Source organism: Corynebacterium ammoniagenes DSM 20306 (genome assembly GCF_001941425.1).
GTDB classification, from domain to species: Bacteria; Actinomycetota; Actinomycetes; order Mycobacteriales; family Mycobacteriaceae; genus Corynebacterium; species Corynebacterium ammoniagenes.
The window spans coordinates 112,696-168,668 of record NZ_CP009244.1; the positions used below are offsets into that span (position 1 = coordinate 112,696).

Below are 55,973 nucleotides of genomic sequence, written 5' to 3' on the forward strand. Positions count from 1 at the left end.
TGGCCGCTTTTAGATCATCAAAAATAGACATGTGTGTTCTCCTTGAAATCACAGTGAAAGAGGGTGGGTGTAGCTGGCATCAAAAAATGCCAATTCAATATCAACGGCTCGCCGGAAGAAATCTGCCGCGATATCAGCGTGCGCTGGGCCAACGCGGTCCATCTCGGCGCGTAAAAAGGCAATGCGCTCGTGGAACTCGGGGAAATCATGCAGGCGAATCCATTCCGCATAAACAAAATTCTCCGGCTTTGCTCGCGCAGCGCCATCTACTTCTCGGGTAGCCCAGTCGAGGTAGAGCCATTCAGCAACGAGCAACACCGCGATAATCGCCGCATACTCGCGCGTGCCAGCCGCCTCGCGCATGAGCGCAATAAACGCCGTGGTCGGCTCCGTATTCGGGATTTCTTCCCGTTGTTCCTCAGTGACCCCGAGCGCGGCAAAGGCATCTAGGAAATAGGTATTTTCATCGCCGGCAATCTCGCCGATAAACTGCGAAATCCGCAGGCGTGGCTCCAGAGAATCAGCGCTGGCCACAGCGGATCCCAAAAGCATCAAGAAGCTATCGAGGAAGCGATAGTCTTGCACCAGGTAGCCGGCCATGACTGGGTCGGCGATGGTGGCATCGAAAAGCTCGTGCACAAACCGATGGCCAACGGCCTTTTCCCATGTGTCGTGGTTTTGCTGGCGCAGCTGGTCGCTAAAACGGGGCGTGGAGGTATCAGTCATGACTGCACTTTCTGGGTGGTGTGATCCCACAGGGCGTGGAAGTGATGGACAGGCCCGTGGCCGGAGCCCACATCCAATTCATCGGCATGACGCAACGCCGCAGTCAGGTACTCTTTGGCGCGGCGCACCGCTTCCACGTATCCGTAGCGGGGCACAAGTGCGGCGATAGCGGCAGATAAAGTACACCCGGTTCCGTGGTCATTGATGGTATCTACCCGTGGTGCGGTGAATTCTGCGGTTTCTTCGCCGGTGAGGATATCCAGGCTTTCTGCACCGTCTAAGTGCCCGCCTTTGAGCAGCACCCAGTCCGCGCCCAAATCGCGCAAATCGGCTAAAGACTCGCGCATTTCTTCTATCGAGGCCATCTCTGTGTCGCGGCCTAATAAGACGGCCGCTTCCGGCAGATTCGGCGTAATCAGCGTGGCGCGCGGTACCAAACGCTCCCGGATGGCATCAACGTCCTGTTGATTGAGCAGATGGTCACCACTTTTAGCCACCATGACCGGGTCCAAGACCACCGGGCACTGCGCGTATTTGTCCAGTGATTGCGTAATCGCATCCGCGATCTCGGCATTTGCCACCATGCCGATTTTTACCGCATCCACGCGGACATCATCGAAGACCGCGGCGATTTGTTCCGCCACGAATTCAGGTTCCATCGCGACGATGCTGCCCACCCCGCGAGTATTTTGCGCAACCACCGCGGTGACCACGCTCATTCCGTAGGCACCATGGGCGGAAAATGCTTTGAGGTCAGCCTGGATTCCTGCCCCGCCCGTGGGATCTGTGCCAGCGATGGTTAATACGTTGGGAATCAACGCTTGTAACTCCATTTCATACTCATATCGAGTACGACTACGCAGAGCCTGCCACAGCAGATACAGGTGTGCCTGTATATCCTGTTGCGTCGATTACCGACATTCCTCCGCGAGTACGAACTCGATCAGGTTCTCGGGTGTTATCTCAGCCCTTTCGGGCACCCCGTGTCTGGCGCCCACGCTAGCACAGAAATTCGCGGGTATGTTTTACGCGAAGACGCTGAGCCCGTATAAGACGAACACGGAAAGGTTCGCGCTGCCGTGCACCGCAGTGACGCGATGCGCGGTAAAAGTAGCGATGCTCAGCAGCAGGCTGATGACGAGGAAGACCAGGTTAGCGGGAGTTTCCGCCAAGATGACGGTTTGGTTGGTCACAAGGCCGATGGCCAGTACTACCGGCAACGTCAGCCCCACGCAGGACACCAGTGCGCCATGGGCCAAGTTGGTCACCCGTTGGGCCTCGCCTTGCCACGCAGCGCGGACCGTGGTGATGGCTTCGGGCAAAAAGACAATCATGGCGATGATGACACCGGAAAGCGCAAGGGGTGCGCCGATGCGGGTGAGGCCATCATCGAGAAGCGAAGCCATGTCGTGCGACAGCAAGACAATCGGGATGACCGTAATGAGAAGCACCACAGCGCGGGTGAGGATTTCACCTTTATATTCTCGCAGGATAACCCCTATACTCGGGCTGTGTGGTGCAGGTTCTTCCGCCGCGCCGGGTGCTTCCATGACTTCTATGTAATCGCCGTGTTGTGCACCTGTTTGCCGGTACAAGAAGAATCCGTAAAGCACAATCGTCAACGTAATAATCGTGATGGCCTGCCCAGTGTTATAAGAACCGTCGGTGCCAATGACCGCGGGCACGGCGAAGGCCGTAGCGATGAGCACGACCAACATCGACAAATACGTAGAAATTCCGGTGCGGTTGACCCGGAGATTATCGTGGCGCATCCCGCCAACGATGAGTGCTAGGCCGATGACCAGGTTCAGCACAATCATGACGGTGGCCATCACGGAATCGCGCGCGATGGTCTGATGATCACTAGGGCCCAGCATGACTGCGGAGATCAAAATGACCTCGATTGCCACAATCGATAGGGTGAGCACCAGAGTGCCGTAGGGATCACCTAATCGGTGCGCGAGGTGTTCGGCTTGGGTCACCACACCGCCGGAGCACACGATGATGACCGCAACGATGGCTGCCAGCACTAAGAAAACCAACGGCGTGGACAAACCGCTCGCTAAAAATGACGAAGCCAGGGAAAGTATGAGGACTGCGACCCAGCCCAGCACAATCCGGGCGATTACGGAGCCAGTGAAAACGCTGCGCAGGGCAGTAGAGGCTGACATGGACGAATACTCCTTATAGTGCAGGGTCGTCCCAGCTCTAGCTTTAACTGTGCAGGTCGTCCTGCCAGTGTGTTTCAACCCCGCAGCCTAGCACGAAGCTCCATTGCCGCGATGAAAACGCGGCAGATCTGTGGATAACTTGCCTGTTTCGGTGACGTGTCAGCACGGTTATCCACAGCTTGTCGATGCTTCCCTCGCGCCCGTCATGTCGTGCCGCTTAGCGTCGAAGGCATGGACATATTCCAAGCATTCGTGCTTTTAAACAGCCACGGCATCGGGCTGCTGCGAGCCATCGCTGAGCGCTCGCCTTACGATGTGGCCAGCTCCGGCATCGCGCTTTCGACGGCCAAGCAGTACGCCACGCTTGCCGATGTCCTTTTTGGCCCCGCCGACTCCCCACGCCTCCAGCGCGACTCCGTTGCGCTTGCCGAACAGCGCGAATTAAGCGTGGAGCATCTCTTGATGGTCAACAAGCACGCCAAGAAGCTGAAGAAGCGTGGTGCCGCCTGGAAACTGCGCGCAGAACTCATTGCGCATCAAGGCACGTTCGAGGAAGTCGATGCCTATGGTGCACAACGGGTCAAAGATGAAGTCGGCGAAAAGCCGAAAGAACCCGGGGTTCGCATTGGCCGCGCGGTAGGCGGCATGCGCACCATCAGCGTGACCGATACCCAACGGCGCATTACGGATTTTGAGAAAACCCTCGACGCCACCGAAACGTCTGACCAACTGCGCTCTACAGCACTGCTGGAGGCATTTTGGAAACAGGTCAACGGCAGGGGCGGAATACTGCGGCCCGAATACCGCACCGTCATTGCCATCGGCCTGGATGACTTCGCCAAAGTATCGTGTGGCAACGGCGATGAGGTCATCGTAGGCTTATCCGATGGCACCACCATGACCGGAGCAGAACTTATCAACGCCGCGCTATCCGGCGCGCTGGGTGAGAACCTCTACGCTGGACTATTTCACCCGACTGCTGGCCCCGTCAACCTGTATGAAGCGCGGTTTGCATCGTTGAAGCAGCGGATTATGGCGACCGCGGAAAACCTGGTCTGCCCGTGGCCTGATTGCAACGTGCCTGCTGATAGGTGCCAGGTACACCACATCGACGCCCACAAAACCGGTGGGCACACCACGCCGTCGAATCTGACGATGCTGTGCCGCTATCACAACGGCGTCAACGACGATGATCCGATAAAACGAAGACGCGGACGCATGCAACGACACCGTGGCCAAGTTCGCCTCATCACTCCAGGCGGAAAACTCCTCGGCAACACACATGACTTAAGCAGCATGGGAGCTATGGATTTACTGGCATAGCCTGAACTTCCCCTGCGCGGACACCGTCGACCGAAAGGTGGAAGAGAAATCGGTCTCGGTGGACTATGGTTGTTGACATGAACGCAACTGCTGTTGAGATCATTTCTTCCCGCGCGGTTCCGCTCGGCGGGCCTCGCGCGATGACTGTGCATCGGTCCCTCCCGCACCGCCAGCGCTCACTGATTGGAGCTTGGTGCTTCGTCGATCATTTCGGCCCAGATGATGTCTCGAAAACCGGCGGCATGGATGTTGGCCCGCACCCGCACACAGGTTTACAGACCGCCACCTGGTTATTTACTGGCGAGATTAGCCACATTGATGCCGGCGGTGGCCGCGGCATGGTGCATCCCGGTGAGTTCTATTTGATGACTGCAGGCAACGGCATCTCCCACACGGAGACCACCACGGAAGCCACCACCGTCTTACATGGGGTGCAGTTATGGATTGCGTTGCCGGATGCCACACGCAGCACCGCGGAACGTGATTTGGCCTATTTCAAACCACCGAGCACACCGCTCGACGGCGGTCAGATCAAGGTATTTATGGGTGAGCTCATGGGGGCATCCAGCCCAGTTCACTCTCATACCCCCATGGTCGGGGCAGAGCTGACCATCGAGCCTCACTCCGAAATTATTCTACAGCTTAATCCGGATTTTGAACATGGCGTCATTGCAGATACTGGCACCATCCTGGTCGAAGGCGTAGAAGTCGAGAAAACCCAGATTGGCTACACCGGTATTGGTGAGACCACCCTGCGTATTCGCAATGACTCGGATGAGGCAGGACGCGCGCTCTTTATCGGCGGCGAACCCCTGCGGGAAGAAATCCTGATGTGGTGGAATTTCATCGGCCGTGACCATGATGAAATCGTTCGCTACCGCGATGAGTGGCAAGCCAGCCAGGGCGTAGACGTTGACGGCCAGTTTGGCTTCGTCGAAGGCTATATCGGCCACGGCGGGGTGGGTGAAGACGGTCTCGGCCGCAATGCCGACGGCATGACCTGGCTTCCTGCTCCACGCCTGCCCAATGCGCGGATGCGGACACGCACGCTGACTGAACCTGTGGCGCGGCCGAATCTCTAGGAAATTTCCGCGAAAATTTCCTAGTTGTGCTGTGCCACCGCGTGCTTTCGCGTGGTGTTGAAACCGTAAAATAACACTACCGCGAGAGCCGCAAATAGCACGATGCCAGGCACGCCCATGGGCGCGGCAAGTACGCGATCCCACGTATCACCAGGAGCAATCAATAGTGCTGGTGCCGCGGCCATCGCATTGAAGAACGCATGGCCGATGACAGCCGGCAATACGCTGCGCGAGCGAATGCTCAGCCAGCTAAGAAGCGCACCGAAGGCGATGCAGAACACCGTAAAGAGCACGACCGCGGCGATCCCGGGGATTTGATTTTCAAAGTTGTAGCCGGCCGCGATCAGCGGCGCGTGCCACAGGCCCCACATGGCTCCCGTGAGAAGAATCTGGCGCAGGCGCCCGAGCGGTTCCAAAGCTTGCTGCAGCCACCCGCGCCAGCCGGCTTCCTCGCCAAAAGTCATGACCGCGTTGATCGTCACGCTGGCGAACAGCGCCTGGATAACCGTGATGAGAAGGAGGACGCCGGGGGAGATGGTGACGCCGGCATCGGCAAGCGGTGCAAGCGTTTGCGACATGCTCCAATCTGGCTCAAGCCAACCTGCGGCGATGGCAACGGCGGTGGAGGCAGCGATCACCACGGCGATGAGCACAAGCCCAAGAAGTGATGATGTAATAATCTTTTTCCACTGCCCCTGGGCGAAAGACTCCCGGCTGAGCCCAACCGCTGGGAGCCACTTTTCGCGCGTGACCCAGCGACATATGATCACCGTCGCGATAAGCGGGGTAAACATTCGTAGGCTAATGGGCACGATGGCCAGCGGATTAGCTAAGCCCATGGTGGTTAAGACAACGGCATCAATGATAAAAGCCAAGCCGTACGAGATGAGAACGAAGATGCCTACGGCTTTCCAGTCCACAGTATTTCGCGTTCGTGGAAGTGATGCGGTCATGAGTGTGGCCTTTCTGTTAGTGCTTGTTCGGCGGGGACAAACCACAGGCCAGCCATGGTGCCATCGGCGTTATAGCTTAAGCGTGCTACGAGGTCGGCTGCCTCGAATGCGAGATGCTGTTCAACCACGATGATGTCATCGGGCAAACCGATAGCATCGGATTTCAAGCGCGCCTCTAACTCGCCGCCCAGCGCGGTGACCTGCGCCCATGTTGCTGCCAACCCCTCGGCATCGAGCTGGCTGCCGATCACCGGACCGAGTTGCTGCGCTGCGTTCTCCCACTGGTGCGCAGTTAGAGCGTCCAGAAATGACTCGGCCTGCGCACGCGCCTCATCGCGCCTGTGCTTGCTTGGTTTATTCATAGCTTCTCCTGTTCGAGGATCGACGGGCGTGCCAAATCTTTGGAATGCCGCTTGCCGCGAAATTCCTAATGCATCACCAATGACCTGCCAGGTAACCCCGCGATTGCGAGCATCAGTGATGAGATGCGCCAACGACTCATCAGCCAAAGCCCGCAATGATCGCGCAGTCGCCAGCGCATGGGTGATGTCACTGCGTAAGTCCTGCGCAGTGGACGCTTCATTTTCGGTCGCCGCGAGTTCCTCAGCCAGCAATGTCGCAACCCGCTGGATGCGTTCGGCTAACTTATGACCTGGTTCAATACCCACGTGTCAAGCTTGCCTTTACAACGCTTTCTTTGTCAAGCAAAACTTGACACACGTTGAATGCTGATACAAAGGAGTGGGAGTGAAAGCAAGGAGACCATCATGGATAACGAGTGGGGGCTGACTCCAAAGAAGACTTTTCCGACTCTGGTGATGCTGATTGCTGTCTACCTCGTTGCTGTGCTCTTTAGTATCGAGTCGATCGTTGTATCAGTAACGGTATTTTTAGCCGGGTGGGCAGCGATTTTTAGCACGGTCTACCTGCGCGAGGTGTTGCGGAAAAGGAATAGAAAGCTGCCTGGACTGGTTCTTTTCTTCATTTTCGTGTTTGCGGCAGTCGTATTTTTTCTTCTGCTGAAGTGGATTGCTGATTTATCCTTCTAACGCGCGCGCGGATTCGCCGCTTCTTTCGAACCTATTAGCCATATACTGGTGGCCATGATCGAGTTTGAACACGTCACCAAGTCCTACCCGGATGGCACCGTGGCGGTAGCTGATTTCTCGCTCCGGATTAACTCGCATCGCACCATCGCGCTCGTGGGGTCATCAGGTTCGGGCAAGACAACGCTGCTGCGGATGGTCAATCGCATGGTAGATCCCACCGCCGGTCGCGTGCTTATCGATGACAACGATATCGCCGCCGTAGATCCCGTAAAGTTGCGGCGCTCTATTGGCTATGTCATGCAGCAAGGAGGGCTGCTTCCACACCGCACCGTGCTGGATAATGTCGCCGCTGTGCTGCGTTTAAACGGTATGGCGAAAGCTGAATCGCGCGAGCGTGCTTTGACCATGATGGATCGGGTGGGGTTGGACAGGTCGATGGCCAAGCGTTACCCGGGACAGCTATCCGGTGGCCAGCAACAACGTGTTGGCGTGGCTCGCGCCCTGGCACCAGAGCCAAATATTTTGCTCATGGATGAGCCGTTTGGTGCGGTCGATCCGATCGTGCGCCGAGAGCTACAAGATGAGCTTTTGCGCCTGCAAGCCGAGTTGGGCAAGACCATTTTATTTGTCACCCATGACATTGAGGAAGCATTTCGCCTGGGAGACGAGGTAGTTATTTTGCAGCCCGGGGGAGTCATCGCCCAGCATGACACCCCGGCGGAAATCTTGAGCAACCCGGCGGATGATTTCGTGCGCGGATTTGTCGGAAGCGACCGCGCAGAACGGCAACTGCGCACAGAAACCCGTAACGGCCGCACGATTGCGCTTGATGCGGATGGTAAGCCAGTCGGCGTGATCAGCGAATGAAGTGGCTGCAGCTTAATTGGCCACAGGCGCTCGAGCTTTTGTGGGCACACCTGGCTCTTTCCATCCCCGCCATTGTGCTTAGCGCGGTCATTGCTATCCCCGTGGGACGTTTTGCGTTTAAAAAGCCGCGCGTGGGCGGACCCGTTTTAAGTACCGCGACCCTGCTATATGCCATTCCCGCATTGCCGCTGCTGATTATCATTCCGGTAATTTTTGGCGTTTCACTGCGATCGCCTATCACGATGATCATCGCGTTGACCTGCTACGGCGTGGCATTATATGTGCGCACCAGCGCCGATGCATTTGGCTCCGTGGATCGCACCGTGCGAGATTCCGCGACCGCGATGGGCTATGCACCACGCACCTTGTTTTGGAAGGTTGACCTGCCTTTGGCCATACCGGTGCTCATCGCGGGATTGCGCGTGGTATCCGTATCCACCATCGGACTGGTAACGATTGGCGCGCTCATCGGTGTGCAAAACCTCGGCACCTTAATGACCGATGGCTTCCAGCGCGGTATCGCGGGAGAAGTCGGCGTTGGTGTCATTCTCACCGTGCTGCTCGCGTTGGCTATCGATGCTTTATTGCTGGCCATCGGCAAAGTGCTCACGCCATGGACGCACCGGGTAAAAGCAAATAAGGCGGTGGGCGCATGAACCTCGTAACTGAAGCATGGCTCTGGCTCAGCGATCCCGCGCAGTGGAGCGGGGTCTCCGGGATTTCCAACCGCTTGCTGGAACATATCGCCGTGACCTTTGCGGCGTTGCTCGTCGCAGCACTCATCGCCGTGCCCGTGGGCCTTATCATCGGCCACACCCGCCGGGGAGAAGCACTCGTTGGCGCCATCACCGGTGGCATGCGCGCTATCCCGACGTTGGGCTTATTAACGCTTTTTGGATTGTGGCTGGGCATCGGCATCGAAGCACCGTTTCTTGCCTTGGTCATTCTCGCAATTCCCTCGTTGCTCGTCGGCGCATATTCCGGAGTGGAAGCTATTTCCGCAGATACCCCGCGGGCGGCACAAGCCATTGGTATGCGCCCAGCCCAAGTCCTGCTCACTGTGGAATTGCCGCTAGCCCTGCCGGTCATCGTCGGCGGCATTCGTGCCGCCACGTTGCAATTGGTGGCAACGACCACGCTGGCTGCATACACTGCGGATACGGGACTCGGCCGCTATATCTTCTCCGGCCTGAAAACCCGTGACTACGCAGAGATGCTCGGTGGAGCAGTCCTGGTTATCCTCGTGGCGGTTATCCTGGAAGTTATCCTCGCGAGCTGCCAACACTTCGCCCGCCGAGTCGCACAACCTAGCCCCTTAACATAGAAAAACAAAGGACAATCCCTATGACCCGAATCAAACGCACCCTCACTGTTGCAGCAGCGGCACTAAGCAGCGCCCTGGTGCTTTCCGCCTGCGGTAGCAACAGCAGCCCTTTGGAAGAAGAGGGCGCTGACACCGACAATAGCCAGGCCAGTGAGGAAGCTATTGTCATTGGCTCCCAGGATTACTACTCCAATGAAATCATCGCGGAAGCCTACGCCCAGGCTCTAGAAAACGCAGGCTATGAGGTTGACCGCCAGTTCCGCATCGGCCAGCGCGAGGCGTACCTACCTGAGATCGAAGCCGGCGATATTGACCTCTTCCCGGAATACTCCGGGCCGGTATTGCAGTACTGGGAGCCAGACACCGAAGCACGCTTGCCTGACGATGTCTACGCGGAACTCGAAGAAGCCGCCCCAGACGGGCTCAACGTCCTTGAACAATCACCGGCAACGGACCAAGACTCTTATGTGGTTACCCAGGAGTTCGCCGATGAGTGGGACTTAGAAACCGTCGAAGACCTCGATAAAGTTACAGAGCCGTTGACTTTGGGCGCGAACTCGGAGGCCGAATCACGCCCGAACGGCCCCGAGGGGCTGGCGGAAACCTACGGCATTGAAGTGGGATTTTCCCCGATTGAAGATAGCGGCGGACCGCTGACCGTCAAGGCATTGCAAGATGGCGATGTCCAAATGGCGATCATCTACACGGCAGATCCTTCGATTGAGGCCAATGATTTGGTATCGCTCGAAGACACCAAGGGTCTGTTCTTATCGTCCAATGTGGTGCCTTTGGCCAGCGACAAAGTCGATGAAGAAGCAGCACAGATTATCAATGATGTCTCTGCTGCGATGAGCCCCGACGACCTCATCTCCCTCAACAACCGAAGCGTCACCGACCAGTTGCCCGCCGCAGAAATTGCCAAGGACTGGCTGGAAGAAAAGGGCTTGATCTAAAAGCGCTTGACCAGTACGAAGTGCCCCTCGCGCTCACTGACCAGTTCAAACCCTAAGTGGAGGTACAGCCGGTGGGCGCGTTCATTTTCTGCCGCCACCGACAGTGAAATACCTGGGGCACCCATCTGACGGGCAAGTTCCGTTGCGGCTTCCAACAAGGCAGTACCGATTCCCTCACCCTGAAAACGGTTTTCTACCGCCAAAGCGAGCTCTGGGATACCTTCCTCGACGTGCCCAAAGCCGTGGAATTCATCGGTGCCCCAGTTCAACCACACGCCACCGGCAGGAATCCGGCCGCGCCAGGCGATGAATCCGCCCTTATCTTCCGACCAGTTTTCCAGATAATAAATCCAGTCGCGTTCGAATTCGGCGGATACCTCTCCGAATTCATCACCGAAGGTATCGGTGAGCAGGTTCAAACGCGACAGATACGTGCGGTCAGATTCAGTTGCGACGACCAGTACCAAGTCGCTTTTTGGAGTGGAATTCATGCGTACCATTTTAACGCGATATACAGTGGAACCCAGCTTTAACAAGGGGAGGGCTCATGGGTAAAGCTTTCAGTACATTTATGGCATTAGTTGCGGTTTACGTGTGGGCGCTGCCGATGGGGGACTTTATTAAAGGCAGCTCTGACAGTGGAGCAGCACGGTTCCTGGTCTACATGGCGGGACTCATGTTCCTTTTCGCGGTCACCGATTTCCTGCATGCCATCTACGTGGATGTATATCGCACAAGTGCCGGACGGTTCACAGTACTCGTCGGTTTTGCTGCTCTTGGACTCGTCATCGGTGCCGTTGGTGTGTTTGTTCTGCCATTTGAATGGAACCCGTTTTGGGTTTCCATTCTTGGCATTTTGGTATTTGTGGTGGTTGAGATAGTCACTAGCGCGTACCGTGTTCCCACTGGGCATACGAGCGAGCGTAGTGCCCACCAAGCGCAATCAAGGATTCGTGGTCGCCGTCTTCGATGATCTCCCCGGCTTCCATCACCAGAATCCGGTCGGCTTCGCGGGCCTGATCTAAACGGTGCGCCACCACCAACGTCGTGCGGCCGCGGGCTACCGCACGAGCCGCGGACTCCAGCGCTTCCGCGTGTTCACTGCCGGCCTCCGATGTTGCTTCATCCATGATCAATACCGGCGGCTGACGCAAAAACATCCGCGCCAGCGAAAGCTGTTGTGCCACCTCCGCGCCGACGTCGGGGTTGCCAGCACCGATTTCAGTATTTAACCCCTTCGGCAGCCAACGATCCCACGCTGGGGTGCCGTGGCGCAGACCAACGGTAGCAAGCGCGGTCAGTAGCTCATTATCGTTGGCATCGGGTTTGGCTAGCAGCAGGTCATTGCGCACGGTGCCTGAAAATAGGTGCACATCTTGGGTAATCAACGCAACATGCTGGCTAATCCACACATTAGGCACCGTTGCGGTATCGGTCCCATCAACAATAATCTTGCCGGCGGTGGGATACTGCAAACCCGCGACCAAAGCCGCCAACGTAGATTTACCAGCACCAGAAGTACCGACCAGCGCGGTGGTGGTGCCGGCTTTTAAGGTCACGGAGACATCGGAAAGCACGTGCGCGCCGCCGGGGTAGGCGTAGCTTAGCTTGTCGATGACCACCGATGGCTGCGATGCCACCGCCGGCAGGTTGGCACTGGTGGAGATGTCATCATCGGCGATTTTGCCCAATGCCACCGCGCGGCCTAAGGCGGTGAGCGCATGCTGGATATCGCCGGCGGAAAAGAGCAAGGTAAACACGTGCATTTCCAGCCGCATGACCAATAACACGGCAGCGGCTGCTTCACCGACGCTGAGCCAGTCCGCGGCAACCATCGGCATGGAGATGACCAACGAACCCAGCAGCAAGAACCCGAACGCAATGCTGCCTTGGCCCATGATGCGGTTAAATAGCGGAATCCTATCGCCCCAGGATTGCACCGTTTCCCACGAGACATAATCCATGCGGCGGTGTGCCCAGCGCATAAGACGAAATTGCCGCAAGGTTTCCAGCGCGCGAATGCTATCGAGTAAGACATTATTGCGCTTGGCCTCGACCGCAGAGACCACGTTGGTGACCACGGGAACATCCCGAATGACCTGTTTAATCCACGGCCACATGATCACACCCGTGGCCAGCATGACCAGCAAATAGGCCGGGTGCATTAACACCAAGGTCACGGCGGTGACGGGGATAAAGACCAAGGTCACAATGAGCCGGTCACCGGTGTGGCTGATGGTGGAGACCGTGGTGTCAATATCCTTGGATAACCGGGTGATCACATTGCCGGTACCTAATTCCAAAATCCGTGGCACGGGCGCGCGCATGACGGCATCGAGAGCTGTTTTGCGCAGGTCGATGCTCAAACGCCGTGTCGCAGTATTGATGAGAAAAAGATTGAGCGCGCGCCCGACGGTTTCTACAACTAGCGCGATGGCGAAGATGATCATCGCTAAGCTCACGGCATCTCGGCCGGAACCTAAAAAGGCGGAAGTGCCACCGGAGATGAGATCCACGATGGAGCCAATGACCGTGGCGCCAATATTCATGGCCACCGCCGCGATGACAATGGAGATGAGCGTGAAAATAACCTGATACCGCTTCGGCGCGGACGGCAACGAGGTGATAAAACCCCAGATGTCTTTGGCGCTGGCCGGGGCCAGCGCATCGGCTTGGCGGATGACTGGCTTGGATTGTGCAGGTTTCGTCATCGGACGACCACCTCATCGGCAACTGCAGCCCAGGACGGGGAAGAAGAGATCACCACGGTCATGCGGTGACCACGCAGGTCAGCCACGCGCCGGGCTACAGTGGCCAACGTGATGGAATCTAAGCCCGTGGTCGGTTCATCAAGGACTAGTACGTCGGGGTCATAGGCCAAAGCGCGCGCTAAGGCCACGCGCTGGCGTTGACCACCGGAAAGGTTCAACCCGGCCTCACCGATACCCGTGGTGGGAAGCTGCCCGTCGGGGCCAAACCCGCCGAGGCGGGTGACAATATCCTGACACGCTGCAGCATGAAGTGCATCATGGACCTGCGATAACGCGAAGCTGTCTTCGGGATTGATATTATCCGCCAAGGTTCCCTCCAATACGGAAACTTGGTGCGGCGGGCACAGTGCGCCCAAGGATCCGAGCAATTCTATGTCGCGGACAATCTGGTGGCGGCCGTCCACGGTATTGGGTTGCCACACGGTCAGCCCTTCGCTGAGATTAAACGCCGTGGCAATGGAGTGCTCATTGCTGGTGGCGGAATCGGCGGGAGGGGAGTGGGGCTGGAGGTCATCGACAAGCGATGCAATACGCTGGGTTGATGCCAACCCGCGGGCATAGAACTGCGTGAGAAAGCCCAAGGAATAACCCGTGGACGTCAACGCCGGCGGGACCAGCATGACGATGGTCATCAGCGCGCCGGTGGATAACTCTCCCGCGTATGTCTGCGCGATGGCATACAGCACCAGCCCGATAGCCCAGATGGTGGGCACCATCTGGCGAACCAGGGTGGTCCACGTTAAAGTGCGAACTTCTTTGAGCATGGAATCTAAGGCAGTGGAGGAGACCTCCGCAAAACGCGATGCGATGATATTGCCTGCGCCGAGGCCTTTGACCACCCGGTTTCCTTGTGCGGCATCGGTGGCCAGGCTCAATGCCACGTTGTCATTCGCGCGGCGTTCGGCGGTGACCTTCGTCAGCGACTTCGCCGTGAAATACGACACCACCATGGTTAGGGCCACGCCGACCGGCAGCGCGATGGCTACCGTGGGAGACGATGGCGCGATGACGATGATGGCACCGGCGACATAGCCCAACATCATCACGGGGAAGTTGAGGATCTCTTTCAACAGGCCAATGTTGTTGCTGTCCTCATCCATGGTGTTGAGCAACCGGCCCGGGTTGAGCCCCTGCGTGCGAGAACGCAATAACCGCTGCAAGAGCCCCAAGCGCAAATCATGCGTGGTGCGCGCGGTGCCGAGTTCCGTAAAGGCATCCGCGGTCGATTCTGCCACCCACTGAAACCACAATAATAAGATGGTCAACAGCACGGGGACGAGCAGGGAAGCCCACGTGAGCTCAGTAAAGACCGATTCCGTGGCGTAGCCAATCACTGCCGATACCGCCGCGCCCACCGGCGCAGACAACACCATGCTCAGCAGCGTCATCCACACGCTGGTGCGGTGCATGCCCAGCAACGACAAGCTTGCCCGGACGGGTTTATCCCACCGGGTGGCATCAATGTCATACGTGCTCGGTGGCGAATCATCGGGCACATACCACGCCCACGTTCGCATCCGTGGGTACTTCGGCACAGTCATGGTGTCTTAGTCTATGCCGATCCCCGCCCCCACACAGCACTTTTTCTGCTCAGAAGAGCAAAAACCTGCCTCGTGAATAAAATAGGCAGGCTTGTGGTTTAGTTCATGGTGTAGCGCTCGACGTCCGCGCCGTTAAAGACCTGCTCATAGCCATCAGAGTCTAAAGAGCGGAAATCGCTAGAATTCTCAATCGCCTCACGCAGCAAATCCACCCGAGCGGAGCTATCTCCAATTACCGCACCAACGGGGAAGTAGTGAGTTTTTCCATTCTTCAGGTTAACGGTAAGTGTTTCGTAGCTCATTGAAATCAGGGCCTCCATAGGACAGGGAACATGGGCGAATAGAAATGTATCCGACCGACACCACAAGTTGTCATGTCAATGCGGTTATAGGGTTCTATCACTGGTTTTAATAGCGTTTCGCATAATTGAACCAGTGGCCATCACAAACTTCAATCGAGTGGGATCTACATTACTTTCCGTCCACCCCCAAACGGTTAAACCGTGGCAAATCTCGGACAATGAGGTCTACGTAGTCGTGGGAAAAGGGCGGGGTATCCAATTGCTGCCCGGGTGCTAGCAATAACGCATCGCGTGGACTAGGCTGAATCACCTAGGGAGAAAGTGATTCAGGAGGTGGAATGCGATGGATACGCAGCTTGTGGCGAGCCAAATTACTCACGCGCTTGTGCGGGCGAATATGAGCCAGCGGCGCTTGGCGGATGAAACCGAAATTTCTCAATCAACCCTGTCTCGCATCATCTCTGGTGAGCGTGCCGTGACCATGCCTGAGCTCATTCTCATTGCCCGGGCAACGGGCACGACCGTTGCTCAGCTGGCCGGAACCAGCAGTGTGTCGCAACGAGTGCAATATGCGGCACGGTCCACTAATGCTTCGTCGATGGAATCCATGCGTCACAAGCTCCTGCACTTTGTTGAGCTCAATGATTATCTAGACGATCACGGTATTCCTTCTGTCTGACAAGGACGGCAATTTAATCCATGACTCCGGAACAACAGGGAAAAGTAGCTGCGGAAGAGTTTCGTGCGCGGCACAATTTGGGCTCACGGTCCTTGCATGATCTGGTTTTTATTATTGAGCAAACTACTGAACATGAAGTCGCTGTGCTCGATGTAGAAGATGCCGACGAGCATGGCCTGACCATGTGGGATCCCAAAAGGCGGGTTGCGTTCATGGGAGTTGCGCGGACACGAAATCTTATGCGGCAGCGCAGCACCCTGGCGCATGAGCTAGCGCACGTTGTTTTCGCTGACTGGTCCAATGGCAGCAGTGAGGAGTTGTCTGCGAGAACTCCGCAAGAGATCCGCGCGGATGCTTTTGCTCGCCATTTACTGATTCCGGCAAAAGGGTTGGTGAATCTTTTAGGTGAGCCGGGTGCGAAGCTCACTGAAGCTGACCTTTCCGCTGTGGTGCAACAGTTTCTAGTCTCCCCGGCAGTAGCTGCTATCGCACTGTGTAATGGCGGATATATTCCTAGCTCCACCAAAGACGCGTGGATGAAAATGACCACACGGATGCTGGCAACACGGTTTGGTTGGTCTGACCAGTATCGAATGCTGCAGCACGATGCTGATCAAACTCGGGTCCCTCAGCGGTTACTCTCCAGAGCAATAACCGGGTACAAAGCAGGAATCATCCCTGTGCAGGCCATTGCTGTATTGCGAGGGGTTCCGGAAGAAGAAGTTGTTGCTGACTTGGAGGAAGCAGGGATTGTCGCGGAAAATGCCGATGCTCGATGGATGGATTCAGATGAACTTCCGTCGGTCGATATCAATCTAGCTGATCTTGATGACATTCTCGGTCCTGAATCCCTGGATCACAAGGGGAGCGACGCAGGCTAATGGATAGTCGTCCAATCATGGATGCCGGCCCTGGGCTGAATTTCTTCTCTATCCACAAGGAACGGTTACTAATTAGCGTTCTTGGTCCTTTGCATATTCCTCAAACTGTCGAGGGTGAAATCCTGCGTAAAGCGCGATCCGACCCTCGATTCGCTCCAGCGGAAACCGTGATTAGGAAGCTTCCGGCCAAATACTTGGCAATTCTCCCCGACACGGCAACGGATGAATTAGTGCAGGCTGTAACCCGAGTATCGGGGGACTCCTTTTCATCAGCGTTTGAGTATTAGCCGCGATTTGGGGGAAATGATGGTGATTGCTCACGCAGTCGTAGCAGCAGAGGCAGGTGCCGACATTATTGTTTTGATTGATGAAGGCAATGGAAGACGAATAGCAGGGATTGAACAGCGTCGATTGGCTCGCCTTCGAAGCAGTGGCCAAGACGTTGGAAGTATTTCGTTAGTTAACACCGAAACAGTGTTGAAACGTGCAGTGTCAGACAATCTCATCACGGGAAAGGCCGAAATGCGCAGTATTTATCAAAGATTACGTGAACTTGATGATGGCCTGATGCCCATTGGCGAAACGGGCCTATTGTCCGCGCACCTGTGGCAAAAATAAAAAGACCTCAAGACTCCTGATCTGAAACTCCGGCTTTAATCAAAGTCGAAGAATCAGAACTGGAGACACTTGAGGTCTCTATTCCCCACGTGTTGGCGGGGAGTGGGGCAGAAGGGGTCTAGTTTTCGTCGCCTTCGAGGCGGTGCTTGCCTTCGTCCTCGGAGTCATCGGTCACTCGCGCGGTGTCGGTGGCGGCATCGTCTGCTTCGGCGGTTTCTACGTCAACAGTTTCTGCGTCGGTCTGCTCGCGGTGTGCAGCGAGCTGCTCCTCGAGGGAGTTGAGCAGTTCTTCATCGCGTTCTTCGGCACCTTCTTCTGCCAGGTCGCCGGCTACCTTGGTTGCATTGGCAACTGGGGCACCTTCCTTGACGTCATCCTCGGTGGTGGAGGTGTAGACCAAGGTGGAGCCGGTGTCATCGGGCTGCGACTTATCGGCAAAGTCTTCCACGCGTGGTGGAACTTCACCCGGGGTGTCGTTGCGGCGCAGCAGGTAGTAAACCCCGCCCAAGACTGCGGCGATCAGCGCGATGATGCCAGCGATGGAGAAGAAAGACTTGGACTTAGACTTCTGCTTGCCCAGTTTCTTGTCCAACTTCTTATTTGCGGTCTTCTCCAGCTGCTTGCGCTTAGATTGTGCTGCCTTCTGGGCTTGATTGGCCTGCTTGCGGGCATTCTTGCGGGTCTTTTTCAAGGTCTTCTGCGCGCTCTTACGCGAAGAACGAGTGGCCTTTTCCGCACGATTACCCAAGTCGGAGGCGGCGGAGGCTAAGCGCTCGCCGGCTTCTTCACCGCGCGAGTTAAATTCCGCTAGGGCGCGCTCCACGCGGTCATGTGCGGCCTTGGTGACAGCACCGGCCTGTTTGCGTGCTTCCGGGAAGCGGGATTCCACATCATCGCTGAAATTATCTGCGTTGTCTTTCACGTTGGAGGCGGCTTCTTCCAGCGCGGAGTAGGCCTGCGCGGCCTTGTCCTTGCGGTACTTATTGAACTGACCCCACAACGAGGATGCCACCTTCAACGCTTGTTGCGCTGCAATGGGATTCATATCCTTCTAACTCCTTAACTTCAGCCGAATTCTTAGATGGTGGTTTTCACTACTTAGCTACCAACAGTAGTTGTCTTTGTCATGGTTGTGGGAGTAATTATCAGAAATTTCTCCACCGGCCACCCCAAAAATAGACAGCTTGGTTCATAAGGGGCCGATTTTATTCACGTGGGTTTTCCGCCTTTGCCATGGCAGAGCAATTTCAAAGGTATCACCATTAAAAACACCTGTCGGAAAAAGTGAACAGCTTGGTACATTTTGGGTACTTGCACATCAACTACCAGCACAGGAGGAATCATGGTGCCTCGCATGTCAGCATCTGCGCCGCTCGATTATCTTGAGCTGGACTCTGCCGGAAACACCTTGCAACCTGATGAGGGTAAAGCTCCGGGCCGTACCGCTTTGTCTTTTGAAGTCATCCCACCGCGGCATGACGCAGATAGCGCGAAAACCGAAAACTTATTGCAGGTTCTCAGTGGCTATAACCCGGACTACATCGCGGTGACTAGTTCGAAACGCTCCGGCTGGCTGGAAGGAACCGCGAAATTCATCGCGCAGATTTCTTCTACCACCGCCATGCGCCCATTAGCGCACCTGGCGTGCACCGCCGGAAATAAACAAGAACTCACCGAGTGGATCAACGTTTTAGTCGATGCCGGAGTGCGCGGTTTCCTAGCGCTGCGCGGAGACTTGGAACCAGGTCAGCGCGAGCTTCCCGATGGCTACTTGCAGCACGGCGATGAACTGGTGCGCCTTATCCGGCAACTAGAAAGCCAGCAAGCAGCACGCTTTGCCGCAGGCCGCCTGGCGGTAGGGGTGGCGTGTTATCCCAACGGCCATGCGGAATCCGCGCACGACGATGAAGACTTCGATGTCTTATTGTCCAAGCAACGCTCAGGGGCAGATCTCGCCATCACGCAGCTATTTTTCGACGCCGAAGACTACCTCAAATTCGCACAGCGCGCGCGGTTGGCGGGAACCCGAATGCCACTGATTCCCGGCATCATGCCCATTACTTCGCTCAAACGAGCCCAGCGCATGGGGGAGCTATCGGGATTGGAGGTGCCGCCGAAGCTCATCGACAAGCTCTCGCGTGCCCGTGGCCCCGATGAGGAATATGCCATCGGCATGGCGCACACCGTCGAATTAGCCCAGGCGGTGCTCGCGGGCGGCGCTGGCTGTTTGCACATCTATACCCACAACAACGCAAGTATCACCCAAGAACTACTGACTGCCATCGGCATTAAATCCTTCAAGGAGAAACCATGACTTACACACCATTTCCCAAGGCCACGATTGAAGGATACCCACGCGTGGGCCCACAGCGTGAGCTGAAAAAGGCGCTGGAGGCTTTCTGGGCTGGCAAGATTGACCAGGAAACTTTTGAATCCGCCGCACATTCCCTGCGCGTGGACACCTATGCTCGCTTAAAGGACTTAGGTCTGAATGAGGACTACGCCATCCCCGCGGATGTTGCCTTGTATGACCAGGTGCTAGAGACCGCCTTGACCGTCGGCGCTGTGGGTGGCGAGGCCAAGGAAGTATCCCTGGACGAGGAATTTGCCTTAGCCCGCGGAAATGCCGACCGCGCACCGTTGGAGATGACTAAGTGGTTTGATACCAACTACCACTACATTGTGCCGGAAATTGCTGATGACCAGGCCTTTACTGCCCGCCCGCAGCGCGTGGTTCGCCTGGTGGAAGAAGCCCGTGCCCAAGGCCATGCCGTACGCCCGTACCTGGTGGGTCCTGTGACCGTGCTGGCCTTGTCCAAGCAGGCGGAAGGCTCCACTGACCAGCCCCTGGACCGCTTAGATGACCTGGTGGATTCTTATATCCAGGTACTTGCCGCGCTTTTCGATGCCGGCGTGCAGTGGGTACAGATTGCCGAACCCGCCACCGTGGCCGATTTAGCTGTTGCTAACGATGCCGAGATTGCCGCGCACCTGAAGGCGGCATACTCCAAGATCTTGGCGGCGGAAAACCGCCCGCAGGTCTATGTGACCACCCCATATGGCTCCGCGCGCGCCGGGCTGGAGGTGCTGGCTAAGCTTGCGCCGGAGGCACTACACGTGGACTTGTCCGTGGGAACGCAGGCTTTGGATAGCGACTACGTCAACCGCGTCAAAAACACCGTGGACACTGCAAAGACCCAGCTGGTGACCGGTTTGGTTGATGGCCGCAACGTGTGGGCTGGCAACCTGCGCGCGCTGCGTGAGGTCTTTGAGCAATTTGATGGCGCGTCTGTATCCACCTCGGTATCGCTACAACACGTGCCGCACACGGTGGAAGCGGAGCCGAACCTGCCGGTTGATGTCGCCGCGTGGTTCTCCTTTGCCAATGAGAAGATAGGCGAGGTTGTTGCCTTGGCGCAAGGCCCACTGAATGCTGCGGAAGCCTATGCCCGCGCGGACCGTGCAGTGCGTACCCGCGCTGAATCTACCCGTACCCACAACCAGCAGGTGGCAGACCGCACGGCCGCGCTGCCTGAGGGCCAGGTACAGCGTGAGCCTGCTTTCGCTGAGCGTCAGGAAGCGCAGAAGGCGTTGGAGTTGCCGGTTCTGCCGACCACGACGATTGGTTCTTTCCCGCAGACCACGGATATCCGTAAGGCCCGCGCGGATCACCGCAATGGTGTGTTGAGCGATGAGCAGTATGTTGAGGAGCTGCGCAAGGAAGTAGCCAGCGTCATTGAGCTGCAAGAACGCCTCGGTTTGGATGTGCTGGTGCACGGCGAGCCAGAGCGCAATGGCATGGTGCAGTACTTCGCAGAGCTTCTCGATGGCTTCGTGGTCACCGAAAATGGCTGGGTCCAGTCCTACGGCTCCCGTTGCACCCGTCCGCCAATCGTGGTCGGCGATGTCTCCCGCCCGAAGGCCATGACCGTGGAGTGGGCACAGTACGCACAGTCCCTGTCTGACAAGCACGTCAAGGGCATGCTGACTGGACCTGTCACCATCTTGGCGTGGTCATTTGTGCGCGATGATGTGCCGCAGTCGGTCTCTGCCGACCAGATTGGTGTGGCCTTGGCCGATGAGGTCAAGGACCTGGAAGAAGCCGGCATTGAAATCATTCAGATTGATGAGCCTGCGCTGCGTGAGCTGCTGCCGCTGCGTGAAGAAGACCGTCCTTCCTACCTGGATTGGGCCGTGCGTTCCTTCCGCCTGGTGTCATTGGATGCTGCGCCAACCACGCAGATTCACACCCACCTGTGCTATTCCGAATTCGGCCAGATCATCGATGCCGTTGCTGGTTTGGATGCCGATGTCACCTCCATCGAAGCAGCGCGCTCGCGCATGGAGCTGCTGCAAGATATTGATGAGAAGTTCCACTCGGAGATTGGCCCAGGCATCTACGATATCCACTCACCACGCATCCCGTCCGTAGGGGAGATGGCTGAGCTGATCCGCGCTGCGTTGAAGCACGTTCCGCTGGAGCGCCTATGGGTCAACCCAGACTGCGGCCTCAAGACCCGCGGCTACGAAGAAACCGAGCAGTCCCTGCGCAACATGGTTCTAGCCCGCGATGAAGTTGCCGCGAACCTGAAGGTTGGCGCTTCCGTCTAGTTTCGATTTGGTTCGTGTTTAGTGCCTAAACGCAGAGCCAAAGGCTCGAGTATTAGGCACTAAACACCAGCTGACTCAGTGAGGTAATTACCTCCTGGTCAGCTGGTTGTGGTTTTGGCTGGTTAGCAAGGCCCTGGTAGAAATACACACCTTTAAGGCCAGCCTGGCGTGGGGCTTCAACATCATTGAGCCAGTTATCGCCGATCATGACGGTTCGCTCGGGTGCAGTGCCGATGATTTCACAGCCCAGAGAATACGCCCCCGGACGTGGTTTTGGCGCATCATATTCCACCAGCGGAATCAGCTCCACGCCATCAATGACCAAGTCGCCGGCGCGGACTTTGCCCTCCTGCATTTCTCGGGCTCCGTTGGTTAAAATACCCACTTTCTTTCCAGCGGCCAGCGCGGTGTGGATAGTAGGAATGGCATTATCAAAAGCCGCCCAATGGGCTTGGTAACCGCGGATAAATCCATCGTAAAGCTTGGTTGCTTGCTCATCAGTTAAATGCAGTTGCCCCGTGAACTCTTTGGCACGTTCACGGCGTTGCTGCGGGTGGGATAGATCCCCGCGTTCGTAGCGGCTGACCCACTTAAATTCAATCTCTGCCCAACGCTGATATTGCCCGGTGGGCAGCCCTAACTCTTGACACCAGCTATCGAGACCTTTGATGGACGCACCCGTGTGATCCATGAGCGTGTCATCTAAATCGAAGAGAATTCCGTCATAACCAGCAAGATTCATAATTCTTCAGTGTACAAAAGTTTAAACCTGTGTGGCGCGATGGTGATCGCTGTGCGCGAGCATTCTCCGGTACGCATGCCAAGGCTTTAGAACTTTGTTTACAATGGCTGTCATGACTCAGAAGACTGCAACTGCAACGCTGCACACCAACCTCGGTGACATCGTCATCGACTTGTTCGGTAACCACGCACCAGTAACTGTTGAAAACTTTATCGGCCTCGCAACCGGTGAGAAGGAATACTCTGCTCAAAACGCTAAGGGCGAGCAGTCCGGCCCGTTCTACGACGGCGCTATCTTCCACCGCATTATTGACAACTTCATGATCCAGGGCGGCGACCCAACCGGCACCGGCCGTGGTGGCCCTGGCTACCAGTTCCAGGATGAGTTCCACCCAGAGCTCACCTTCGACCGCCCATACCTGTTGGCTATGGCAAACGCTGGCCCTGGCACCAACGGTTCCCAGTTCTTTATCACCGTGGCACCAACCCCACACCTGAACAACCACCACACCATCTTCGGTGAGGTGACCGACCCAGCGTCCCAGGAAGTTGTGGCCAAGATGGCTAAGGTTCAGACCGACCGCATGGACCGCCCAGCTGAAGATGTTGTTATTGAATCCATCGACGTTGAAAAGGCTTAATGCCGCTTCTTATTCGTTGATTTAACATTAATCTTCATCTTTCGCCCGCGTCAGGGTGCTCTCAAGTGATGTCTTTAGAGCACGCCCCGCGGGCTTTTCTAGTTTTATTGTGAGGAACATTAGCTCATGCAGACCTGGCTGAAGACTTTCTATCGCACGGCTCCCGCGACACTGCTTATTACCGGTGCCTGCATCGTGTTGTGGATTATCGCAGCGATTCAGGCGCGATCTTTAACCAGTGTCTTTAGCAATTCAGAACTAGTGCACACCATGATGGTGTGGGGGCCGGCCTTTGAAATTACCCACCACTGGTGGACTCCGCTGACTTATGCCTTCATGCACCTTGATATCGGCCATCTCACGGTCAATATGATCATGCTGCTGTTGATTGGCCGTGAGGTTGAACGACACTTTGGCACGAAATTGTTCGTCGCGCTTTATATCTCTGCGGCGATTAGCTCAGGCCTGCTTATTTTGACGCTCGACTTCATGGCGCCCACCGCTGGCGCCTCCGGCGCGCTATTTGCGCTCATGGTCTTGTTAATCTCTGTCTACCGCAGCCGCGGCGCTGACCTCCGCGCCCCCACCGTGCTGGTGGTGGTCAATGTGGTCTACACATTCATCACCACGGGCGTATCGCTGTGGGGCCACCTCGGTGGTCTGTTCGCCGGCGTCATCCTGGCGCTGTGCGTGGGCCGCAAAGCACCGGCTATTCACTGGGTGGGCATCATCGGATTGCCCATTGCAGCCTATCTTTTATACACAGCCCTAGGGATGTAGTCTCCAGATACTTTAAGGTGCCTTCCACGGCCAAGAATGAGCTGAACTGCTCCGTGGAGGGCGCCTTTTGTGATCCTGAGATAAGCCCAATGCCCGTCGCAGCTGTGTGTTGTGTGGTGGCTGTCGTAGAAGATCAGCACCGGCCGCGTCGCAGAACTACAAAAGTTTTCCGCTGTGTTACCGTGCGCTCTGAGCAGGGAAGTGGGGATAACTTCGGCGTGTTATCCACGGGGGCCGCTGTGCGAAAGTAATTCACAATAGTTATCCACATTGTGGATAACTACATGGGTGTAATTGTCGAAAGAAAACTCGAATCGAACATATAAAACGCCAGGTATTCCGATCTTTCGCGCTTTTTTCGAAATTCTAAAGCCCTGTTAAAACATTGAAAAAGTTATCCACAGGCTGTGTGTAAACCTGTGGACACGTGAATTTCACAGAGTTGTCCCCACCCTGTGGATAACTTTGTACACGTGCGGTGTAAAACCGTGGAGAACTTTGCAATTCCACCAAGATCGACGCCATCGCGGTCACTTTGAGAAAAATTTATACGTCATGACCTGCATGAATAGGCGGCAGTGTTAATTAATTGGCGTTTTGGGTTGTGCACAACTTTATTTTGCGCTTACTATGTCATTAAACGATATATCGGGTAGTGATGCATCGTTAAGCGATGTAAAGGAGATGTGCAATGGCTCGGAAACCTGGCTGGGATGTGGACAACCTGCCTGAAGCAGCATTTTTTATTTTGCTTGCGCTACGGCAAACGCGTCATGGCTACTCCATCATGCAGTTTCTGGAAGAACGCACGGCAGGGCTCGTTGTGATTGGTCCGGCGTCGTTGTACACGACTTTAAAAAAGCTTGTCGATGCCGGATTGATCGAAGAAGTAGCTCCTGCCGATGACCGCACTGGGGAGCGCCGCCGCAGCTACTGCATGACTGCGCAAGGTAAGGCGGCGGCCGCAAACAACCTTAAGCGGCGTCAACAACTAGTCGCGGCAGCGGACAAAATGTTAAATGACAAGAACGGAGACACCAATGTCTAAACGACTAAGTACAGGCCTGGCTATTAACCCGCAACGCGAATTACGACTCTTTCGCAAGATGGCACTGCAGGGTGAACATCTCACAGGAACTTCGTACGCCGGGCACGGCTGGGAATTTACGCCGGGTGAGAAAGAAGATGTCATCTTCGATATGACCACTGAGCACGATGCCAATGAAGACTTCTTCACCATGTGCCAGCAAGCCGGATGGAACCATGTGCTGACGGTGGGAGATAATCACATTTTTAAGGCAGCGCCCGGTACCGTTGGCCTGCATACGGAGGACGAACTGACGTCTGAAGTATTAGAGAAACAGCGCAATAGCTTTGCCAAGGCTTCTGTGATTACAGCGGTCATTTTCGCCGCTGTGGTTGTGCTTATCGCTAATGTGGACTGGCCTAATTTCCTCGAAGTTGCGCTGTGCGTCATCACCATGATTCCACTGGTTTATTCGGTGGTGCCGCTGATTGGATATCAAACCAAAGTGATGAAAGCTCGCAGAGACGACGTGGCGGCCTAAGGCAACAATAAAAAGAGCGAGATGGTTACACCATCTCGCTCGATTGTCGTTTTAATCAGTTAGCGCCTGTTGGGCTAAGGCCAGGCTAACGCCAGCCCATGGTCATGAGAAGACCAATGATGGCAAGACCGAAGCCGATGGCATAATTCCACGCGCCGAGTGCGGCCATAAACGCGATCTGCTCGCCGGCGAGGTAGTTGACAACAATCCATGCCAAGCCGATGATCATCAAACCCAGCATGAGAACGATGTACCACTTCGGAGTACCCTCAGCATTTACCTTGACTGGGGTACGGTTTGCTGCGGAGCCTGAGCTAGTGGGTGCAGCAGTCGCAGATGGGTTGTACTTTGCTTTTGGCATGAGCCTCTATCAACCTTTTCACGAAGTTGTAATCGAGCAATATTTATATTGTGCGATCAGACTCTACCAGCTTGCACTGGCAGATGTCTGTACGCTTCCCGGTGAAACACGCGGCTAGTTAGTCCGCAGAAGTTCACCAATTTCAAATTCCCACAACCGGATATCAATATCTTGGTTGCGACGGATGGAATCGCCGGCCTTGACCTCCGACCAGGCAATTAGATCATTGTCGACCGCGGCGCCGGTATCTACCGGCTGGCCAACGTTGAAGCTACCGGACCAGCCGGCATCGCGAAGCGCACGCTCGGCGTCGCTTTGAGTCTTGCGCGTCAAGTCTGGTGCCACGATGAGTTGACCGTTGGAAACCTGCACCGTGACGGTGCTGTCCACCGGTACCTGGCTGCCTTCATCGGAAACCGAAAGCACTTGGCCATCGGTTTCGGTGGAATCAACGCTGTCGACTTCCACGTTTAATCCCATGGAATCCAATGTGGAGCGAACACTTTCAATATCCTGGCCAACCAGGTTCGAAGGAATCCGTACCATGCGCGGGCCGGTGCCGACGGTAACTGTCACGCGTGAACCACGCGAGAGTTGGGAACCGGCGGCAGGATTTTGCTGCGTGACCAGTCCAGTGTTTTGCGAACTAGATTCCTCTTCTTCGACGGCATCGGCCATGTGCAGGCCGGCATCGGAAAGCGCACGCGATGCCTCTTCCAAGCTCAGGCCAACAACATCTGGCACATCTGTGACTTCCCGGCCCGAAGAAACCGTGAGAATCACCGTGGAATTGCGTTGCAATTGCGAACCCGGAGCTGGGTTGATGCGAATCGCATTATCACGCGCAATGTCGGGATTAGCTTCCTCATTGACGGTGACCAGCAGTTCCAAGTCCTCTAATTCCGCCAGCACATCACCGCGCGGACGGTTTTCCACATCCGGAACAGTGACCATATTGGCCTGCTCTTCTTGCTGCTGTTCCTGCTCCGCCTGGCGTTCGCGGGAGGTGTTCCAGTAATCAAACCCGAAACCAATAAGGACAGCGGCGAGCACGATGGCCAAGATAATCGCGATCCACTTCATCCACGGACGGGATTTGTGGTCATCGTCGTCATACTCGTCGGAGTCCACGCCCGGATCAGCGACGGGAACTCCGGCGGCAGCTGCGGGTTGCGGTTCCATCGTGGTAGTTGCTGGATGCAAAGCCGCAACGCGCGTGGTGTCTTCGGGCTGGCTATGAGCAGAAGGCTCGTCGTCATCGATATGCATCTGTGCCGCGCGAGTGACATTGCCGGTGCTCATGCGCTCTAAGTCGGCGCCAAATTCCTGCGCCGACTGATAACGATCGGAAGGATCCTTCGCCATGGACGTCAGCACCACGGCGTCAAGATTTACCCGCTCGGTAGGAGACATGGAATCTGGGTTGAGCGATTCCGAGGGGGCGGTGGGTTCTTCCTGCACATGTTGATATGCCACGGCGAACGGAGTCTCGCCTTCAAAAGGTGCATGACCTGTCACGGCCTCATAGAGCACGCAACCTAAGGCATAGACATCCGAGCGGGCATCGGCAGGTTTTCCTTGTGCCTGCTCCGGGGAAAGATACTGCGCGGTACCAATAACCGCAGAGGTCTGCGTCATGGCCGAGGTGGAATCATCCAAAGCACGGGCAATGCCAAAGTCCATGACTTTGACCTGCCCGGTGTTGGTGATCATGATATTTGCCGGCTTGACATCGCGGTGGATAATTCCCGCCTCATGTGAGGCCTGCAATGCATGAGCTACCGGAACTAATACTTCCGCGGCTTCGCGCGGTGACAACGGGCCGTCTTCGCGCACCAGATCGCGCAACGTGCGCCCGTGCACGAGTTCCATGACGATATATGGAATCGCCATTCCATCATCCTCGGCTTCGCCGGTGTCATATACCGCAACGATATTGGGATGATTTAGCCGACCTGAATTTTGTGCTTCCTTGCGGAAACGCTCGCGAAAATTCACATCGCGCGCCATTTCCGGGCGCAACATCTTGATGGCCACATCGCGGCCGAGCAGTGAGTCGTTTGCGACGTAGACTTCCGACATTCCGCCGGTGCCAATGACGTCGCCTAAACGGTAGCGATCATTAACCATTGGCACCTCCCTCAAGGTCGTCTATGATGTCTCCAATAATATCCTCACCAGGGTTGGTTCCGGAGTCACCACCAGTGTTTCCACCGTTGGTGTCGCTCGGTTGCCCGGAGTTTCCACCAGTTCCGTTGCCGCCACCAGGGGTCGAGCCATTATTTCCATTGCCACCGCCGTTTCCTGGCGCAGGCGAGGTGCCATTGCCAGGAGATGTATTAGTAGGCGACGGCGAATTACCCGTCGGGCTCGGGGATGGTGACGGTGATGGACTGGAAGGCTCGTTATCCGGCGACGTGTAGGTTGTTTGTGGTTCTTCTGGCTCTACCTCTTCCGGTGCCGGCTCATTTTCCGTGGTGACATATTCGGTCACGATGGACGGCTCAGTCGACGTGGTCGGTTCCGCAGCTGTGTCATCGCCGCTGAACATGGTGGCAGCGTAAAAACCACCGCCGACTAAAGCAACCGCGAGCGCTGCGATACCTACGCCGATGCCGAAATTCTTGCCGGCACCTGACTTCTTCGCAGTCTTAGTGCTGACACTTTTGCCAGCTCCGGCCGCAGTAGTTGCACCCGCTGCTGCCCGGGTGCCGGTAACAGCAGGGGCATCCGGATCGGTGCCGGGATGTGCTGTGACCGCGGGGTGAATCGTGGTTGGGTTCGTTGCTTCACCCAACATCGCGGTGGCAGCCGTCGGGGAAGGTTCCGGCGCAATGACATTATTCGGCATCGCTTTAGGCTGCGGTGGGCGCTTGCCCAACCGCACCGCGGACACCGCCAGCGCTAATTCATTGCCACCGGCATAACGAGTATTCGGGTCCTTGCGCAAAGTAATGCCAATGAGCTCACGTACGGGAGCAGAGACATTCGTCGATAGCGCGGCGGGGGCTTGGCTGATATGAGCTAAGGCAACGGACACGGAAGAATCGCCCGAAAAAGGCCGCTCGCCGGCAAGCATTTCGTAGCCAACGACACCGAGTGAATACACATCGGAAGCTTCCGTGACATCTTTGCCCTGCGCCTGCTCAGGGGAGACGTACTGCGCGGTACCGACCACCATGCCGGTACGGGTCAACGGAACTGCGGCAGCAGCTTTCGCAATGCCAAAGTCGGTGATTTTCACCTGGCCATTTTGCGTAATCAACAGGTTGCCCGGCTTGATATCGCGGTGTACTAAATCCATGCGGTGGATGACCGAAAGCCCATGGGCGGTTTGCTCCAGCACATCGAGTGCCAAAGATTCCGGCAGCATTTTCTCGCGCGCGAGCAAATCCGCCAAAGATTCACCGCGAACGTATTCCATCACGATGAAACAAAAGCGATATCCGGAAGGGTCTTCTACCTCGCGGTAATCATAGGTCTTGACCACATTGTCGGAATCAATATTTTCCGCAGCATCAGCTTCGTTGCGAAATCGCGAAAGGAATTCCTCATTATTGGAAAATTCCGGACGCAGAACTTTCAGCGCCACTTCACGCTCATTGCGGACATCATCGGCCAACCACACGGTCGACATTCCGCCGTGTCCGATGACCCACTGCAAAATATAGTCATCACCGATAAGCGATTGCAGCAGTTCCTGGTTGTCGGCAGTATTCACTACTGACCCCCTCCGTAGTTGTCCAGGATTGCGCGGCCAATCGGCGCGGAAACCTGGCCGCCGGTAGCGGATTCGCCGAGGTTACCACCGTTTTTCACCACCACGCCGACGGCAATATCGCGCTCTGGATCAAAAGCTACGTACCACACGTGGGGTGGCAAGCCATCGCCGTGCTCAGCGGTACCGGTCTTGGAAGCGTAGCTATTTCCGTTATAGCCGCTGGTATTGCGCTCGGAGGCGTACATCAGATCGGTCAAGGTTGCAGCAACATCTTCGCTCACGGCTGTCGATGCTTCCTTCGGCGCGGTAGTACGGATGTCATTCATCGTGGAATCGGTAATGCGGTTGACCAAGTATGGCTTCATGCGCACACCATCATTAGCCACGGTTGCGGCCATGCCGGCTGCCTGCAGTGCTGACATCGACACATCGCGCTGGCCGATGGAGGATTGGCCAACAGCGGCATCATCCGGCATTTCGCCGATGTTGCCAGGGGCAGTTTCTACTCCGATATCGGCGGCTTCGCCGATGCCGAATCCTTCGGCGTAGCTGCGCAATTCATCAGCGCCAACATCCATGCCCATTTCCACAAACGCCGTGTTACACGACAGGGAGAAGGCAGTGGTCAAAGAAACCTGCTGGGATCCACCACAGACTTGTCCACCATAGTTCGTCAGTTGCGTATTGGTATTTGGCAAGGTGATCTCGGATGCACCCGTCAGGGTGGAATCCGGGCTGTAGCCGTTATTCAAACCAGCTGCGGTGGTGATGATCTTGAAAATAGATCCCGGAGGCAAGGTTTCCTGGGTGGCGTGGTTGAGCAGCGGGGTGCCTTCTTGTTCTTGTAATTGCTCCCACTGTTCATCAACGTTATTGGGGTTATAAGAAGGGCTAGATGCCATTGCCAAAATCTTGCCTGACGATGGCTGCAAAGCCACAGCTGCGCCTTCATAACCAGACTGGGTGAGCTGGTCATAAGCAACTTCTTGCAGCTGCGGATCAATGGTGACTTCTACATTGGCACCGTCTGGTTGTTCACCGGTGATGAGATTTTTGAAATTTGAGGTCACCAGTGAATCATCGGTGCCATTGAGAATGCTATTTTGGGAAGCTTCCAGTTGAGAAGCGCCATATTGCGTGGATAGGTAGCCAGTCACTGGACCCCATGCTGCAGAATCGACGGGGTAAGAACGCGAGTAGATCCCTTCTTCATCCGCCGTGGACTGCGCCAGGACGGTCCCGCCGGCGAAGATTTGTCCACGCGCGATGGTTTGCATGTCATAGAAGTTGCGTTGGTTTTTCGGATTTTCAGCGTATTTATCAACGCTAAATGCCTGCACGATCGTCAAGTTAATGAGCAAGACGATGGTGAGCAGGATAGAAAACAGCGCGGTTACGCGAATTGATTTGTTCATGAGCGAACCTCCGCCACGTCAGCGTTATCAGTGGACGCAGCAATGTCGGCCTGGGGGCGACGGGCGGTATTAGAAATACGCAGCAAGATGGCCAAAAGAATATAGTTTGCCATCAGTGCCGAACCACCGGCGGAAATAAATGGAGTGGTCAGACCTGTCATCGGCAGCAGGGCGGAAATACCGCCGGTGACGACGAAGATCTGAATAGCAATGGTCAATGACAACCCACCGGCAACGAGCTTGCCGTAGGAATCACGAACCTTCATCGCGGAATTAAACCCACGCGAGACCAGCAGTGCAAAAAGAACCAGGACTGCGGATAGGCCAATCAAACCGAACTCCTCACCGATGGCAGCGAGAATAAAGTCCGAATGCGCCACGGGTACCAGTTCTGGGTAGCCATTGCCGAGGCCGGATCCGGTGATACCACCCGAGGACATGCCAAAGAGCGCCTGGGAAAGCTGGTAGCCGGTGTTGTCATAGTTTGCCAATGGATCCAAGAAATTGGAGAAACGATCTTGGATTTTGTCAGAGACCATCCAGATTCCGGTAGCACCAACGGCGACGAGAATGACGCCGATGACCAACCAAGACACGCGCCCGGTAGCCATGTACAGCATGCCCAGCACTGTGGAAAATAGCAGCAGGGCGGGACCAAAGTCATTGGAGATAGCCATGATGACAATGGCGATAGCCCACACGATGAGAATTGGGGCCAAGTCGCGCAAGCGCGGCAGGGATAGACCTAAGAAGCGGTAGCCGGCCACGGTGAACAACGAGCGCTTTTGTACCAGCAGCATGGCGAAAAACAGCAGCAGCAAGATCTTGGAGAACTCACCGGGCTGGATAGAAAATGGTCCTAACCAGATCCAGATGCGAGCCTCGGCACCCGGTGGCTGTGGCCACACCAACGGCAAAGCGAGAAGGACGATTCCGAGCACGCCAAGGATATAGGAATAGCGGGTGAAGACCTTGTGGTCGCGCACAATGGCCAGAACGGCAGCGAATAAAATAAGCCCCACGACGGTCCACATGACCTGCCGTGATGCCAGGTTTAAATCTTGGGCAATATCGATACGTGCCAGCATGAGCAGGCCAATACCGTTGAGCACCGCCACGATAGGCAGCATTAGCTGATCAGAATGCGGCGCTAAAAAGCACAACACAATGTGCGCGACAACGAGCACGCCTAAGAACCCGCCGATGATCCACAAGATTTCCGTGGACAGCGGGTTGCCCTGGGATACTTCCAAGCTCACCAACGTGATGGTGAATACAGCCGCAGCCATAATCAGCAGGGAGAGCTCAGTCCAACGACTGTGAAACTCTTTGAGCATTTAGTTCACCTCCCGGCAGTCAACACCCGGGTTCGACCGGAACTTGTCCTTGTCGGTTGTAGATTCGCGGCATTTGGGCAGTGCACGCTCGGATAGTTGCGTTAATTGAGATTGCACCTCGTCATAAGAACCTGATTGCAGGTTTCCTACAGCGCTGCGCTCTGATGGCGGTAAATCATCGAGAGAAAAAGCCTGCGTGCCCGACGGGCACGAGGTTGCCGCGAGCTGTAACGCGCCTTCTTCTCGCAGACACGCCACCTGATAAGGCTGGTTGAGCCCGTTATTAAAGACTTCCATGTCAATGCCTTGCATGATGCGGATGTCTTGGTCTGCGTCGTCTGCGGTCTCGACGGCGACGTAGTAGTTATTGCTCAGGTAGTTTTTGCCGACCATCCACACACCAGCCACAATCGCGATGATGACAACGATGGAGACAATCAACGGCCAACCAAAGAACTTGCGGCGTCTGCGAGGCTCCTCATCGCTTGAATCGGCACCAGCCGAATCTCCCGTACCGGCTGTACCCTCAGTATCCGCGTCATCTACGGGATTAGTGGGATGACCTCCGGTTGGAGACACGGTTGTCCGTGGAGCACCTTTAGCGGTGGTGGGGCCAGTGTAGGGCTCAATGACCTGCGGGCGACGGTTTAAAGCCGCGGCCCTTGATGCAGCAGAATCCGGGTGCGTAGGCTCTGGTACTTCACCAGCAATCGCGCCGACCATAATGGCTTCGGGGTTAATGACAGGTGACTTCTCGTTCTGTGCCTCGTCCTTGGCCTCATCCTGTGCGGCAGCAAATTGCGCCGTGTCGGCATCGTTAGCGCCAGCGATATTACTAACTTGTGCTGCCGCAGCCTCGTCCTCGGTGGCTTCAACCACATCAGCTAAGACAATGGTGACATTGTCAGGTCCACCAGAACGCAGCGCGAGTTCCACTAAGCGCGTAGCTACTTCTTCTAAGGAACCGGTCAAAAGCGCGCTCTCAATGGTAGATGCTGTGACTGGATCGGATAAACCATCGGAGCACAACAAGATGCGGTCACCTGGTTGCGCATCAAATAGAAACAGCGTTGGTTGTACGTCGCGGCCGTTATAAGCCTTCAAAATCAAAGACTTTTGCGGGTGCGAGGTGACGTCTTCGGGGTCTAACTTGCCTTCATCGACAAGCGATTGCACGTAGGTGTCATCCTTGGTGACCTGCTGCAACTTCTTATCGCGCAGCAAATAACCACGGGAATCACCCGCGTGACACACCGCGAACTGGGAGCCGTTGAACATCATCGATGTCAACGTCGTGCCCATGCCATCGGTCTCAGGGTTTTTCTTAATATGCTCCGAGATCGACCAATTAGCTTCGGTGGACACGGTGCCCAAAAGGGCCAACATATCGTTGTCACCTGGGAATTTATCCAAACCCATCAGGTGCGTAATCATCAACTGGGAGGCAACCTCACCAGCGGCATGCCCACCCATACCATCAGCCAATGCCAGAAGATACGGACCTGCATACGCCGAGTCTTCATTATTTCCACGGACCAAACCGCGGTCGGAGGCGGCGGCGAAATTAAGCTTCAGCATTCCTACGCCACCAGCCTTAAGGTAGAGCGACCCATCTTGATATCGGTGTTCACACCTACCTGTTCAGGCTGGTCAATGCGGTTGCCGGAGATAAATGTGCCGTTGCGGGATTCAAGATCCTCGACAAACCACTGGCTGCCGCGACGGAAAAGCCGGGCGTGACGTGAGGAGGCGTAGTCATCGCCTAAGACAAAATCGCAGTCTTGGGCACGGCCCAAGGTGAAATCTTCCAGCCCGGACAAAGCCATGTGGGAGCCCGCCAGCGGGCCATCAATAATTTTTACTTCGCGCGGCGCAGAAGCGCGCCCTTTGACGCGCGGGGCAGCAGCCGGTTCTGCCTTTAGCGCTTGATACGACCCGGCAGCTTTATTAGCGTCGCGGCGCATTGCGTTTAGGGCCACCAGAATAAACAGCCACAGGAGAATCAGCAGTCCGATTCTCAGTCCGGACATAATGACTGAATCCATGGGGACCTCCTCATTAAAACGTATGAAACCAGCTTAGTCAGGCACGCCCACTAATTCAGTAGTGCTGGCACTAGTTCTTAAGCGCAAAAGCTTAACCGGTTTCAGGTCTTGGGAAAAATATAAAAGCTCGCTGTGACGATGATTTATCACCATGGTGCGAGCTATGTAACCTCACTAGTCATCTAAACCAGTGATGCGAACCTCAATCTGCGAGTGGCCCATTGTAATGATGTCACCGTCAGCGAGCAGCCAATTTTCAATCGGCGTCTCGTTGACCGTGGTGCCATTCGTCGACTGCAAGTCTGCAAGCACTGCATCCTGGCCATCCCAGGTAATTTCGGCGTGCTGGCGCGATACACCAGTATCAGGCAAACGCAGGTGTGCATCATTGCTGCGTCCGATGATATTGGAACCTTCCTGCACGTGATAGGTGCGTGAGGATCCGTCTTGCAGCAGCAAGTTAACAGCTGGGCCGTGGGTGGCTGCTTGTTCTTCAGAGGCTTCCTGGCGTACGAATGAGGTAGTTGCTGCTTCCTCAGCCGGATAATTGGAATCTGGGGTAGTCATGGAATTCTCCTGAGCTTGTGCGGACGAAGATTGCGCATCCTCATCCTCGTTGGCGTCGTGAAAAATCGCGTCATAGCCGGTGTCTGCGTCGGGTTCCTTATCAATAAAGGAGGAAACACGAAGCTGGCCTGTGCGCAGTGATGATTCCTCACCGATGCGAACCACAACGGGACCGGCTAGTTGCCAGCCATTGTTGCGGATGAACCGGGAGATTTGATCAGCCAGGCCAGCCGGGGTTGAGCGATTGCGTGACAGATGTTCTACATCTTTGGAGCTCACGCCGACTGAGTAGACGTTGGGGCAGTACAGCAGCTCATCATCTCCACGCTGGACATTGTCCAGCGCTTCTTGTTTGAGCAGTTCTTCAATTTCTGCGGGAACAACTTTGCCACCAAAGACAAATGCCATCCCGTTATCGAGGCCCCGCTGCATGGCGGAATCTAAACGAGCTAGTTTTTCTAAAAGTTCCATGGGTGCGGCGCCTCCTTTCTGACTGCGTTCTTAATGAAACCTTCTTTATTATAGGCAACCTTAGACCGAAACGAGTAGTGAGTGCGCGGCAAACCACTAGTTTTGCCAGGAAAAGTCACGGTAGTTTTTATTTAGTGAACTGCCGTTTTGGTATAAATGTGATTTCTCATGCTATCGTTGTTTAGTCGATATGAGCCGTAAGGTTTCATGTCCATCACCCAGCCCGGGTGGCGGAATTGGCAGACGCGCTGGCTTCAGGTGCCAGTGTCCTTATAGGACGTGTGGGTTCAAGTCCCACTCCGGGCACAAACGCAGATAGAACTGCACAACCGGAGGTTACGCACTCGAAAGGGTGGATGGCCTCCGGTTTTGTGTTGTTCAGGCGGTAGTACGTTCGCCGCACGCGGATGATGCATACTTATTCGGTGATGGATTTACGCGAGAAAATGCCGAAGCTGGTTCCACCCATATCGCTGTGGATTGGAATCTTTGGTGTCATTGCGTTCGCCATCAATTTCTACGTCACGCCTGAGGCGTTCATGCGGCCGTGGATTGTGGTGGCCACCGCCCTGACCATTTTCTTAATGTTCCTCGTGGCCTGGTTTCCGCGTTTGGCCTGGCTGGGATGTTTAGTTTTATACGGTTATATGATGGCGCAGCCGGAAATTGGGGTCCCAGCATTAATACTCATGACGCCGATTATCGGCACGGTGGTGGCTTACCGCGGCTATATTGTCGCCGCTGTCGTAGGAACACTATTTCTGTGGTACGTCGGCTCGGTTGATGTATTTTATGGACGCTACCTTCCCGTCGATTGGCTGGCCTTCGCGCTTTCCGGTTTAATTCTGTGCCTTCCCGTTGCCATTGGGTATTCCTTGTATCGTTCCGGTTGGCAGCAAAAGCAGTTGAAAAAGCAGTGGGATACTGATGTGAAAACGCGTCGGGAAACCCTGGGACGAATTTTGCATGATTCCGTTGCCTCCTCGCTGACCTCATTGATTATGCGCTTGGAGGCCATGAGCATGCAGAAAAGCTTGGATGATGAAACCAGGCAAGAGATGGTGGACTTAGCGGAGCAGGCTCGCTTGTCGATGAAAGAAGTCCGCGAATTACTACACACCCTCAGTACCGACGACAGTCCACGTCCACACGAACCGGCACCGTCGGTGGTAGCGCAAGTGCAGCTGATGGCAGGAGCGTTAAAAGAGCACGGTTTTACGGTGAAGATCTCCGGCAATATCTCGGATCTGCGGCTGACAGCCGATGATTTGGTGGTTCTGCAAGAAGTGCTGCGGGAATTGTCGACCAATATTGTGAAATACGCCGAACCCGCGTCCACGGTAGTCATCAACTTCGCGGATACGAGTGCTTCGGTCATGTTGAAGATTTCTAATGTCCCCAGCACCGGGCAGCACAGGACCTTGCTGACATCCGGAATGGGGATACCCGCGCTGTCGCAAGTGATGGAAAGCATGGGAGGCAGCCTCGCCATCGTCAGCAGCTTAGAGCAATGGACAACGGAGCTGGACATTCCGCGAGAGTGCGGCGAGTAACCCCAATCAGGTGGTGACGTTCGTTCCTGATTTCCGGTAAAAGTGGGGATGAGTAGGGCTGATAGGGAAAAATAAGGAGCTGTAGAAAAACTCATATCTCACACGAGGAAAGCGATCTTCGCATGAATAACATTAAAGGCAGAAGTATCGCGGCACTGCTTGCTGCGTTCTTGCTGGTACAGCCAGGTGTAGCAACGGTCTCAGCCATGCCGACGCAAGCTTCAGCGGTAAGTACGAGCAGCGAAACACCAGAGGAAGAAACGCTGGTCACCTCACTATTTGCCAGCTTTAAACAAGCATTCTCCTGCAAGGATCGCCCACACCTCGTGTGGTGCAAATAGAGTTAAAGAATGAGTACAAAAAGCTCCTCCACCATCTGGGTGATGGTCGTTGACGATGATCCGACGGTTCTGTCCTCTTTAAGAACCTATTTTTCCTCCACCCGCGATATTCGGGTGTTGGCAGAAGCACGCAATGGAGTAGATGCCTTAGAGCAGCTGCGCCACGTCGATGTGGACATCGTGCTGGCAGATATTCACATGCCAGAAATGGATGGAGTGACGTTGCTGCATGAGATCCGTGCGCTGGATAACCCACCGTTTTTCGTCGCTATTACCGCGCTCGATACCGATGAAACCATGCTGGAGGTTCTAGCAGGTGGGGGAGCGGGCTACATCGTAAAAAGCTCCCGTCCGCAGACAATTATCGCTGCGATACGCGACGCCGTGGCCGGCGGAACCACGGTGTCACCGCATGCTTTGAAACGCCTCGTTGGCCACCTTCCCGGCGACAAGCTACCGGCGCAGCGCGACTCTCGGGACTCCGTGCTTACAGAAAGCAGAATAACCAAGACGGAGAAGAAGGTCTTGAAGCACCTGTGCGATGGAAAATCGAATGCTGAGATTTCTGAGGCCTTAAACCTGTCCGAATCAACGGTGAAAAAGCAGGTCTCCAACCTCATTGGCGAATTTGGAGTCAATTCTCGGCTGCAATTGGCGGTTTCCGTGATCCGCTCTGGTTATCTTGATGCCTAATCACTAGGCCTGAACCTGGTGTAAAAAATCCTGCAGCACGTCAATGGTGGGCAGACTGTAATGATCGTGGTCGGGGATGACGGTGAGATTGACATCGTCAAAGCCTTCGTTGCGGTACCACGTGGCTCCTTGGTGGGCTGCACGCAGCGCATCGAAGCCATCTTGCGACGTAGAACCGTCGTCGAATTCGCCGACGACCCAATACAGCGGGGTGGTGGTGAGGTACTCATGATTAAAGCTCTTATTTTCCCACGTCGGACCACCTCCACCGGCCATCATGATGGCGCCTCCGGTGACCAATTCGGGGCTTTTGTGAAGCAATGAGTAGCTAATAAATTCGGCACCGCCGGAATAGCCTGACCACCACAGTCGACTGTCATCCACCTGGAAATCTTGCACGAGCTGCGCGCTAAGGTCATTGACCCATCGTTGGTTTGCCTTGGTGTTTTTCCACCACGTTCCAGATTTAGTATCGGGAGTGCGCGGTATAACCGTAATTAAATTGTGCTGAGCCGCCACAGCTGCGGCGCAGGTGGCGAATCCTTCTGGGACATCATATTCATCCCCGCCATCGCCATGTAAGTGAACAAGCAGTCCCACCGGTTGCGAGGTATCAATGCCATGCTGGAATACGTGGTACGAAGATTGTATCCCTCGAGAATCAGTAAAACCTTGCTCCAAAAGCACGTCTTTTTCGATTGCGCTCAGCGCAGGAGCGACAAGCTTATCCGCTGCTATGCCTGAGGACTGCCCGAATGCGGGGTCTTGCCACACGGTCTCGGCAGGGAATCCAGCTCATCCCAATCCACTGGGGTATACGCTGCTTCGGCACAGATGACTTGCCAAGCAGGCGAGATTACTCGATGGGGGAAGTGCTGACGTTAAAACCCCAATCCACGCCGAACTTATCTTTCAGGCCGCCGAACATATCGCCCCATTGCTGCTCAACCAAGGGCATCTGTACCTCGCCGCCGGCGGAGAGGGCCTCGAATTGAGACTTCATGGTTTCCACGTCGTCGCCCCAGACCACGATATTCATGCGTTGTGCTGCCGAGTCTTCCGCACCCATCTCGGGATTATCCGCGCACATGAGATCCCAACCAGCTGCCGTGGTGAGGTGACCATGCATGACGAGCTTTTCTTCATTATCGGGCCAATCCATAATCTGAAACTCGCCGCCAAAGACCTCGCGGTAAAAGTGGAGAGCTTCCCGGGCATTGCCCCGAAAACCTACATAAGTGGTTGCTTTAATCGTCATGGTCAAGCCCTTTCATCAACTGATGGCTGCCGCGATAGGTGGCATGTTTTTCTGCTCGCGAGTGTACTTAAATTCCTCCTTGTGGATCATCATTGACGGCATCAGTCAGCGTGATTGTGTGATCGATGCCGATCTGATTGCAGAAATCATCATCGTGGCTAATGACAATCAGCGCTCCGTTGTAGGTGGCTAGGGCATCGATAAGCCATTGCGTGGTGGAGATGTCCAAGTTGTTGGTGGGCTCATCCAGAATCAAAAGTTGCGGCGCCGCCAGTGCATTGCAGGCAAACTCGACTCGGAAGCGTTCCCCGCCGGAGAGCTGGCCCATCTGTTGGTTAACCGTGTCTTTGTGAAAGAGCAGCTGAGCTAGTTGGTCACGCAGTTCTTGCTGGCTAAGTGCCGGCAGACGTGCCGCAACAGTGTCCATGACCGTTAGCTGCGGATCAAATTCAATACGCTGCCGCAAATACCCAACGGAATCAATGACGTAATCCACCCCGTCATCTTCATCAGCGCCAAGTATGTGATTAATCAGCGTGGTTTTCCCAGAACCATTCTTACCGGCGATACGCAGGTGCTCTGGTCCCACCATGATAAATTCCGAGCGACTTTCCGCATTGGCAGGCAATTGCAGGTGGAGAACTTTTGTTCCCGCCGCCAAGTGCGTGGGCGGAACCGCGATATACACCTGCGCCTCTTTGCGCACGCTACGCTGGGCCGAATCAAGGCTTTCTTCAGCTTTCGCAAGATTTTGTTCATGGATTCTTGTTTGCTTAGCTGCCGTCATTTGCGCACGGACTTTATCGTTGCCCAAGGCAATGCGAGACTTTTTCCGGTTGATCGCATTCTTTTTGCCTTGCTTCGCACCCCGAGCAATATTTGTTTGCAGTGCAGCGCGCTCTTGCTTTTCTTTCTTCACGGTGGATTTCGCATCCCGGACCTTTTGCTGGGCTGCTTCTTGTTCCTGGGCAATGGCCGCGCGATAGTCCTCATAATTGCCGCTGAATTGGCGAAGCCGGCCATTAAAAAGCTCCGCGATTTCATCCATGTGCGCTAATAAGTCACGGTCGTGGCTGACCACAATCGCCGGAATGGACGAGGTCCGCAGCATGGAGATGAGCTGGTCTTTGGCCTCGGAGTCTAGGTTATTCGTGGGCTCATCGAGTAGTACCAAGTCCGGGCGCTGTGCAAATACCGCTCCCAAAGCCACGGATACGGCTTCACCACCAGACAAGGTGCCAATGGTGCGGCGGATATCAAGTGCTCCAATAAATGGCTGGGTTCTTTCCTCCACATCCCAGTCATTGCCAATGACAGCGAGGAGCTCTTCGCTGTAGTGACCAGCTTCAATGGATTCAATGGCGGAGAGGATCTCACTGACACCAAAAACATCCGCGATGGTCGCATCTGTCTTCAGTCCCAAATCCTGTGGCAGGTAGCCAACCCTGCTCGGGGCTTCAATATGGCCAGCGGAAGGTAAATGCTTACCCAAGATGAGATTGAGCAAAGTGGATTTGCCCGAACCATTATCCCCAATGAGACCGGTGAGGTGAGCTGAGAATGTTCCAGAAATATCGTGCAGACATTTCTTCCCATTCGGCCAGGTAAAAGATACTTTGTTGAAAGTGACGTGTGAAAACGAAGAAGTTTGAGAAATAGACATGCAGCCAACGCCTTAAGTGCAGTAGAAATGTACATTCCTGCTAAAAGGCAAGCTCTAATGCGCGCGCTTTAGCAGTGGTTATGCGGTGCGGCGTGCAGTCTTCACGTCTTCATCCTGTTCTTTGACAGCAAATACGTACATAACTCTAGCACCGAGTAATTTCTGGCGGTAGTGTTTTTCCAATGTCACGTGCTTCAACCATGGACGTTTATCACGCGCGCCGGATTGTGATCCAGGGTGTTACTGGTGCTGGGAAATCTACGGCCGCGCGCAGGTGGGCGCAGCTGAAAAATTTGCATGTCATTGACTATGACAATGACGTGTTGTGGGTACCCGCCAAGGTTGCACCGTGGACTCTGTATTCTCCTGCCCAGCAGCGTCAACGCGTGCGGAGTCAGATGGAATCTGGGACGTGGGTTATGGCTGCGTGTGGTTCCAAGGTCACCGATATTGTTTATCCTCAGACCGATGTGATTATTTACCTGGATTACTCACCGGTGGTCACTTTTGGCCAACTTCTCCGGCGCACGGTGCAGCGTTCACTGTTGGGTCAGACCTGCTGTAATGGCAATCGGGAATCGTTGCGGCGGGCAGTCCTGAGCACAGAATCGATCTTCGCGTGGTGGTGGCAGACGTGGCGCTCGCGCCGGGCGGAGGGACGCGACATGGAAGCAGATCCGACGATGCCGCCGGTGTACCGGCTGACAAAACCACATCAGTTTGCGGATCTTCTCCACTACGCTGCCGAGCTAGAACTTTGAGTAAATAAGAGCCTAAGCTGGGTGCATGCCCACAATTTACGGTCACACCACAGATGACGCGGGTCGCTGCGTGCACTATCACTCAGACGTAGATGTCATTGCCAATAAATGCGCTGAGTGCGATACATATTGGGCCTGCTATCAGTGCCACCAAGAAGCCACTGACCATGGCTTTGGGGCGATGGACCTGGAATCCAATGCCGTGATGTGCGGTCAGTGTCGCCATGAGATGAACTTTGAAGAATATGCGGGAAGCACAAATGGCTGCCCACAATGTGGACAGCCATTTAATCCGGGGTGTGCGTTACACCGCCATATTTATTTCCAGCTTCAGTAGCGGTTTTAGAACGAAGAGCCAGGGATATTCGCGGTCATATCCTGGAAGGCATCCTGTGCCATCTTTGCTGCATCCGGGATACGGAAGGTAGCAACGTTAGGAACTGGTACATCCACGGTTGGCATGCCTGGCTGCACGAGAACCGGAATGACCTGGTTGCCCGACGGGGCAGGGTTGGAGTGGTTACCAGGGGCGTTATTGCCGGAGTTATTGGTATTACCGCCGTTGCCACCATTACCGCCGTTGCCGCCGGAGTTGTTGCCGAGGCCGCAGCGGTTGATGGCTTCATCCATGCGCGCAATTGCGCCGCGGATTTCGCCACCGCGTGGGTGGAAATTAGCAGCTGCTAGCGCTTGGCGCTTCTTGGAGGCGTAATCAGAAGGGTTGGTGTACTGGGACTTGGCCTGGGAGCAAGAGATTTGGCCCGAAGGCATTTTTGCCAGCATATCGTCAACAATGTCGGCAGAAGCGATAGCTGGGCTGGCAAGGGTGGCAGTAAGGGTGGCAGCGGCTGCAATCAGCCCGGTCTTCGCGGAAATCAGTTTCGGCATAAGCGCATTATGTCACACCACAGCCAGTTGTAATACCGGGAGAGCGAAAAATCTGCTCAGCCCCCGTCTTAGGAAAGACCCATAAACTTATGCACCAACGAATGATAAGCCTGCACCGTAAGCTCCAAGTCTTCTAGATACAGGTGTTCATCATGGCTGTGTAGCTGCGAATTGGCGCTGGCCATGTCGCGCTCACGTGCGTGCATCGCAAAGCCATAAGCACGTCCTCCATTGGCACCTTCCAATCGGCGCGCAAAGCGTAAGTCCGAACCACCGGTTGCATGCACAGGCACTACCGCGGCCTCGGGGAAGAATTCCTTGGTGGTGGCAACAATCGCATCCCACAGTGGGCCATCGGCAGGCGAGTGCGTGGCCGGTTCGGTAATCAGGTGCTCAATTTCTACCTCATCGGCTAAATCACCCAGGGCCGTGCGGAGGAAGTCATCCAAATCTTCTTGGGTTTGACCCGGGAAGGGGCGAATATCCATTTCCAGCCACGCATGCGAAGGCAAGACGTTGATCGCACCGCCCGCGCGCAGAACCGTTTGCGCGATGGTGGTGTGTGAAAATGCATGGGCATAGGCAGACAGCGCGCCGAAGTTGTCATAGTCGGCGTCGGTGCCGGAGCCATCGATAAGCGACTGCTCCGTGGCGGCATCAAACTTGAATGCCTTGACGAAACCCTTCCACGTCTCATTTGATACCGCCGGTGGCTGCGCGGCGGCGATGCGGCGTGCCACCTCGGCTATTTTGACCACGGCGAAGTCTTTGCCAAAAGGCGTGGAGCCATGACCGGCATCGCCGTGCACGTGAATGCGGCGCTGACCGGCACCTTTCTCGCCAACGTTAAAACCAATCGCATCACTGCCATCGCTGACAGGCAGGTGCGAACCACCGGTTTCTGAGAGGCAGTTGCGCCAGGAAAATGCTTCTGGCTGGTTTTCGGAAATCCACTTCGCGCCGAGTCCACCGCGGGCTTCCTCATCAGCCAAACCCACGAAGGTCAGCGTGCCTTTCGGGGGCTGACCTTGTGCTGCCTTGCGTGCTACCTCCCGGGTTACCGCTGCCTGGCTGGCGGTAATAAACAACATATCGATGGCACCGCGGCCATATAACTTGCCATCTTCAATCAGCGCCTCAAAAGGCGGTTTGGTCCATTTGGGCTCATCCACCGGGACGACATCGATATGGCCTAAAAGCGTTAACGGCTCAGCGTTCGGATCGGAGCCCTCCACGGTAAATGACACCGAGACCCTGCCCGGGTGTGGCTCAAATTTCTGCACCTTGACGTCAGTGCCCTCAAAAAACTTCTCTAGGGTTGCCGCATTGCGGTATTCCTCGCCCGAATCCGGCGTTAGATCATTGACGCACGCATTGCGGATTAGTTCTTGCAGCAATTCCAAAGTGTCATCATAAAGGCTCATAACCTGCCATCGTACTGGCGAAAGGCCTTGTGGGGTGGAGATTCATGCAGGTAGCGAGAACGAGACGACGGTGTCGTGAAGAAGAAAATTACCCTACAATGAGGGAATTAAACGCTGTTTAAGTGGATTGTTTGAACAGTGTTTAATTTATGGTTTATGCTGCTGTGTCATGACTATTATTGACGTCGCACGCGACAAGGCGCTTGGCCTCGGCCACGGATTGAACAAAGATGAGCTCACCCAGGTCTTAACCTGTGATGACACCCAGTTAGAGCAGCTGGCAGATATCGCGCACCAGACACGGTTGAAGTGGTGCGGGCCGGCAGTGGAGGTGGAAGGGATCATCTCCATCAAAACAGGTGGCTGCCCGGAGGATTGTCATTTCTGTTCGCAGTCAGGGTTGTTCCAGTCGCCAGTGCGCGCGGCACGGTTGGATATTGCGGAGCTGGTGGAAGCAGCGAAGAAGACGCAGAAATCAGGGGCGACGGAATTTTGCATCGTGGCGGCGGTAAAGTCGCCGGACCAAGGGTTGTTGGATCAGGTTGCGGTGGCAATCCAGGCCATTGAGCGCGAGGTCGATATTGATATCTCCTGTTCTTTGGGCACGTTGACCCCGGATCAGGCACAGCAGCTGCGGGAGATGGGGGTTAAGCGCTATAACCACAATCTGGAAACCGCACGCAGCTTTTTCCCGCAGGTGGTAACCACCCACACGTGGGAAGAACGCAAGGAAACCTTGGATCTGGTGCGTTCCGTGGGCATGGAAGTGTGCTCCGGTGGAATTATTGGCATGGGCGAATCCGTGGAACAGCGCGCGGAATTTGCAGTCCAGTTGGCGGAGATTTCCCCCTGTGAGGTGCCGATGAACTTCCTCGATCCCCGCCCGGGCACGCCTTTTGCGCAGCGTCCGCTGGTGCCGATGGGGGAGGCATTGCGTGCGGTGGTCGCATTTCGCTTGGCGATGCCGTCGACCACCTTGCGCTTTGCCGGCGGTCGCGAGCTCTCCTTGGGTGATGACGGAACGGAAAAGGGCCTGTTGTCTGGCATTAACGCGATCATTGCGGGTAATTACCTGACCACCTTGGGCCAGCAGATTGAAAAAGACATTGACATGTTAGGACGTATCGACCTGCCGATTAAGGCGTTGTAATGCCGTCGTGCTGGCCGCCCCAACTGGGTGAATTGGCAGCGGCGGTAGCCGCTGAAGACGCACCGATTTTTCATCCTAATACCGGGCAAAAGCTTAGCGATGCCCCCGAGGTTCACGTACACGCGGCCGCCGCAGCCGGGCTGGATGTGCCGCGCTATTGCCAGGTCTGTGGCCGGCGCATGGTGGTTCAAGTTCGCCCCGATGGCTGGTTGGCACGCTGTTCGCGCCACGGCGAGCTGGACTCGGTACTTTTAGATAATTAGCCACACGGGCTTAAGCATTATGCTGAAAACCATGGCTTTTCATGACGCAGAGGTAGAACTTGCTCACCGCTCCGCGCTGCGCTCCATCGCCCGAGTGGTCGAAGATACCGCTGTGCCGACCGCGCGGGAGCTGGCGCTGGCTGGCATCGCAAAGCAACTGCGTCGCGGCCCCGCCGTGGTGCTCACTGGCGCCGGGGTCTCCACCGATTCCGGCATTCCTGACTACCGCGGTCCGCAGGGCTCACTGTCTCGGCACCGGCCCATGACCTATCAGGAATTTCGCTACGATCCGGTCGCCTCGCATCGTTATTGGGCGCGAAGTTTCGTTGGCTGGCGCGTGATGAACCAGGCGCAACCCAACCGCACCCACCATGCCTTGGTGGAATTAGAGCGCGCCGGGTTGATCAATGGCGTGATTACACAAAACGTTGATGGCCTGCACAAACTCGCCGGCACGCACACCCTGGTTGCCCTGCACGGGGATATGGAAACCGTGATGTGCTTGGAGTGCGGCAATATTGAAGACCGCAACGAGTTTGATGTCCGTTTAAATGATCTCAACCCAGGCTATGTGGAATCTTTGCTGGTCAGTGCCGATATGGTCAACCCTGACGGTGATGTGACCTTGGATGATTCTGCGGTCGAACGCTTTCACATGGCAGGCTGCACGCGCTGTGGCTCGAAGCTGTTAAAACCTGATGTGGTCTACTTCGGGGAATCCGTGCCGCACAAGCGCAAGGCGGACGCCTATTCGCTTCTCGATGCCGCCTCGTCCCTCCTCGTTGCCGGCTCCTCCCTAGCGGTGATGAGTGGCATGCGCTTTGTGCTCGAAGCCCGCAAACAAGACAAGCCCGTGGCGATTATCAATGGCGGTCCGGGACGCGCGGATACGCGTGCTGATATCTTATGGCGAACCCAAGTGGGCACGGCTTTTGATGCGCTTTTGGATGAGCTCGATCTGTCCTGATGTGCCTTAGTCGTCGCGGCGGACAGTACCCGTGAGCGGGCCAATTTGGCGCAAGATGGTGCGCGCAATAACGCGCACGCGCTTATCCACCGGTAAATCGTGGTGGAGAACCACCGCGCGGCGGTCAAAGTCTTGGACGTAGATATTGCGCACGGTGCCATCTTTGACCTTGTGGGGCGCAAGGAAACACGATTCCGGTGGCACCACGACGGCATCGGACCGGGTGACGATATTGGTATAAGTCACGCCCTCATCCAAGTCCCCATCGCGATTGACCTCATCGAGGATATCGCTGCCCACAATTTGCTGCGGGCCGGCGGCGCCAAAGTAGGCATCAATAATAGAAGACATGACATTATCTGCCCGGCGATTAGTCACCAGCGGGGAGAGAATACCGCCCTGGGTGGTGCCATGATTCGGCGTGCCGATGCACATCAAATGCTTGACGTATTTCGCACCACCCAAGACCCTCATCCAATACCGTGCGACCAACCCACCCTGAGAATGACCCGCAATAATGACCTGCTCCGTGTCCGTGGCATGCATGACAGCCTGGATATAAGCACCGACTTGAGCCGCCGATTCCGGAATCAGCCCCGTGGCGCGCGTGCCATAATCCGGGGCGAATACCGCCCAGCCGTCTTCGCGCAGATCCGCGGCAAAAAGCTGCCAGATGCCTTTGGAATCACAGGTGCCGTGCAACAGAATCACCGGCCACGGGCGCTTATCCGTTACCGTCGCAGTCCAGTCATCTTCAAAAATGCCGCGAGGTTTTAAACGCGCGCCCAAAGGCAAGGACTTCACCGTGCTACCGGAACCGGCCTGTTCCATACCGTCATTGGTGGTGGCCACGCCCACGCGCGTATTCGTATCTTCTGTTTCTTCATCCTCGCCGGTGGTATCAAAACTCGCTGCCTGCGAAGGATTAGAGTGCAAGCGCGCCGCAATTTCTGATGCCACTTCATTACGCAGCGACACCGCCGGCGCCGTCTGCGTAATACCGACCCGGCGTGGGCTATTGCGCCACTCCCGCAGCTCCGATATCGCATTTTCAATCGGAGCTAAGGCTCCCGGCAGCCCCTTGGAGTCATCCTCAGAGTCTTTGTTGTCGTCTTGGGGCGTGAGGAAGTTTTTTAAGTGGTCAGAGATAACAGCGCGAAGTTCGGCTAATGAATCTTGAGCGGGCAAAAGGCAGCCTCCCATTCATGATGCTCGAGTTTCATTCTAACGATCTTCTCAAACTCGCAACGATCTATGCTTGGTGGGAATATATTCAAATTTCCTTTTCGTCGGCTCACCTGCATGGATAAAAAGAATTCTTCACTATCCATAAAAAGATTGAGAAAAAGGGTTGACGCTACCTCTGCGTGATGTAAAGTAAGGCTTGCCTAATCACGGGCGGCACGATGTAGGAGATGCGCTCCACACCCTGCATTGTGTCGGAGATTAGTCATGGGGAGAAGGGCCCGCCAGTGCGCAGCTGGCGGGCCCTTCGTTTAAATTTCTCAGTTGGTGGATTCTAGTGGGTATCTACCTGCTGCAGATCCCGCCTCCAGGCGTGTTCGCGGCCGGTGCGAATAAAGAGCAGCACGAAGTGGCGAAGCATCGCGATAAACACGATCGCCCACACCGCAACCGCGATCCATACCGCCACCTCACCGAGGGCTTCGACGGTAGGAAGACTATCAACCCGACCCAAGGTAACCGATGCGACAGAGAACATACCGATGGGAAAGACCATCGACCACAATGTCGGGGTATAAGCCAGCGGGATCTTGCGAATGAAATGCCGCCACACGCCGGCACCCACCAGCATGGGAATCAGCCACAGACAAAAGCTCCAGAACACAACGATGGTGCCTTCAATCAGCGTTCGAGTCGCCTCCACCATGGGTGTGGATTCCATATTGACGATATTGGTTCCCGCCACCACCGCAATAGCCAGCGCGCCCATGGCCACCCAATACGGTGGTTCAAATTCGCGTGCGGTGATGCCGTAGTGGATAACGCGCAGCAGTACCAAGATGGCAATGCCGGCATACAGTGCCACGCCCACCGACCAGGACAGCACGGTTAAAATCCCGACCCACCTGCCATCGCCAGGCAGGAAAGGCTGCGCATTTGCCAACCCGAGGGCAACGGACTGGCTGGCAACAGCCCAGATGAACCACGAGCCATTGGTGCGCGACAAGATAGGTTTGCCATCGCGGGTCATAAATACCTGCCAGGGCAGCACGTATCCGAAAATAAACCACAGCACGGCCGCGAAAAGGACCAGCGGAATAGCCAGGCCCGCATACCCAGAGTGCAAGAGCCTCACGGCTAAAACCCCAGTGCCCGCGACAACGGTAAAGTACGCAAAGGCCATCTCCGGACCACGGAGGTCACGACGCATTGCTTGTCGATGCCTCACCGCCCGCCAAATATACAACCCCCACAACACCACGTACGCTGCCGCTGTGATCCAGAGCAGTACCGTGGATAGGCGCATAAATCCCACTAGGTACAGGCCGACGGAAACAATGCCGGTGGCCATCACCAGTGCGAAATATCCGGGGGAGAGCCGCTCTAGCGCACTGGATAACACCGACTTGATCCCAGCATCTGCTTCCTTCGCGATACCTGCCTGCACGTGCTCACTCATGCCGCTTACTTTAGCGTTTGTAGAAAGCGCTACCTGCCTGACCTAGAACTATCTAGGACTGCTAGCCAATTCCTACCAGCGTGGCAACGGTTGGCAGGAAGAAGATGATGAGCGCGCCACCGATGATGTCGAAGCTGATTCCGGTACGAATCATGCGTGCGATGGACACACAACCTGAGCCGTAGACAATCGCATTTTGCGGGGTGGAAATAGGCAGCATGAAGCCAAAGGATGCACCGAATGTTGCGGCCATGGCCGGGATGACCGGGTCGACTCCCGCCGCCATGGCCAGCGGAACCACGATAGGCACGGTAACGGCTGCGGCCGCAGTATTACTGGTGGTCTCAGAAATGAGAATGGCCAGCAATACCGCCATTGCAGTAATTACCAACGCGCTGGAGACGCCGAGCATGTTGTTTAAGCCAGAACCAATGGATTCTGCCAGGCCAGAGTCACCGAGCATCGCGCCAAAGATCATGCCGCAGCCGAAGAGGATGATGGTTCCCCAGTCAATTTTTGCCGCGTCAGACCAATCAAGCGTGTACTGCAACTTCCTCGGCTCAACTGGAAGAATGAACAGCAGTACCGCGCCGAGGACTGCGACGATGCCTTCGTTCAGGCGTTCATCGACAGCCTCATAAATTGCGGAATCGGTGCCCACGAACATGCCTAGGATGGCTGGGAAGATCCACAAAAATACGGTGATGGAAAAAGCGATGATTGTGTTGATCTCCGCCCGCGACATTTTTCCCTGTTGCTTTTTATGCTCAGCAACGTACTCCGCAACGCCTTCGATGCGGCGGGTTTCAGGCTTGTTGACTAAAAAGAGGATGACGGCCAAAGCCAGCAGCATGCACAGGCAGATGGGCAGGGCAGTCATGACCCATTGTCCAAAGGAAATGCGCACACCGGTCGCTTCTTCAATAAGGCCACGCCCAATGAGGTTCGGTGGTGCTCCCACGGGAGTGAGCAGGCCGCCGATGGATGCGCCATACGCCAACATCAACATCAATGCGGCGCCCACGCGCAAGCGCAGTGGATCAAAATCCTCTTTCACAATGCCTTTGTCCTGCATGAGTTTCGCAATCACGGTGAGAATGCCTAACGCCGTGGGCAAAAGCATCGCCACCGTGGCGGTATTAGACACGAATGCCGACAGCACGCAGGTGATTCCGCCAAAAGCCAAAATGATCCGCACCGTGGAATTTCCGATACCCGGAAGCCCCAGCACAAAGTACGCTAAGCGCTGGGCAACACCATGTTTCAGCATGGCCTGGGCCAAAATGAACGCACCAATGAACGTGAAGATCGTCGTTGAGCCAAATGGTGCCAAGACATCCGATGCAGGCGCAGTGCCGATGAGCACCATGAGTCCTACGCCCAATAACGCCGTAATCGGAATCGGTAGCGATTCACACAGCCACAGCAAAATCACGGCTACTAAGACGGCAGCTACTTTTTGTTGAGTGGGCTCCATCCCGCTGGGGACAAACATCATGAACAAGAAACCCAGTGGGGCAAGGATGAAACCGGAGATGCGCCGAATAGTTTCAAACTTTTCTTCCACCGGAGAAAGCTGTTGCTGCTCTAAGCTGCGGTAGGTTCCTCCGCTGAGTAAAACTTCTTTCACATTGGTTCGAATCGTCCGCGTACCCGGGCTGGTAGCGGTGGTGATATCGTTGGGCATTTTCATGCCTCCCTCCTGATAGTTGCTACTATCAGCATGAGATGTGATGTGAGTTACGTCCAAGACAAATACTCACTACCACTCATAGATAATTCCTATGTCAGGAGGACGCATGGATATCCGACAGCTAACTTATTTTCTCGGAATTATTGACTATGGGGGATTTGGCCGGGCAGCAGAAGCCTTGCACGTGGCTCAGCCGTCGTTATCGCAATCAATTCGCACTTTAGAAAAGCGCCTTGGCGTGGAGCTTTTTCACCGCACCGGCCGCAAGGCAGAACTAACCAGCGCGGGGGAGCGTTTAGTCATGCCAGCGCGCCAAATACTGCGCGATCTCGATGCCGCCCAGCGAGCTGTCTCCTCCGTGAAAGAACTTGATTCCGGCACGGTCGACATAGTGGCAATGCCTAGTCCAGGCGTTGAGCCTCTGACCGGATTAATCAAAGCATTTCACTCACGGTATCCCGGAATGATGCTTAATGTTGACGCTGCTTTTACCGCGGCTGAGACCGTGGAAGCCGTTCGCACGGGCACTGCCGAAATCGGACTCCTTGGCTCTTCGGGGCAACCGCAAACTGCTGATTTAGATGTGGTTCAGCTAGAAGCCCAGCCCTTGGTGTTGATTTCTCCACCCGGAACTGAAGCGTCGGCGGATACCATCGACAGGCAAGCTCTCGATGGCCTGCGCTTTGTAATTTCCCAGCGCGGCTCCCTAATGCGGCAATTGATTGACAGCGCACTCGTGCATGACCCTGCCACCAGTGTCGTTGCCGAAGTTGCCCACCGCACCTCGCTGTTGCCCTTGGTGTGCGCAAACGTGGGGCACACCGTAATGCCCGAAGCCTGGCGAGAAATTGCCGAAAGCAGCGGGTGCGTGGTGCGCCGAATACTTCCCGAGGTTCACTTAGACATTTTCGTTGTCAGCCGTCGCGGAGAGTTGAGTCCTGGGGCGCAAGCTTTGATGGCCTTGATTCATGGACGTGCATGGAATTCTGAATTCTAAATCCTGAGGCATAGGGCAAACCTATCGGGGGATATGAAAATAGGTCTTGGACTTCCTTTGTCAGCCAACTTTAAATGGAATGTGTCACATCCACTTAAAGGACAAGGGAAACTCACATGACTTCGCAAACTTTTGAAATTGCCTCGATTCCAGCCGATGGAGTGGGCCACGAAGTGGTCGAAGCAGGACGTAACGTGCTTGGTGCTTTGGCCAAAAACTCCGCCGGGGCATTTTCTTTCGATTGGAAAGACTTCGACTGGGGCAGCGACTACTATGCGCGTACTGGCCGCATGATGCCTGAAGATGGCCTCGACCAGCTCAAAGACCTCGATGCCATCTTCTTTGGTGCCGTGGGCTGGCCAACGGTGCCGGACCACGTCAGCCTGTGGGGTTTGCGCATCGCTATTTGCCAGGGCTTTGACCAGTGGGCAAATATCCGCCCGGTGAACTTCTTGCCCAATGTGGCATCACCCATCGTTGATGCGCATGACCGCAACCTGGACTGGATCGTGGTGCGTGAAAACTCCGAAGGCGAGTACTCCGGTTTCGGTGGCAGGAACTTCTCTGGCCGCGCTGGTTTAGGTGAAGTAGCAACCCAAGCAGCTGTATTTACAGAGGTTGGTTGTGAACGCATCTTTCGCTACTCCTTTGAGCTAGCGCGCACCCGACCACGCAAAAAGGTCTCTAAAGTAACCAAATCGAATGCGCAACAGTATGGCATGGTCCTGTGGGATGACGTATTCGACCGCGTCGCCCAGGAGTATCCAGACGTGGAGACCGAGTCTGTTCTGGTAGACGCCATGGCCGCCAAGTTCGTCCTCAACCCAGAAGACTTAGACGTGGTGGTTGCTTCCAACCTGCATGCTGACATCTTGTCAGACTTGGGCTCCGCCATGGCCGGCTCACTGGGGCTGGCCGCAAGTGCGAACTTGAATCCCGAGCGCCGATTCCCCTCGATGTTTGAGCCAGTACATGGCTCCGCTCCCGATATCGCCGGTCAAGGAATCGCCAATCCCATCGGCCAGATTGGCTCCGCTGCGTTGATGCTGGATCACTTCGGTCTTGACGTCGAGGCGAAACGGGTCCGCACCGCGATTGAAAAGACCTGTGCCGCCGGTATTCGCAGTCGTGAAGTCGGCGGCAACGCATCGACCAGCGATATAACCTCGGCCATCATCGACAATTTGTCCTAATGTCTACCGTCTTAATCTGCTGCGATAAGTTCAAGGGTTCCGCTACCTCCGCTGAGGTTTCCGAAGCATTGGCTACAGGGCTGACGCGGGCCGGGCACGATGTCGCCGTTAGCCCGCTTGCCGATGGCGGCGATGGCACCCTTGAAGCGTTTGATTCCTTGGGATACCGCAGGATACCGACTCACGCACGCGGCTCTGATGGCCGCGTCATAGCCACGGAATATGGCATGAAGGATTCCACCGCGGTTATTGAAATCGCTCGGGTCTGCGGTTTGGATCAAGCCTCGCCTGACGGCCAAACGCCTGCCTCAGACGCCGCCCGCCAGGCCAGTTCCTGCGGAGTAGGGGATCTGATTATTGATGCTGTGGATCAGGGTGCATCCCGGATCATTATCGGCCTGGGCGGAAGTGCGACCACGGATGCCGGCTTTGGCCTGGCTCAAGCACTCGGTGTGGAATTTTTTGATGCTAAGAGCTCCCCGGTATCCCATGTCCGCGATATGGGATCCGTTGCTAGGGCGTCGCTGGTTCGTATCGATCCTCGACTAGCTTCGGTGGAGTTTGTCATTGCCTCTGATGTTCGCAATCCCTTAACAGGATCTACCGGGGCAGCGGCTGTATATGGTCCGCAAAAAGGATTAAATAGTGCCGACGTCCAAGAAATTCATCAAGCTATTGGTCACTTCGCGCAGGTTGTTGAAGAGACAACCGGACTTCCCGGAATAGCTCAGAGACCAGGTGCCGGTGCTGCCGGCGGGCTTGGTTTCATGGCTGCGGCGTTGCTATCAGCCACGATGTGTTCAGGTGTGGACTTGATCCTGGATGAAACCGGAGGTGAAAAGCTGCTTGAACAAGCAGATCTAGTGATCACCGGTGAAGGCAGAATTGATGCGCAGACCCTCAGCGGGAAGGCTCCAGCGGGAATCGCTGAGCGGGCTCGCAGCCGAGGTATCCCCGTCGTCGCTGTCTGTGGGCAAAACCAACTAGAGGGTGCATCGGCAAGCAGCTTATTCGAAGCCATCTATAGCCTGGCCGAATATGAAAGCGATGTGCACGAGTGCATTCGCAATCCGCTTCCTATTTTGGAAAACATCGGCCGAGACATTGCAGAGCACCACTTTGCATAGCCTCGACGATTGCTTCCTCGCTACACCGGTTGGTACCCGGTGTTGGTTTCAATGAGCAGCTCAACATGATCGGGAGAGGGAATGAGGTCGCGCTCGGGGATATCCTCACAGATGCTATCCCAGCGTAGCTGCTGCTCGTCGGTCCAATCATCGGTGCTTTCAATGTGCACGCTGCCGAGGTATCCATCATCAACAAAGAACTGGATAGTAAAGGTGAGATCCCCAAAAGCGGTGAATTGGCCAATGACCGGGAACCGGTAGTTGCCGGGCACAAGTCGGGGGATGTGATTCGGCACGTGGAATTGACCAGCGTTAAAGTCCGGCTCGGCGCCATTCCAGTGATAAACGCTAGATGCAGCAAGCTGTTCGCGCAGCTGGGGTGAACCGAATTCATCGGTGGCTTCCAACATCGCCGTCATGATTGCCCACAGATCATCCGGGACCTCATGCAGCGTGCGAACGGGCATGGTCCGCACAGGGGCTTCCGTGCCAAACTCGCCGAACTTGCCGAATTCCTCGACGTTCGCATCGGCAGCATTGTCGATGCGGCGACCAAGCCACCAGGCAGTCGCAGCGACAGCACCTTCACCGGCAGCGAGCCACAAGCGTGGGCGGCGCGCTCCTGCACGTTTGATTTTGTCGTGTAAGCGGGCATCGAGTGCTTCACCCACTTCGGTGAATCCGAAGGCTGTGCCGGCAGAACCAGTGGTAATCGCAGCGCGTCCAACCGGGCCGATGAGGTCAAAGTCCTCGTCGATTGGACGAAGGCTTGCATGCATGATCCACGCGTTTAACCCGGCTACCGCACCGCGATAGGCTAACCGACTTCCCGTGGTGAGCTTGCGTGGATCTACCAGCGCCAATCCGGTGATTGCTGCAGTAGAGGCAACGCCATGGACAAAGCTGTTTGGACTGTTGAGCTTTCGCAAAATTCCTTGAAGTTCCATTGCCTAAAAACTACATGATTTCGGTGTCCACACCCTGTGGTGCAGTGTTATTCTTGCTGCGAACTGCCACGGCTTGGACGGCGAGAGGAAACCAGACCTCATGATTGGTATCGCAATCATCATCGCAGAAATCCTCTTCTGGGTATTTTTGCTGGGAGGATTATTTTCCCGCTACGGCCTGGGGTGGAAGAAATTCGGGTTGGGTCTGCTCATCCTGACACCGATTGTCGACCTTGTACTGATAGCACTGACTTACAGTGATTTAGCGAGCGGTGAAAGTCCCACATTTTTTCACGGGCTCTCCGCATATTACGTCGGCTTCTCCCTGGTCTTTGGCCACGATGTCATCTCTTCTTTGGCCACGATGTCATCTCTTCTTTGGACAAGAAATTCCAGCAGCGTTTCGGCAATAGTTCTGATGCAGGCACTAACACGCGCAAAGCTATCGATGATCACTACCAAGAGCAGCTTCGACTGTGGAAGAAGTCGTGGATAGCGTGCCTTCTGGCCTTCATTTTGTTGGGGATTGGGATTGTCATAGTCGGTCTTGCCGGCGCTTTCTGGCTGATGTACTGGGCTGTTGCTCTAGTTTCCATCCCACTGGTGTGGTGGTTTATCGGTCCCGCGCGAGCGCGTAAGTAACGAGGGTGGCTGGGAATCTTATCCTGAAATTTCATGCCGGCACGCTTAGGCTCGGGATAGATAACTCAAAGCTCGATGAAAGGAGCACAGCATGGCTGTTATTAAAGGCACCAAGTTTGATGTATTCCCTCTGAATTTGGGTGGCAACCCCTTCGGGTGGACCGCCGACCGTGACGCAACCTTTGAGATTCTCGATGCTTTTGTTGCCGCCGGCGGCAATTTTGTCGATACAGCGGATTCTTATTCGATATGGGCCGAGGGTAACGAGGGC

General features: G+C 55.5%; 58 protein-coding genes, 1 tRNA gene and 1 riboswitch (2 of these 60 only partly in view). Of the genes, 30 read left to right on the plus strand and 29 right to left on the minus strand.

Annotation, left to right across the window (positions count from 1 at the left end):
* From tenA to CAMM_RS00590, 4 genes are all read right to left on the minus strand, one after another.
* Window positions 1-31: the beginning of a thiaminase II gene (gene tenA / locus CAMM_RS00575; RefSeq protein WP_003847124.1), read on the minus strand. It extends 635 nt beyond the left edge of the window; 31 of the gene's 666 nt are visible here — the first part of the coding sequence; the start codon lies at window positions 29-31; its stop codon lies beyond the left edge, outside the window.
* 17 nt (window positions 32-48) lie between these two features.
* Entirely contained in the window at window positions 49-726 is a 678-nt protein-coding gene (locus tag CAMM_RS00580; protein WP_003847125.1) for a TenA family protein, read from the minus strand.
* Window positions 723-1,559, minus strand: coding sequence for a bifunctional hydroxymethylpyrimidine kinase/phosphomethylpyrimidine kinase (gene thiD / locus CAMM_RS00585; protein WP_003847126.1), 837 nt, complete (start codon window positions 1,557-1,559; stop codon window positions 723-725). Before thiD ends, CAMM_RS00580 begins: the two co-directional genes overlap by 4 nt.
* A gap of 70 nt (window positions 1,560-1,629) precedes the next feature.
* Window positions 1,630-1,720, minus strand: a riboswitch (TPP riboswitch).
* Window positions 1,721-1,751: 31 nt separating this feature from the next.
* On the minus strand, window positions 1,752-2,897 hold the full coding sequence (locus tag CAMM_RS00590) for a calcium:cation antiporter (protein WP_003847127.1): 1,146 nt from the start codon (window positions 2,895-2,897) through the stop codon (window positions 1,752-1,754).
* A 231-nt stretch (window positions 2,898-3,128) separates the two neighbouring features.
* Here CAMM_RS00590 and CAMM_RS00595 point away from each other — a divergent pair, with 231 nt between their 5' ends.
* Window positions 3,129-4,220: an HNH endonuclease signature motif containing protein gene (locus CAMM_RS00595; RefSeq protein WP_075761505.1), complete on the plus strand. Its 1,092-nt coding sequence runs from the start codon at window positions 3,129-3,131 to the stop codon at window positions 4,218-4,220.
* A gap of 77 nt (window positions 4,221-4,297) precedes the next feature.
* Entirely contained in the window at window positions 4,298-5,302 is a 1,005-nt protein-coding gene (locus tag CAMM_RS00600; RefSeq protein WP_147581020.1) for a pirin family protein, read from the plus strand.
* Window positions 5,303-5,322: 20 nt separating this feature from the next.
* Here CAMM_RS00600 and CAMM_RS00605 read toward each other — a convergent pair whose 3' ends face one another.
* Together CAMM_RS00605 and CAMM_RS13205 are read right to left on the minus strand one after the other, a co-directional pair.
* A complete protein-coding gene (locus CAMM_RS00605; protein WP_003846670.1) occupies window positions 5,323-6,255 on the minus strand; it encodes a CPBP family intramembrane glutamic endopeptidase in 933 nt (310 codons plus the stop codon).
* On the minus strand, window positions 6,252-6,923 hold the full coding sequence (locus tag CAMM_RS13205) for a DUF3887 domain-containing protein (RefSeq protein ID WP_003846668.1): 672 nt from the start codon (window positions 6,921-6,923) through the stop codon (window positions 6,252-6,254). The genes CAMM_RS00605 and CAMM_RS13205 overlap by 4 nt, the downstream gene beginning before the upstream one ends.
* A 99-nt stretch (window positions 6,924-7,022) precedes the next feature.
* On the opposite strand from CAMM_RS13205, the gene CAMM_RS00615 reads away from it, so the two are divergent.
* Genes CAMM_RS00615 through CAMM_RS00635 form a run of 5 tightly spaced genes read left to right on the plus strand, consistent with a single transcriptional unit; the run spans window position 7,023 to window position 10,448 of the window.
* Window positions 7,023-7,304: a hypothetical protein gene (locus CAMM_RS00615; RefSeq protein ID WP_040355047.1), complete on the plus strand. Its 282-nt coding sequence runs from the start codon at window positions 7,023-7,025 to the stop codon at window positions 7,302-7,304.
* Between the two features lie 54 nt (window positions 7,305-7,358).
* Complete coding sequence (locus CAMM_RS00620; RefSeq protein ID WP_003846664.1) at window positions 7,359-8,171, plus strand: ABC transporter ATP-binding protein; 813 nt, start codon at window positions 7,359-7,361, stop codon at window positions 8,169-8,171.
* Window positions 8,168-8,827, plus strand: a complete 660-nt coding sequence (locus tag CAMM_RS00625; RefSeq protein WP_003846661.1) for an ABC transporter permease — start codon at window positions 8,168-8,170, stop codon at window positions 8,825-8,827. The genes CAMM_RS00620 and CAMM_RS00625 overlap by 4 nt, the downstream gene beginning before the upstream one ends.
* Window positions 8,824-9,495, plus strand: coding sequence for an ABC transporter permease (locus CAMM_RS00630; protein ID WP_003846659.1), 672 nt, complete (start codon window positions 8,824-8,826; stop codon window positions 9,493-9,495). The genes CAMM_RS00625 and CAMM_RS00630 overlap by 4 nt, the downstream gene beginning before the upstream one ends.
* A gap of 20 nt (window positions 9,496-9,515) precedes the next feature.
* Window positions 9,516-10,448, plus strand: coding sequence for an ABC transporter substrate-binding protein (locus tag CAMM_RS00635; protein WP_003846658.1), 933 nt, complete (start codon window positions 9,516-9,518; stop codon window positions 10,446-10,448).
* Here CAMM_RS00635 and CAMM_RS00640 read toward each other — a convergent pair.
* From CAMM_RS00640 to CAMM_RS00655, 4 genes are all read right to left on the minus strand, one after another.
* The gene (locus CAMM_RS00640) at window positions 10,445-10,948 is read right to left on the minus strand and encodes a GNAT family N-acetyltransferase (protein WP_003846656.1); all 504 of its coding nucleotides are present in this window, start codon (window positions 10,946-10,948) and stop codon (window positions 10,445-10,447) included. The genes CAMM_RS00635 and CAMM_RS00640 overlap by 4 nt on opposite strands.
* 384 nt (window positions 10,949-11,332) lie before the next feature.
* Window positions 11,333-13,159, minus strand: a complete 1,827-nt coding sequence (locus CAMM_RS00645; RefSeq protein WP_003846653.1) for an ABC transporter ATP-binding protein — start codon at window positions 13,157-13,159, stop codon at window positions 11,333-11,335.
* Entirely contained in the window at window positions 13,156-14,760 is a 1,605-nt protein-coding gene (locus tag CAMM_RS00650) for an ABC transporter transmembrane domain-containing protein (RefSeq protein ID WP_050759848.1), read from the minus strand. Before CAMM_RS00650 ends, CAMM_RS00645 begins: the two co-directional genes overlap by 4 nt.
* A gap of 98 nt (window positions 14,761-14,858) precedes the next feature.
* Window positions 14,859-15,062: a hypothetical protein gene (locus CAMM_RS00655; protein ID WP_040355042.1), complete on the minus strand. Its 204-nt coding sequence runs from the start codon at window positions 15,060-15,062 to the stop codon at window positions 14,859-14,861.
* Between the two features lie 343 nt (window positions 15,063-15,405).
* On the opposite strand from CAMM_RS00655, the gene CAMM_RS00660 reads away from it, so the two are divergent.
* The 3 genes from CAMM_RS00660 (at window position 15,406) to CAMM_RS12980 (ending at window position 17,240) form a co-directional block, all read left to right on the plus strand.
* Window positions 15,406-15,741, plus strand: a complete 336-nt coding sequence (locus CAMM_RS00660; RefSeq protein ID WP_003846645.1) for a helix-turn-helix domain-containing protein — start codon at window positions 15,406-15,408, stop codon at window positions 15,739-15,741.
* A 20-nt stretch (window positions 15,742-15,761) separates the two neighbouring features.
* Window positions 15,762-16,622 carry an ImmA/IrrE family metallo-endopeptidase gene (locus tag CAMM_RS00665; RefSeq protein ID WP_003846644.1) on the plus strand — a complete coding sequence of 287 codons (861 nt, stop codon included), beginning with the start codon at window positions 15,762-15,764 and terminating at the stop codon, window positions 16,620-16,622.
* 276 nt (window positions 16,623-16,898) lie between these two features.
* Window positions 16,899-17,240, plus strand: a complete 342-nt coding sequence (locus tag CAMM_RS12980; protein WP_197736767.1) for a PIN domain-containing protein — start codon at window positions 16,899-16,901, stop codon at window positions 17,238-17,240.
* Between the two features lie 118 nt (window positions 17,241-17,358).
* Here the strand turns inward: CAMM_RS12980 and CAMM_RS00675 are convergent, their stop codons facing one another.
* The gene (locus CAMM_RS00675) at window positions 17,359-18,285 is read right to left on the minus strand and encodes a hypothetical protein (RefSeq protein ID WP_003846639.1); all 927 of its coding nucleotides are present in this window, start codon (window positions 18,283-18,285) and stop codon (window positions 17,359-17,361) included.
* A 297-nt stretch (window positions 18,286-18,582) separates the two neighbouring features.
* On the opposite strand from CAMM_RS00675, the gene CAMM_RS00680 reads away from it, so the two are divergent.
* Together CAMM_RS00680 and metE are read left to right on the plus strand one after the other, a co-directional pair.
* On the plus strand, window positions 18,583-19,554 hold the full coding sequence (locus CAMM_RS00680) for a methylenetetrahydrofolate reductase (protein WP_003846636.1): 972 nt from the start codon (window positions 18,583-18,585) through the stop codon (window positions 19,552-19,554).
* Entirely contained in the window at window positions 19,551-21,851 is a 2,301-nt protein-coding gene (gene metE, locus CAMM_RS00685; protein ID WP_003846634.1) for a 5-methyltetrahydropteroyltriglutamate--homocysteine S-methyltransferase, read from the plus strand. The genes CAMM_RS00680 and metE overlap by 4 nt, the downstream gene beginning before the upstream one ends.
* Window positions 21,852-21,903: 52 nt before the next feature.
* Here metE and CAMM_RS00690 read toward each other — a convergent pair whose 3' ends face one another.
* Window positions 21,904-22,593, minus strand: coding sequence for an HAD family hydrolase (locus CAMM_RS00690; RefSeq protein WP_003846632.1), 690 nt, complete (start codon window positions 22,591-22,593; stop codon window positions 21,904-21,906).
* Between the two features lie 103 nt (window positions 22,594-22,696).
* Between CAMM_RS00690 and CAMM_RS00695 the strand changes: the two genes are divergently transcribed.
* The 4 genes from CAMM_RS00695 to CAMM_RS00710 all read left to right on the plus strand — a co-directional run bounded on the left by CAMM_RS00695 (window position 22,697) and on the right by CAMM_RS00710 (window position 25,581).
* Window positions 22,697-23,233 carry a peptidylprolyl isomerase gene (locus tag CAMM_RS00695; protein ID WP_003846629.1) on the plus strand — a complete coding sequence of 179 codons (537 nt, stop codon included), beginning with the start codon at window positions 22,697-22,699 and terminating at the stop codon, window positions 23,231-23,233.
* Window positions 23,234-23,359: 126 nt separating this feature from the next.
* Window positions 23,360-24,013, plus strand: coding sequence for a rhomboid family intramembrane serine protease (locus CAMM_RS00700; RefSeq protein WP_003846627.1), 654 nt, complete (start codon window positions 23,360-23,362; stop codon window positions 24,011-24,013).
* A 691-nt stretch (window positions 24,014-24,704) separates the two neighbouring features.
* Window positions 24,705-25,061 carry a PadR family transcriptional regulator gene (locus tag CAMM_RS00705; RefSeq protein WP_003846625.1) on the plus strand — a complete coding sequence of 119 codons (357 nt, stop codon included), beginning with the start codon at window positions 24,705-24,707 and terminating at the stop codon, window positions 25,059-25,061.
* A complete protein-coding gene (locus tag CAMM_RS00710; protein WP_040355039.1) occupies window positions 25,054-25,581 on the plus strand; it encodes a DUF2812 domain-containing protein in 528 nt (175 codons plus the stop codon). The genes CAMM_RS00705 and CAMM_RS00710 overlap by 8 nt, the downstream gene beginning before the upstream one ends.
* Before the next feature lie 85 nt (window positions 25,582-25,666).
* Here the strand turns inward: CAMM_RS00710 and crgA are convergent, their stop codons facing one another.
* From crgA to CAMM_RS00750, 8 genes are all read right to left on the minus strand, one after another.
* Window positions 25,667-25,942 (minus strand): cell division protein CrgA, encoded by a 276-nt coding sequence (gene crgA / locus CAMM_RS00715; RefSeq protein WP_040355036.1) that lies wholly within the window; start codon window positions 25,940-25,942, stop codon window positions 25,667-25,669.
* 114 nt (window positions 25,943-26,056) lie between these two features.
* Complete coding sequence (gene pknB, locus CAMM_RS00720; protein WP_003846621.1) at window positions 26,057-28,072, minus strand: Stk1 family PASTA domain-containing Ser/Thr kinase; 2,016 nt, start codon at window positions 28,070-28,072, stop codon at window positions 26,057-26,059.
* Complete coding sequence (locus CAMM_RS00725; protein WP_003846620.1) at window positions 28,065-29,663, minus strand: serine/threonine-protein kinase; 1,599 nt, start codon at window positions 29,661-29,663, stop codon at window positions 28,065-28,067. Before CAMM_RS00725 ends, pknB begins: the two co-directional genes overlap by 8 nt.
* The gene (locus tag CAMM_RS00730; RefSeq protein WP_003846619.1) at window positions 29,663-31,078 is read right to left on the minus strand and encodes a penicillin-binding transpeptidase domain-containing protein; all 1,416 of its coding nucleotides are present in this window, start codon (window positions 31,076-31,078) and stop codon (window positions 29,663-29,665) included. The genes CAMM_RS00725 and CAMM_RS00730 overlap by 1 nt, the downstream gene beginning before the upstream one ends.
* Complete coding sequence (locus CAMM_RS00735) at window positions 31,075-32,415, minus strand: FtsW/RodA/SpoVE family cell cycle protein (protein WP_003846618.1); 1,341 nt, start codon at window positions 32,413-32,415, stop codon at window positions 31,075-31,077. Before CAMM_RS00735 ends, CAMM_RS00730 begins: the two co-directional genes overlap by 4 nt.
* Window positions 32,416-33,993 (minus strand): PP2C family protein-serine/threonine phosphatase, encoded by a 1,578-nt coding sequence (locus CAMM_RS00740; protein WP_003846617.1) that lies wholly within the window; start codon window positions 33,991-33,993, stop codon window positions 32,416-32,418.
* A gap of 2 nt (window positions 33,994-33,995) precedes the next feature.
* Entirely contained in the window at window positions 33,996-34,460 is a 465-nt protein-coding gene (locus CAMM_RS00745) for an FHA domain-containing protein FhaB/FipA (protein ID WP_003846616.1), read from the minus strand.
* Window positions 34,461-34,634: 174 nt separating this feature from the next.
* On the minus strand, window positions 34,635-35,498 hold the full coding sequence (locus CAMM_RS00750) for a DUF3662 and FHA domain-containing protein (RefSeq protein ID WP_003846614.1): 864 nt from the start codon (window positions 35,496-35,498) through the stop codon (window positions 34,635-34,637).
* 221 nt (window positions 35,499-35,719) lie between these two features.
* On the opposite strand from CAMM_RS00750, the gene CAMM_RS00755 reads away from it, so the two are divergent.
* The 4 genes from CAMM_RS00755 to CAMM_RS00770 all read left to right on the plus strand — a co-directional run bounded on the left by CAMM_RS00755 (window position 35,720) and on the right by CAMM_RS00770 (window position 38,085).
* Window positions 35,720-35,804: transfer RNA gene (locus CAMM_RS00755), tRNA-Leu, on the plus strand.
* 122 nt (window positions 35,805-35,926) lie between these two features.
* Window positions 35,927-37,051, plus strand: a complete 1,125-nt coding sequence (locus tag CAMM_RS00760; protein WP_232051074.1) for a histidine kinase — start codon at window positions 35,927-35,929, stop codon at window positions 37,049-37,051.
* A 122-nt stretch (window positions 37,052-37,173) separates the two neighbouring features.
* Window positions 37,174-37,392 carry a hypothetical protein gene (locus tag CAMM_RS00765; protein ID WP_003846612.1) on the plus strand — a complete coding sequence of 73 codons (219 nt, stop codon included), beginning with the start codon at window positions 37,174-37,176 and terminating at the stop codon, window positions 37,390-37,392.
* A 9-nt stretch (window positions 37,393-37,401) separates the two neighbouring features.
* Window positions 37,402-38,085 carry a response regulator gene (locus CAMM_RS00770; RefSeq protein WP_003846611.1) on the plus strand — a complete coding sequence of 228 codons (684 nt, stop codon included), beginning with the start codon at window positions 37,402-37,404 and terminating at the stop codon, window positions 38,083-38,085.
* A 3-nt stretch (window positions 38,086-38,088) separates the two neighbouring features.
* Here the strand turns inward: CAMM_RS00770 and CAMM_RS00775 are convergent, their stop codons facing one another.
* The 3 genes from CAMM_RS00775 to CAMM_RS00785 all read right to left on the minus strand — a co-directional run bounded on the left by CAMM_RS00775 (window position 38,089) and on the right by CAMM_RS00785 (window position 41,006).
* On the minus strand, window positions 38,089-38,859 hold the full coding sequence (locus tag CAMM_RS00775) for a hypothetical protein (RefSeq protein ID WP_003846610.1): 771 nt from the start codon (window positions 38,857-38,859) through the stop codon (window positions 38,089-38,091).
* Between the two features lie 82 nt (window positions 38,860-38,941).
* The gene (locus CAMM_RS00780) at window positions 38,942-39,343 is read right to left on the minus strand and encodes a VOC family protein (protein ID WP_003846609.1); all 402 of its coding nucleotides are present in this window, start codon (window positions 39,341-39,343) and stop codon (window positions 38,942-38,944) included.
* Between the two features lie 67 nt (window positions 39,344-39,410).
* A complete protein-coding gene (locus CAMM_RS00785; protein ID WP_040355032.1) occupies window positions 39,411-41,006 on the minus strand; it encodes an ATP-binding cassette domain-containing protein in 1,596 nt (531 codons plus the stop codon).
* A 182-nt stretch (window positions 41,007-41,188) separates the two neighbouring features.
* On the opposite strand from CAMM_RS00785, the gene CAMM_RS00790 reads away from it, so the two are divergent.
* A complete protein-coding gene (locus CAMM_RS00790; protein ID WP_040355030.1) occupies window positions 41,189-41,767 on the plus strand; it encodes a P-loop NTPase family protein in 579 nt (192 codons plus the stop codon).
* Between the two features lie 25 nt (window positions 41,768-41,792).
* Entirely contained in the window at window positions 41,793-42,104 is a 312-nt protein-coding gene (locus CAMM_RS00795; protein WP_003846606.1) for a CHY zinc finger protein, read from the plus strand.
* Between the two features lie 5 nt (window positions 42,105-42,109).
* Here CAMM_RS00795 and CAMM_RS00800 read toward each other — a convergent pair whose 3' ends face one another.
* Both CAMM_RS00800 and CAMM_RS00805 read right to left on the minus strand, forming a co-directional pair.
* On the minus strand, window positions 42,110-42,655 hold the full coding sequence (locus CAMM_RS00800; RefSeq protein WP_003846605.1) for a hypothetical protein: 546 nt from the start codon (window positions 42,653-42,655) through the stop codon (window positions 42,110-42,112).
* 68 nt (window positions 42,656-42,723) lie between these two features.
* The gene (locus tag CAMM_RS00805; RefSeq protein WP_003846604.1) at window positions 42,724-44,079 is read right to left on the minus strand and encodes a M20/M25/M40 family metallo-hydrolase; all 1,356 of its coding nucleotides are present in this window, start codon (window positions 44,077-44,079) and stop codon (window positions 42,724-42,726) included.
* 169 nt (window positions 44,080-44,248) lie between these two features.
* Between CAMM_RS00805 and bioB the strand changes: the two genes are divergently transcribed.
* From bioB to CAMM_RS00820, 3 genes are read left to right on the plus strand one after another with little or no spacing between them, the layout of a single operon-like run.
* The gene (gene bioB / locus CAMM_RS00810; protein ID WP_003846603.1) at window positions 44,249-45,229 is read left to right on the plus strand and encodes a biotin synthase BioB; all 981 of its coding nucleotides are present in this window, start codon (window positions 44,249-44,251) and stop codon (window positions 45,227-45,229) included.
* A complete protein-coding gene (bsaP, locus tag CAMM_RS00815) occupies window positions 45,229-45,492 on the plus strand; it encodes a biotin synthase auxiliary protein BsaP (RefSeq protein WP_075761506.1) in 264 nt (87 codons plus the stop codon). The genes bioB and bsaP overlap by 1 nt, the downstream gene beginning before the upstream one ends.
* 31 nt (window positions 45,493-45,523) lie before the next feature.
* On the plus strand, window positions 45,524-46,459 hold the full coding sequence (locus CAMM_RS00820; RefSeq protein WP_040355065.1) for a Sir2 family NAD-dependent protein deacetylase: 936 nt from the start codon (window positions 45,524-45,526) through the stop codon (window positions 46,457-46,459).
* A 6-nt stretch (window positions 46,460-46,465) separates the two neighbouring features.
* Here the strand turns inward: CAMM_RS00820 and CAMM_RS00825 are convergent, their stop codons facing one another.
* The 3 genes from CAMM_RS00825 to CAMM_RS00835 form a co-directional block, all read right to left on the minus strand.
* The gene (locus CAMM_RS00825; protein ID WP_171974884.1) at window positions 46,466-47,647 is read right to left on the minus strand and encodes an esterase/lipase family protein; all 1,182 of its coding nucleotides are present in this window, start codon (window positions 47,645-47,647) and stop codon (window positions 46,466-46,468) included.
* 331 nt (window positions 47,648-47,978) lie between these two features.
* Window positions 47,979-49,103, minus strand: coding sequence for a tellurite resistance/C4-dicarboxylate transporter family protein (locus tag CAMM_RS00830; protein WP_003846596.1), 1,125 nt, complete (start codon window positions 49,101-49,103; stop codon window positions 47,979-47,981).
* A gap of 61 nt (window positions 49,104-49,164) precedes the next feature.
* A complete protein-coding gene (locus tag CAMM_RS00835; protein WP_003846594.1) occupies window positions 49,165-50,796 on the minus strand; it encodes an SLC13 family permease in 1,632 nt (543 codons plus the stop codon).
* A 106-nt stretch (window positions 50,797-50,902) separates the two neighbouring features.
* Here CAMM_RS00835 and CAMM_RS00840 point away from each other — a divergent pair, with 106 nt between their 5' ends.
* From CAMM_RS00840 to CAMM_RS00850, 3 genes are all read left to right on the plus strand, one after another.
* On the plus strand, window positions 50,903-51,793 hold the full coding sequence (locus tag CAMM_RS00840; RefSeq protein ID WP_003846593.1) for a LysR family transcriptional regulator: 891 nt from the start codon (window positions 50,903-50,905) through the stop codon (window positions 51,791-51,793).
* A 116-nt stretch (window positions 51,794-51,909) separates the two neighbouring features.
* On the plus strand, window positions 51,910-52,986 hold the full coding sequence (locus CAMM_RS00845; RefSeq protein ID WP_003846591.1) for a tartrate dehydrogenase: 1,077 nt from the start codon (window positions 51,910-51,912) through the stop codon (window positions 52,984-52,986).
* Window positions 52,986-54,113, plus strand: a complete 1,128-nt coding sequence (locus tag CAMM_RS00850; protein ID WP_003846589.1) for a glycerate kinase family protein — start codon at window positions 52,986-52,988, stop codon at window positions 54,111-54,113. The genes CAMM_RS00845 and CAMM_RS00850 overlap by 1 nt, the downstream gene beginning before the upstream one ends.
* A gap of 20 nt (window positions 54,114-54,133) precedes the next feature.
* Here the strand turns inward: CAMM_RS00850 and CAMM_RS00855 are convergent, their stop codons facing one another.
* The gene (locus tag CAMM_RS00855) at window positions 54,134-55,060 is read right to left on the minus strand and encodes a hypothetical protein (RefSeq protein ID WP_003846588.1); all 927 of its coding nucleotides are present in this window, start codon (window positions 55,058-55,060) and stop codon (window positions 54,134-54,136) included.
* A 100-nt stretch (window positions 55,061-55,160) separates the two neighbouring features.
* Here CAMM_RS00855 and CAMM_RS00860 point away from each other — a divergent pair, with 100 nt between their 5' ends.
* Entirely contained in the window at window positions 55,161-55,556 is a 396-nt protein-coding gene (locus CAMM_RS00860) for a hypothetical protein (protein ID WP_050759847.1), read from the plus strand.
* 237 nt (window positions 55,557-55,793) lie between these two features.
* Window positions 55,794-55,973, plus strand: the start of a protein-coding gene (locus tag CAMM_RS00865) for an aldo/keto reductase (RefSeq protein WP_003846581.1). It continues 756 nt past the right edge of the window; only the first 180 of its 936 coding nucleotides appear in the window; its start codon is at window positions 55,794-55,796; its stop codon lies beyond the right edge, outside the window.

Bases quoted from the DNA above. Each gene is read 5' to 3' on its own strand.
- CAMM_RS00690 (WP_003846632.1), bottom strand. From the start codon at position 22,593: ATGAATCTTGCTGGTTATGACGGAATTCTCTTCGATTTAGATGACACG.
- CAMM_RS00730 (WP_003846619.1), bottom strand. From the start codon at position 31,078: ATGAACAAATCAATTCGCGTAACCGCGCTGTTTTCTATCCTGCTCACC.
- CAMM_RS00655 (WP_040355042.1), bottom strand. From the start codon at position 15,062: ATGAGCTACGAAACACTTACCGTTAACCTGAAGAATGGAAAAACTCAC.
- CAMM_RS00700 (WP_003846627.1), top strand. From the start codon at position 23,360: ATGCAGACCTGGCTGAAGACTTTCTATCGCACGGCTCCCGCGACACTG.
- CAMM_RS00785 (WP_040355032.1), bottom strand. From the start codon at position 41,006: ATGTCTATTTCTCAAACTTCTTCGTTTTCACACGTCACTTTCAACAAA.
- CAMM_RS00770 (WP_003846611.1), top strand. From the start codon at position 37,402: ATGAGTACAAAAAGCTCCTCCACCATCTGGGTGATGGTCGTTGACGAT.
- CAMM_RS00760 (WP_232051074.1), top strand. From the start codon at position 35,927: ATGGATTTACGCGAGAAAATGCCGAAGCTGGTTCCACCCATATCGCTG.
- CAMM_RS00750 (WP_003846614.1), bottom strand. From the start codon at position 35,498: ATGGAACTTTTAGAAAAACTAGCTCGTTTAGATTCCGCCATGCAGCGG.
- CAMM_RS00595 (WP_075761505.1), top strand. From the start codon at position 3,129: ATGGACATATTCCAAGCATTCGTGCTTTTAAACAGCCACGGCATCGGG.
- CAMM_RS00835 (WP_003846594.1), bottom strand. From the start codon at position 50,796: ATGAAAATGCCCAACGATATCACCACCGCTACCAGCCCGGGTACGCGG.
- CAMM_RS00660 (WP_003846645.1), top strand. From the start codon at position 15,406: ATGGATACGCAGCTTGTGGCGAGCCAAATTACTCACGCGCTTGTGCGG.
- CAMM_RS00765 (WP_003846612.1), top strand. From the start codon at position 37,174: ATGAATAACATTAAAGGCAGAAGTATCGCGGCACTGCTTGCTGCGTTC.
- CAMM_RS00705 (WP_003846625.1), top strand. From the start codon at position 24,705: ATGGCTCGGAAACCTGGCTGGGATGTGGACAACCTGCCTGAAGCAGCA.
- CAMM_RS00850 (WP_003846589.1), top strand. From the start codon at position 52,986: ATGTCTACCGTCTTAATCTGCTGCGATAAGTTCAAGGGTTCCGCTACC.
- CAMM_RS00745 (WP_003846616.1), bottom strand. From the start codon at position 34,460: ATGGATTCAGTCATTATGTCCGGACTGAGAATCGGACTGCTGATTCTC.
- CAMM_RS00740 (WP_003846617.1), bottom strand. From the start codon at position 33,993: ATGCTGAAGCTTAATTTCGCCGCCGCCTCCGACCGCGGTTTGGTCCGT.
- CAMM_RS00840 (WP_003846593.1), top strand. From the start codon at position 50,903: ATGGATATCCGACAGCTAACTTATTTTCTCGGAATTATTGACTATGGG.
- CAMM_RS00605 (WP_003846670.1), bottom strand. From the start codon at position 6,255: ATGACCGCATCACTTCCACGAACGCGAAATACTGTGGACTGGAAAGCC.
- CAMM_RS00790 (WP_040355030.1), top strand. From the start codon at position 41,189: ATGTCACGTGCTTCAACCATGGACGTTTATCACGCGCGCCGGATTGTG.
- CAMM_RS00630 (WP_003846659.1), top strand. From the start codon at position 8,824: ATGAACCTCGTAACTGAAGCATGGCTCTGGCTCAGCGATCCCGCGCAG.
- CAMM_RS00820 (WP_040355065.1), top strand. From the start codon at position 45,524: ATGGCTTTTCATGACGCAGAGGTAGAACTTGCTCACCGCTCCGCGCTG.
- CAMM_RS00680 (WP_003846636.1), top strand. From the start codon at position 18,583: ATGGTGCCTCGCATGTCAGCATCTGCGCCGCTCGATTATCTTGAGCTG.
- CAMM_RS00665 (WP_003846644.1), top strand. From the start codon at position 15,762: ATGACTCCGGAACAACAGGGAAAAGTAGCTGCGGAAGAGTTTCGTGCG.
- CAMM_RS00795 (WP_003846606.1), top strand. From the start codon at position 41,793: ATGCCCACAATTTACGGTCACACCACAGATGACGCGGGTCGCTGCGTG.
- CAMM_RS00640 (WP_003846656.1), bottom strand. From the start codon at position 10,948: ATGGTACGCATGAATTCCACTCCAAAAAGCGACTTGGTACTGGTCGTC.
- CAMM_RS00860 (WP_050759847.1), top strand. From the start codon at position 55,161: ATGATTGGTATCGCAATCATCATCGCAGAAATCCTCTTCTGGGTATTT.
- bsaP (WP_075761506.1), top strand. From the start codon at position 45,229: ATGCCGTCGTGCTGGCCGCCCCAACTGGGTGAATTGGCAGCGGCGGTA.
- crgA (WP_040355036.1), bottom strand. From the start codon at position 25,942: ATGCCAAAAGCAAAGTACAACCCATCTGCGACTGCTGCACCCACTAGC.
- CAMM_RS00735 (WP_003846618.1), bottom strand. From the start codon at position 32,415: ATGCTCAAAGAGTTTCACAGTCGTTGGACTGAGCTCTCCCTGCTGATT.
- CAMM_RS00800 (WP_003846605.1), bottom strand. From the start codon at position 42,655: ATGCCGAAACTGATTTCCGCGAAGACCGGGCTGATTGCAGCCGCTGCC.
- CAMM_RS00615 (WP_040355047.1), top strand. From the start codon at position 7,023: ATGGATAACGAGTGGGGGCTGACTCCAAAGAAGACTTTTCCGACTCTG.
- thiD (WP_003847126.1), bottom strand. From the start codon at position 1,559: ATGGAGTTACAAGCGTTGATTCCCAACGTATTAACCATCGCTGGCACA.
- CAMM_RS00830 (WP_003846596.1), bottom strand. From the start codon at position 49,103: ATGAGTGAGCACGTGCAGGCAGGTATCGCGAAGGAAGCAGATGCTGGG.
- CAMM_RS00650 (WP_050759848.1), bottom strand. From the start codon at position 14,760: ATGACTGTGCCGAAGTACCCACGGATGCGAACGTGGGCGTGGTATGTG.
- CAMM_RS00675 (WP_003846639.1), bottom strand. From the start codon at position 18,285: ATGAATCCCATTGCAGCGCAACAAGCGTTGAAGGTGGCATCCTCGTTG.
- CAMM_RS00590 (WP_003847127.1), bottom strand. From the start codon at position 2,897: ATGTCAGCCTCTACTGCCCTGCGCAGCGTTTTCACTGGCTCCGTAATC.
- CAMM_RS00845 (WP_003846591.1), top strand. From the start codon at position 51,910: ATGACTTCGCAAACTTTTGAAATTGCCTCGATTCCAGCCGATGGAGTG.
- metE (WP_003846634.1), top strand. From the start codon at position 19,551: ATGACTTACACACCATTTCCCAAGGCCACGATTGAAGGATACCCACGC.
- CAMM_RS00855 (WP_003846588.1), bottom strand. From the start codon at position 55,060: ATGGAACTTCAAGGAATTTTGCGAAAGCTCAACAGTCCAAACAGCTTT.
- CAMM_RS00635 (WP_003846658.1), top strand. From the start codon at position 9,516: ATGACCCGAATCAAACGCACCCTCACTGTTGCAGCAGCGGCACTAAGC.
- CAMM_RS00580 (WP_003847125.1), bottom strand. From the start codon at position 726: ATGACTGATACCTCCACGCCCCGTTTTAGCGACCAGCTGCGCCAGCAA.
- CAMM_RS00600 (WP_147581020.1), top strand. From the start codon at position 4,298: ATGAACGCAACTGCTGTTGAGATCATTTCTTCCCGCGCGGTTCCGCTC.
- CAMM_RS00625 (WP_003846661.1), top strand. From the start codon at position 8,168: ATGAAGTGGCTGCAGCTTAATTGGCCACAGGCGCTCGAGCTTTTGTGG.
- pknB (WP_003846621.1), bottom strand. From the start codon at position 28,072: ATGGTTAATGATCGCTACCGTTTAGGCGACGTCATTGGCACCGGCGGA.
- CAMM_RS00710 (WP_040355039.1), top strand. From the start codon at position 25,054: ATGTCTAAACGACTAAGTACAGGCCTGGCTATTAACCCGCAACGCGAA.
- CAMM_RS00620 (WP_003846664.1), top strand. From the start codon at position 7,359: ATGATCGAGTTTGAACACGTCACCAAGTCCTACCCGGATGGCACCGTG.
- CAMM_RS00645 (WP_003846653.1), bottom strand. From the start codon at position 13,159: ATGACGAAACCTGCACAATCCAAGCCAGTCATCCGCCAAGCCGATGCG.
- CAMM_RS00805 (WP_003846604.1), bottom strand. From the start codon at position 44,079: ATGAGCCTTTATGATGACACTTTGGAATTGCTGCAAGAACTAATCCGC.
- bioB (WP_003846603.1), top strand. From the start codon at position 44,249: ATGACTATTATTGACGTCGCACGCGACAAGGCGCTTGGCCTCGGCCAC.
- CAMM_RS00695 (WP_003846629.1), top strand. From the start codon at position 22,697: ATGGCTGTCATGACTCAGAAGACTGCAACTGCAACGCTGCACACCAAC.
- CAMM_RS00780 (WP_003846609.1), bottom strand. From the start codon at position 39,343: ATGACGATTAAAGCAACCACTTATGTAGGTTTTCGGGGCAATGCCCGG.